This is a genomic window from Bacillus sp. AFS002410 (assembly GCF_002556365.1).
Classification (GTDB): Bacteria; Bacillota; Bacilli; order Bacillales; family Bacillaceae_G; genus Gottfriedia.
This window is the reverse complement of sequence record NZ_NUEU01000001.1, coordinates 403701-460752: the sequence shown is the minus strand read 5'-3', so window position 1 is coordinate 460752 and position 57052 is coordinate 403701. Positions and strand designations below refer to the sequence as shown.

The following is a 57052-nucleotide window of genomic DNA, read 5'->3' as shown; positions in this document are numbered from 1 at the left end:
GGTTCATGAGTAACTAAAAGTGCTCATTTTTGAAAAACTGTTACTCATAGAGGGTTCATGAGTAACTAAAAAGGCTCTTTTCTGTAAAACTGTTACTCATAGAGGGTCCATGAGTAACTAAAAGGACTCATTTCTGAAAAACTGTTACTCATAAGGGGTTCACAAACTCATTTTTCAACAGTCAAAAAAAATACCCGGTACATAGCCGGGTATTTTTTACTTTAAACCAATTACATTTGGTCCATATAGACTGTTTTAACCTGCGTATAAAAATCGATTGCAGTCTTCCCTTGTTCACGTGAACCAGTACTTGAACTTTTGCAGCCTCCAAATGGTACTTGTGGCTCTGATCCTGCTGTTTCGTTGTTTACATGTACTAGCCCAACTTCGATGTCTTCAACAAAGCGCTGTGCGATCGTAAAATTGTTTGTACAAATTGCCGCGCTTAAGCCATATTCTGTATCATTCGCCATATCTACTGCTTCTTCATAATTTTTCACTTTAAAAAGCGCTATAACTGGTCCGAAAATTTCCTCTCGAGCAATACGAGCATCTGTGGAGACATTTTCAAAGATGGTAGGTTGTACATAAAAACCATTTTTCAGATCATTTTCTGCTGGAACTTCACCACCATATAATAGCGTTGCTTCATCCTTACCTGCTTCAATCATCGCAAGCACGCTATCGAGTTGCGATTGAGATACAGCTGGCCCAACAAATGTATCGTCATCAAGTGGATTGCCGACTTTTAATGTCTTTGTACGTTCTACAAGTCGGTCACGAAATGTTTCGTAAACCGATTCTTCCACAATGACCCTACTCGTTGCTGTACACTTTTGACCCGTCGATCTAAAAGCACCGCTCACAGCTATTTCAACTGCTTTTTCGATATCTGCATCGGCAAGAACAATAAGTGGATTTTTTCCACCTAATTCCATTTGAACCTTCTTCCCTTTTGCTGAAGCCTTCTGCTGAATCTGATTTCCAACTTGATTTGAGCCTGTAAATGAAATCGCTTTAATATATGGATGTTCAACTAATTCAGTTCCAACGACTGACCCTCTACCAAATACACAGTTCACAACTCCTGAAGGAATCCCAGCTTCATCAAGTGCTTTTATGACATGATAGACTGATTTCGGTGTCAGATCCGCTGGTTTGATAACGACCGTATTACCATACACAAGTGCTGGGGCCATTTTCCATACAGGGATTGCAATTGGAAAATTCCAAGGAGTAATCAGTCCAATTGGCCCGATTGGTGTACGAGTCGTATATAAGAATGTATTTGTATTTCCAGAAGGAATCACTTCTCCAACTGGCTGTCTAGCTTCTCCTGCAAAGTATTCAAAGATGCTAATAGCACGCTGCGTTTCTCCAATACCTTCAGCAAGTGTTTTTCCTTCTTCTAGTGCTAAATCACGTCCTACTTCTTGGACTTTTGTTTTTAAAATGTCTGCTGCTTTTTGAAGGTATGAAGCTCGCTGTTGATAAGAAAGTTTCTTCCATGACTGAAATGCCGTTTTAGCTGCAAGAATGGCTTCTCGTGTATCCTCTTCAGTACTTGATGGAAATTCTCCTAATGATTCACCATCGTGAGGGCTATTATTTTCTCGATATTCTCCTAAAGTAGGTTGTTTCCATTGTCCATTAATATAATTTGCAAAACGCATGTCATTTCCCCCAATTAGATTATTTTAAACTAATAATGCCAATTGCTAGCAATCTACTTTATTTGCTATAAAGTAAATTCTCTTTAGACTTATTTTGACTAACAGATAAAATTTTCGGATTTGTTACTACCTCGATCACAGCTGGACGCCCTGATGATAATGCCCTTTGTAGTGCAGGCGCAAAATCAGCATTTTTTTCAACCTTCTGACCGTATGCACCAAATAATTTGGCAAGCTCTGCAAAATTCGGGTTTGTCAATTCAGTTCCAATTACTCGATCTGGAAAATGCTTTTCTTGATGTGTACGAATTGTTCCATACAAATTATTGTTCACGACAATTGAAATGACCGGAATGTTGTAACGTACTGCTGTTTCGATTTCCTGCAGTGTCATCATGAAACCTCCATCTCCTGAGAAGGAAACAACTGTTTTATGTGGCTGTGCGAGTTTTGCACCAATCGCAGCAGGTAGCCCATATCCCATTGCTCCAGATGTTGGTCCGACATATGTATTTTCATGCTCAAAGCGATAATATCGAGAAAGCCAACCAAAGAAATTCCCTGCGTCATTCGTAATAATCGTATCTTTTGGAAGATGCGAGATGATATCGTACATAAAACCATCCATGTCTACGTATTCATCTGTGTAATCTTCCTTCGCTTTTGAAAAGTTCATATATTCGTTATGTAGCTTTTCTACTAGCGCTTCATCTGAAGATAACGTTGTATCTAAAGCAACTGCTACTGCTTCCTCTAAAAAAGCTTTCGCATCTGCTGTAACTGCCAATGTAGGAGCGTAAACTTTTCCGAATACCTCATCAGAAATATCAATATGAATTAGTTTCCCTTTTCCTGAAAGCAGTGAATAATCCTGCGTTCCTACTTGGGAAAATCTTGTACCTAGTGCAATCACTACGTCTGCATTCTCGATCGCTTCGAGTAAATACTTCGGTGTTCCAAAACCTAACCAACCTGCATAACAAGGATGTGAGTTTGGAAACGCATCAAAACGACGGAATGCAGTAACAACAGGAATTTGTAAAGTTTCAGCAAAGTTAACTAGTAAAGGAACAGCATGCGTTCGGATGACGCCCCCACCTGCTATAAGAATGGGACGTTTTGCATTTTGAATCATTTCTACTACTTGATGAACGCTCTCTTTATTTGGTCGAGTTGGCTGAGACTGATAAACTGGAATCTCGACCATTTCGGCCGTGTCTTCTAACATGTCATGGGGTAATGCAACTAACACAGGACCAGGACGCCCCGAACGAGCAATATGAAACGCACGGTGTAAAATTTCTGGAATTCGTTCTACTTGATCAATCTCTACAGTCCATTTGCACAAATGACTAAACATCCCGACTAGATTAACTTCTTGAAATGCTTCCTTTTCTTTAAATGGGCGTTCCACTTGTCCAATTAGCACAACTAGAGGTGTAGAATCTTGGCTGGCAGTATGAATGCCAATCGCCAAGTTCGAAGCTCCTACTCCACGAGTTGCCATACAGACACCTACTTCACCTGATGCTTTCGCATAGCCTTCCGCCATAAACGAAGCTCCACCTTCGTGTCTGGCTGAAATCAAGTTAATATCTGGATGCTCATATAACGCATCCATTACTCCTAGATAACTCTCACCAGGTACACAAAAAACTTTTTTTACCCCTTCCTTTGCCATAACATTGACTACAGCTTTTCCTCCGCTAATTTTCATTGCTCAGCACTCCCTTCTACTATGCAAAGTCTTCCTATACAACTAGCTATCTATTAGCTAGTTGTATTTTTTATTAAGCTTTAACGGTTTCTACATTAACCTCTTCAAATGGCCAAGCTGGAAGCATCTTTCTTAAAACCTTATCTTCTCTATAACCAAGGTCATATTCAGCTTGCATAATTGTATGAACCTCTCTTGTTCCTTCATAAATTACTGGCGCTTTTGAGTTTCTTAAATAACGCTCTACCGGGAACTCATTTGAAAATCCATATGCACCATGAATTTGCACAGCATCATTAGCTGCTTCATTTGCTGCATTACAAGAAATCCATTTTGCTAGTGATGTTTCTCTAGTATTACGTTTTCCATTATTTTTTAACCATCCAGCTTTATAGACTAATAGACGTGAGATTTCAAGATTTGAAGACATTTTAGCGATCATTTGTTGTACTAATTGATGTTTTCCGATTTCTTTACCAAATGTTTTTCGCTCATTACAATATTTTACGCTAGCTTCAAGTGATGCCTGAATTAATCCACAAGCACCCGCTGCAACAGTAAATCTTCCATTATCAAGCGCAGACATTGCAATTTTAAATCCTTCACCTTCGAATCCTAATAAGTTTTCAGCAGGTACTCTTACATCATCTAAAAATACTTCTCCAGTATTTCCTGCTCTAATTCCCATTTTCCCTTTAATCGCTTTTGTAGAAACTCCTTCAAAAGTACGTTCTACAATAAAACAAGAAATGCCATGATGCTTTAAGTCATGATTTGTTTTTGCAAAAATTAAGAAATGATCAGCTACATCACATAGAGAAATCCATGTTTTTGAACCGTTTAAAATATAACTATCCCCATCTTTTACCGCCGTTGTCGCCATTGCAACTACATCAGAACCTGCATTTGGCTCAGTTAACCCAAATGCCCCAATTTTCTTCCCTTGTGCTTGAGGAACAAGATATTTTTCCTTTTGCTCTTCACTTCCCCATTGCAATAACGTCATGCTATTTAATCCGGTATGTACTGAAACAGCAGTACGGAAAGCTGTATCGCCTCGCTCTAATTCCTCGCATATGATTGCTAAAGTATTATAATCCATTCCAACTCCACCATATTGTTCAGGAATACATACGCCCATTAAATCTAACTCAGCAAGACGTTTTAAAATATTCACTTCAAAATGTCCTTTTTCATCCCATTCCTTAATGAACGGTATAATTTCACGATCTACAAATGATCTAACTACCTTTCTTACACTACTTTGTTCTTCTGTTAATGAAAAATTCATTTTATTTCCTCCTCAAATTGTATTATTTTGCTTCATTTCTTCTATTTCTAATTGAGAATAACCAAGTTTACTCATTACTTCCTCAGTGTGTTCCCCATGCAGTGGTGGATGTCTTAAAACTTCAACTGGTGTTTTTGATAATTTTAGAGGTGAACCAACTAACTGTAGATCCTTTACGGTTGGATGGTTTACTTCTAGCACCATATCCCTTGATCTAGCCTGTTCAGACTGTAGGGCCTCACTTACGTTATAAATAGGTCCATTTGGAATTCCATTTTTATCTAAAAGGGCTTTCCATTCATCTTTAGTTTTTGTTTTTATTTTATTTGAAATTAATTCTTCAATTTGTTTTCGATACTGTAATCGACTAGCATTTGTCCTATAAGATTCGTCTAATAAAATCGGTTCTTCAATCAATAGCGCAAATCGATTAAACTGATTGTCATTTCCAACTGCAATCACCATCTCGCCATCGCTAGCTGAAAAAACTTGATAAGGAACAATATTAGGATGATAATTCCCTAATCGCTCAGGAACAGCTCCACTACATAAATAGTTGCTAGCCACATTAACTAAAGCAGCTAATTGAGAGTCGAATAGTGAAATATCAATTTCTTGTCCTTCACCTGTACGATTTCGGTGCTGCAAAGAAGCAAGAATTCCAATACATGTAAATAACCCCGTTAAAACATCTGATATGGCAACCCCCACTTTTGTTGGCTCGGCATCCTTCTCTCCAGTAATGCTCATTAAACCAGACATCGCCTGAATGATATAATCATATCCGGGAAGTGAAGAATTAGGTCCTTTACTACCAAACCCACTAATTGATGCAAGAATAATATCTTTTTTAACTTCTTTCATTTCTTCATAGGAAAAGCCTAGTTTTGCTAATGTTCCAGGTTTAAAATTTTGGACGACAACATCCGCTTCTGAGATGAGCTTTTTTAAAACTTCTTTACCTTGACTAGATTTTAAGTTCAATGTCATGCCTTGCTTATTTCGATTAGCACATAAATAATATGCGCTTTCTCCTTCAACAAAAGGAGGCCCCCAACCCCTTGTTTCATCCCCGCTGCTAATACTTTCAACTTTGATTACCTCAGCTCCGAGATCACCAAGGATCATCGTACAAAAGGGACCTGCTAGTACTCTAGTTAAATCAATAATTTTGACACCATGTAATGCCCCCGGCAATTTGATCACCTCTTCATTTACTTTTCCTCCGCTAATTTACTAGTTTCTACTAGACAATTAAATGGGTACCACTTCTGTAGTTGCTTTATTTAGAAAATTAAAGAGATAGATTGTCCCTCATTTTCTTTATATCTTTCATAATGCAAAACTCATGCCAACTTCAAAACTCCTACGTAGATAGTTATTACAGTCCTAAATAGAGATAAACAAACCTAAAATTCACTCAAAACTGTCAAAATTAACTCATTAATAAAATTCAGGTTGAAAGTGGGACTATCAAAAAATATCAACGAGATTCGATGGTAACTCATCGAAAAAACTGTATTATTCCAATGAAAATCAGCACTATCTCAACAAGAGTAAGCATTATATCAATGAGAATCAGCGTTTTATCAACGAGAATCAGCATTATATCAACGAAGTTCAGCATTATATCAACGAGATTCAGCATTTTATCAACGAAGTTCACAACTTTATCAATATAGTTCATATTTTGTTCTTATTTAAAACCCATCCAAAAAGAAAAGGGGTGTCCCAATATATGAGAAACCCCTTTTCTAAAACCTTACTGATTTTTAATTTTGTTATTTTAACATTCAATCAAATCTCGAACAGTTGGCTCAAACAGTTCGCAAGCAATCTCTCTTTGATATCGATTTTGCTTTTTAGCTTCATTAAATAAGTTAAACGTATTTTTTCTGCTTAATCTTTCAATATCATCTATTACTGCCTGAGGATCAGGTTTCACTAATCCAAAAATAACGGCATCATAAAATCTAATTGCTCCTAAATTCGCTACAAAATCATTCACCACATCAATCCCTCTTTGTTTGATGATCTTGTCACCTTCAGCAGAGATTGGAATGTTTGCAGCCTCTACAATTAAACTCGCCTTTACTTTATTGCCATTTGATCCATTAATTACGTCCTCTAAAGCTGCAGGAATCAAAATATCACAATCTACATCAAGCCATTCAGAGTTAGTTCTTACCACATAATTTGGTTCAAAAAACGCCTGATTCATTTCTCCATGTGAATTTTTATGGTCAATTAATTTTTGAACATCTAATCCTTCTTCACAAGTAACAAGTAGATTTGCATCCGAAATGCCGACAATTTTATAGCCTAACTGTGATAACTTCAACGCACAACTTGCTCCTACACATCCAAATCCTTGAATAACTACTTTCGCCTCTTTATTTTTCCCTTTAAACTTCCATGCTTCATCTGCACAATATGCAACACCGTAGCCTGTTACTGCATCGTTTAGCAGGAAACAATCTATTTTAGAAGCTAGCAAGTTATTAAAATCTTTAATTCCATTTTGAACACTTACATTTTCCTTCATCGATTTAGTTAAAGGGATTCCTACGTTGAATTCATCAAATACCCTTAGTACATCCTCATATTTCGTACCTAAATCACTTCCTAAAGATACTCCTGCTTCTACATATGGCATCATTGCAATTAAAAATCTTCTTAATACTTCATACACATCCGGAGCTTTATAATCATAGGCAATACCAGCTTTACAACCGCCTGTAGTGATACTTTCTGAAGCCATATATTTATAAGCCATTGCCTCTGCCAAACGTTCTACTTCTTCTCTAGTCACTGTCGGATGCATTCGTGTTCCTCCACCTGCATACCCTTTGACAAAGTTATGTACTACCAACCACCCTTTTGCATCTGTCTCACTATCATTCCATTCAACAACTAAGTAAGGTTTTTTCATAGATTTCCAGCTCCTTTAATTAATTTTTAGTAAATTCATTCTACAGTATCTTTTTTATTGTACAGGTACTTCTCCATGATCTTGTTTAATGCCAACCTTATTTTTATGTCTTCCGTGACGTATAAAGTAATAAAGATAACTTACACCCATGAACCCTAATCCACCGTACAGGGATGAACGTTGTGCCGGATCATAAGCCATAAATAAAATAGAAATTCCGCATAGAACAAGACATAAAATAGGAACTAATGGAAATAGACGAACTTTGTACTTTAAATCTTTAACATCTCCACCATTTTTAATGTATTGCCTTCTAAAATTGAATTGAGATAATGCAATTGCCATCCAGCTGAGTGTACCTGCTAGTCCAGTTGCAGACAGCAGGACTACAAACAAAGTCTCTGCAGATACTACACTTGTTAGTAATGATACTAAAGCAAACAAAAGACTGAACAATACTGCATTAGCCGGAACACCGCGGGAATTCACTTTACCTAATGCAGCAGGTGCCATACCATTTTTGGAAAGTGACCAAAGCATTCGAGAACAAACATATAATCCAGAATTTCCTACTGAAAGGAGTGCCGTTAAAATAACAAGATTCATAATATCAGCAGCATAAGGGATCCCAACACTGTCAAAAACAGCTACAAATGGACTCTCAACTACACCAGCATGCCTCCATGGAATTAAAGCTGCTAAGACCAAGATAGCTAACACGTAAAAAATCAATACACGAAAAATGATACTACGAATTGCTTTTGGAAGAGTCTTTTCTGGTTTTTCGCTTTCACCGGCTGCAATTCCAACAACCTCTGCCCCTTGAAATGCAAAAACAACCGCCATCATACTAGTAAATATTGATGAAAAGCCATGTGGAAAAAGTCCACCATCATTTGTAAAATTAGTAAACATCGGGGCTGAATGACCTTTACTACCAAACCCAAAAATGGCAGCCGCTCCAATTAGAATAAACGCTATAACAGCAAATACTTTAATTCCTGCAAACCAAAACTCTGTTTCAGCGTAGCCCTTTACACTAAGAATATTTAAGGATAACAAAAGAATGATAAACACAAGACACCAAACCCAGACAGGTACATTAGGAAACCATCTTTTCATCAACATCCCAGCTGCGGTAAATTCCAAACCAACAGTTGTTGCCCAACTAAGCCAATACATCCAGCCAATCGTAAATCCTGTACCAGGTCCAATATATTTAGTAGCATAAGTCTTAAATGAACCCGTTACTGGCATCGAGACGGATAGTTCACCTAAACAAACCATTACAAGATACATCACCAATCCACCAAATAAATACGCAACAACTGCTCCACCTGGACCAGCTTGATTAATCGTAAGACCTGAACCTAAAAATAAACCTGTACCGATTACTCCTCCGAGTGAAATCATAAACAAATGCCTACTTTTCATGGAACGTTGCAACTGCCCTTTTTCACTATTAGATTCCATATTGACCCACCTTTTATTTTAGAATATTCAGAAAAAATAAAACGAAATAATAGAAAAATATATCTACTAAAATAGCATAAACTTTTGTAAACCTTTACATTTTCTAATAATCTCTAAAAACACTACAGAAACTAAACAAAGAACAGATGAGCTTAATGGCCATAGAATTCTCATAAAAAGTAAAATAGAGGATTGTCTCATTTTTTGATATTTATCTTCCACTTAATTACATTTTCAAACAAAATTCTAGACGAGTGAATAAGTAATATGAAATTTGTCTTCTAAAGCACCTCCTATTTCCGTCCATCTCTTACAGGAACAAATGAGTAGAACTTATCTCTCCCTACAAATCATTAAGCAAAATTCGTGCCAACAAAAAAACATAATGAAATCAATAGAAAAACCATTCCATTCATCTATTACCTACTGATTAATTTTAAAATCTACTCAATTTATTTATTTTAGACTCAATTACTTTTTTTTAAGTAGTGATTTTCCTAAAATGAAATATTTCTCCCTTTTGTCTCCATTTTCACATCATGCCATAAATAGATAAAATTCTACAAAAGCTATGTCATCCCTCCCAAGAGTTTATTAGGATATTTTAACCTTGATTTTATATTTGATTTTTGTAAATTAAGTCATCAATCCTTTAGGTTGCAATAATCAATAAAAAAGACTCATGAATTATTCCACGAGTCTTTGATGTACCAATTATTAAAATGTCTTACTATTTACTTAAACCCAACTTTTCCAATATACTGTCTAACGTTTCACCTTTATAAGTAGTCTTCGCTTTCGGTGCATCTTGAACAGTTTTGTTTTGTAATCCGAAGTTTTTAATAATAAAATCCATATCCTTTTTATCTACTACTTTATCAAAATTAAAGTCTGCAGAGGCTTTATTTGTACCCCAATATGTTTGGACAGCTAACGCATCCAAAATATCAATTACATTATCTTTATTTACATCACCAGCTGCAGCAATTGGCATATTAACTTGTAGATCTTTTCCTACTAACTTACCGCGCACTTCATCTGATAAATTTACTTGTTTGTATAATGTAAAATGTCCAGGAACATCTACTCTTACAGTGTAATCATTTTTATCAGCATTAAAACCATTTGCTTCGAATGGACCATTATTATTTGTTATTGGTACTTCAACAATTGATTTTTCGTCGTATGAACTAACAGTAACTTTTGCATCAATCATTCTTTGGTCTAAATCATTATTTAATTGACCAGTCGTAGGGTCATAAGCGCCCTCTACTTGTAAAGAACCTTCTAACATTGATACTGTTTGATTATTTTTATAACCATCCATATAAGTGTACACATCTGAGGTCTCAACATTCGATTGATCGATTGTCGTAGAATTAATCAGATGCCATGAGAATGGAGTACTTACCGTAAATTTATTTAATGTCTTTACATCGAAATTAAATAACTGTAAATCCTCAGGAAGTGATTTAGTACCTTCATAATTAAAAGTAAATGTAAATTGTTGTACATTTGGCCAGTTTGTTGGACTAGTTTCTACGGTGACTTTGGCTTCCCCATATTTTTTCACCTCATCATTTACAGTCACATTCTCAATGCTAGCTTGATCTGTAAATACTGGTAACGAAATTTTAGTAGTTTTTAAGTTTTTAATATTATTTGAACGCACACTATAATTAACCGTGTCCCCCGTTGTGATACTTTGTTTATTTGCCTTTAAATAATAATATGGGTACGTATCTTTTACGAAAACGACCTTTAACATATTTGACGCGTCCGCAGAAGGATTCTTCGCAGCGTCCATACCATAAAACTGGACTTGTAATGGTTGAAATTGACTGTTAACTAAAATTTGATCTTCATAATTTCCGTCTTTATCTGTGTTGATTGGATTTGCCGGAAAACCACCATAAAACGATACTACTGAATTACTAGATTGATCAACAGGAATACCTATACGATTTGCCTCTTCAACTTCTGGATCTTGTACATTAATAGTAAAATCATATAAAAATTGTCCATTTGAATCTAATTGACCATCATTGTATTCAATTACTTTTTGGTCTAACTGATCAAAACTACTGGTCATTGTAGGTGCACCCAGTTCGTATAAGAAATCTGAAGCTGCTGAGAATACTTTTCCACTTTCATTAGTCCCGACCAATCTTAATTTATAATGTCCAGTTTTTATTGTTTCAGCTTCACTACTAATAGGATTTTTTAAATCGCCTGTAAATGGATAATAATTACCATCAAACCCTCTTGGGATAAAATAAGATTGATTTTCATTTAATTGTAAAGTATCAAATGAACCTATTAATCCAAGGTCTTGTCCAGTAATTGGATCTTGTATTACTACATCTAAAGTCTTCATATGAGACTTTAACTCAAATGAGAAACCGAGAAATGGATACATTGTCTCTGGCCATGTGTAGCCAGTTGAAAATAGCGGATTTTCCACTTTAAATGTTGAAATCCCCTCGTTTACTACGCGCACACCAAACGGAATTTGATATTGCTCTGTTGGATCTTCATTATTAGTAAATACCACATATCCTTCATAAGTCCCTTTGTCTGCCGTTTTTGGAATGTTTAAGTTAAACTTAATCGATTTTTGACTAATTCCATTTAATTTAATTGAACTTGGCCCTACTAACGATACATTATTTAAAGCAGCATCTTTTGATCCTCTTTGATCAGTTTGAAACTTAACATTTATACTAAATGTCTTCACCTTTTCGCTTCTGTTTTTAAGTGTAACAGTTCTTGAATCAGAAATGGCTTGGTCATTAAATCCGAAAGATCCAAAGCTCATTCCACCTGTGTCTTCATCGATTAATTTTTGTTTTCCATTAATAATACTAGGTGTTTTATCCTTTACTACTAATTCCACATTTGAGTGAATAGCTTCATATGCATCTACTCTGCCACTACCAACTTCAAATACACTATATGCTTTTGACAACGGGTCCGCTGTATTCATCAAAATCGACTTCACATCAGACGGAGTGAGACCCTTATTTGATTGAAGTAGTAAAGCCGATACTCCTGCAACATAAGGTGTAGCCATGGATGTACCCGATAAACGTTCATAAGCAAATTGATAATCCTGTGCTTTTGTACCATCCGCTGTTTTATCATTAATATAATATGGAACTGTTGAAAGAATTGATACCCCTGGTGCAGTCACTTCTGGTTTAATATCATAATTAATACGAGATGGACCTCTTGAACTAAAGCTAGCTAATTCATCTGATGCCGTTTGTAACTTTGAAAAATCACCAAATGTAAAATCTGATTTTCCTTCTTTAATTGCATTAGAAATGGCTAAACCATCTTCGTACGCTATTGAAAAAGAAGGGATTGCGTCCATGGACTCTCCTAATAATTCCTTGATTGTTCCTTCTGCTTTATTTGCTTCATCATTATACATAATTACGCCAGCAGCACCATTTGCTTTTGCATTTTTAATTTTATCCATTAATGCAATAGAACCCCGCTTTATAAAGGCAATCTTCCCTTTAACATCTTTTCCAGTAAAATTATAGGTGTTTCCTAAACCAACATCTACAAGTTGATATGTTTTACCTTTTAATGATGTTAAGTCATCTAAATAATTTTGAGCCATTTGTCTTAATAAGTAATTTTTATTGTTGTTAACACCTGAGTATTGATATAAATCAATTGCTACTGATGAAGCCCCTACTGTTAAAGCTAATGCTGATGTACCAGGTGCCCCGAGTGAATACAAGCTATCACCACTATTTCCCGCAGCAACTACTGTAGTCACACCACTAATTACTGCATTATTTACAGCTACTGACGTTGGAAATAATGGATCATTAATCGTTGCTCCTAAAGACATATTGATAACATCCATGCCATCGCTTACAGCTTTATCAATTGCAGCTATTATTCCATCGCTATCACCACCCCCATAAGGACCAAGTACACGATAAGAATAAATGTCTGCATCTGGGGCTACTCCAACTTTTTTATATTCACTATTTGCTACTCCTTGACCAGCAATTATACCGGCTACATGGGTACCATGCTCGGTATAATAAGCTGATGTACCATCAAATTCTGGTTCCCCTGATTTTTTCCAGTCTTCATAGGTTGTCTCCATCGGATCGTTATCATTGTCAATAAAATCATAACCACCTTTATAAGCGTCCTTTAAATCAGGATGGTTATAATCAATACCAGTATCTAATATCCCAATCTTTATACCCTTTCCTGTATAACCTTCAGCATGTAAGCTATCTAATCCGTCGTAAGGTGAGTAATTCCCAACTTTAGCTTCGTCTGCTTTCAATTCACCACTTTTGTCATCTTCTGGAGGTGGATTAATCGTAAATGTTTGATTACTCCATATCTTCTTTACAACTTTAGACTTTAACAGCTCATTAATTTGATTTGCCGGTAAACTCATTGAAACACCATTAAAAGCATTTTTATATGTACGTTTAATTTTAAAATCCAATTTTTTATTATTGGATTTTAACTTCTCAATATCTTTTTTAAACTCTTCATGATCACTTTCCACTAAACTAGATGCTTTTGCTTCCGTTAAACTATTACCTTCTAGACTCGCTTCTATTTGAGCAACTTTTGCTGGTTTATTAGTGAATTCAACAATGACAGGCGTTTGAGCTTTTGATGCTAAATTAATATCAGGTGAAACTTTGAGCCCAGTTTCATCCGTCGTTGATAATTGATGTAGAGCTGCTCTTTGTGAAGATGTTAAATTCCCGAGAATATCTTCTACTTTGGAGTTACTCTTTGCTTGTGAGACTATTGTTGCTTGACCAAATGAACCAAAAACGAAACAAGTAGATAAAGCTAAAACTGTTAAACTCTTTACAGTTTTATGTTTTTGACGATTCTTCCCCATTTTCTTCCTCCTAGTAAATCATGTATGTAGAGAGAAATTTCTATTTCTAAATATTCAGAAAAATCTTCCTGAAATTATCTTAATCTCTGTAGATTTACACAGCAATGGGGGTTATTCACTCTGAAAATTTTACTACTAGGTGAAATAAATGAAGGAAAGATGCCGAATACTTGTTTATAAATGGGGTTTTTACATTAAAATCTCCTATTCAAACCATAAAAAGCCTTATATTAAATACAAGGCTTCAATTTATTAACTTTAAACAAGCTCACTGTTTTTTCGATATCGATCTACTATTGAGTGTGTAAACTGATTAGCGCGCTCAATATCCCCTCTTTTTAAATAATAATCGAACAATTTAATTTCATAATTCTCAGTTGCAAGACCATAGCCTTTCTCCTTAAAAAACGGATATGCAACTGTCTCTAAATATTGGTAGTATTCTTCTATTAAATTTTGAATTTTAAAGACATGTAACTGAAAATAGTGTAAATACATAGCATCGTTTGATTTATTTGCTAAAGCGAGCCCTTTCTTTGCAGTTTTAATCAAGTCTATATTAGATTGTAGACCTAGTTTTGAAGCTGTATTTAAATATCCTTCTAAGGTTACTAGATAATGAGGATGTGATTTATCACGTAATTTTAAGGACTGACTATAATAATCGAATGCTTGTTTATATGAACCATTACGAAATTGTTGGTAAGCATAATTATGAAGCAATTTAGCTTTTTGATCATTTAAACCTAGACTTTCAGCCATTTCAATTAATCTTGGATACCCTGAATCTTTTGTATCAAAAATTTCTTCTTGTTCAACTTGAATCAACATTAACATTTCAGTTTCAAGAATGCGATTAAAGCTGTTCTCATTCGTAAAAAATTGTAATGCTTTATTAGCGTAATGATACGCAAGCACATGCGAATTCATACACATATAGGCAACAGCTAGATCAAAATAATATTCCGGATTATTGTAGTAGGTTAGATCAATTCTCTTTAAATAAGAAATCGCTCGTTTATATTCACCCTGATAGTCAAGATAAAACTTCCCCTTAATATGATATAGCATATTTTGATCATAAGGTGAAAGTTCTTGCCAACAATTCATCTCTTCAATCAAAGCTTTAGCAAGATTTTTTTCACCAATTAATAAATAATATCTAGTTAAAACCAGTGTGTAAAAACGATAAAAATCTTGGATTTTCAATAGCGAGATTCCTTCTAACTTGGCTTTCATGCTTGTTGCTTTTGAATTTAGTTTTAAGATTATTGCTTCATGCCATTCTTTTAAAACTGAATTCAATTTATAGTACGTTTCGATTTCATCATGCATGTTTATATCAAGTTTTTTAGCTAACAATTTGATTGTTTCTTCAGATACTTCTGTTATACCACGTTCAATTTTGCTAATATGCGTACTAGAACAAATTTGATTCCCTAAGTCTGCTTGCCTTAAACCTTGAAGTTCACGGTAAAACTTTATAATTTTCCCTTGGATCATGTTGTCCCCCCTTGTTTTTTCCGCATTAGTATACTTAAATAGTTTAACTACCCCTAATTCTATTAAATTAATATTTATACTACGTATTTTAAATCATAGTTTTTAATGTTATCAATGATAATTGCTATTTCTATCAATTGGTAAAAATATACTTCCTTAAAATCTATTTAAAATGTTAGAATAAAACCCCAATAAATTTTGATACTTTCTAACCTAGATTTAATGAAAACAGATAAAAAAAATCTACATCATATAATTTCCTCAATAAAAACAGGTAGTTTGTACCTAAAGAAACCCCCTTTGTAATCTCCAAAATTAGATATTAACATTACTCCCATGAGAATTTTTTGAAAATTTAAAAATGAAAGTTTTCTGAAAATTTTTAATCAAGTTGAAAAGAGGAGAAATATGAAAAAGAGTAAACATCGATTGGTTTATCAGACTTTAAAAAAAGCAACTCCTGTAGTGTTAACATTGGGGCTAATCCTCCCAAACACGTATTCTAGTTTGACGAATGCAGCTACTAAAACTCAAAGTAGTGCCGAAAAAATTCTAGCTTCCTTAACGGATGCACAACGAGCAGCATTACAAAAGTCTGAAGCAAAGGAACTATATGGACTTCAAGGGTTTGATGAGAAAGAGTTAAAAGATAACAAAGAGATTTCCGTTATCGTTCAGTTTAAATCAAAACCAGATCAAGTAGCTGTTGTTGATGCTGCTTTAGATGGAAAATCGTTAACAAGAGATGTAGCACAAAGCAAGGTCGATCAAGATCATTCCACATTCTTAAATGATCTCAAACAAATCTTTCCTGCTAAAGCTGGTTTGCAACGATCTCTTCCCTCAACTGGAAAAGGTTTAAATATGGTAGAAACACCTTACCAAATCAAGCGTTCCTTCAAAGCTTCCTATAATGGAGTTTCTATGACGCTACCAGCAAACCAAATTGAATCACTTATGCAGTCAGATGTTGTTCAAGCAATTTACAAGGATACAACGTTTACAATTGAACCACCTTCTATTGCAGAGTCTAATGGAAAGCCTGGTAAATCAGAAAATACGAATTCAACTGTGACTGGCGATCCTGTTTCATTCTTAGGTGTAGACAAGCTACACGAAGAAGGTATCACAGGTAAGGGAGTCAAAGTAGCTGTCATCGATACAGGAATTGACTACAATCATCCTGATCTCAAAGATGCCTACAAAGGTGGATACGACTTTGTAAATAATGACAATGATCCGATGGAAACAACCTATGAAGATTGGAAAAAATCAGGATCAGCTGAATTTGCTGCTAACGGTTCTGCCTATTACACCGAACATGGCACTCATGTATCAGGTACAATCGCTTCACAAGCGAAAAGTAATAGTGAGATTTCCGTCACAGGAATTGCTCCGGACGCGGACTTATATGTGTATCGAGCACTAGGCCCATACGGTTCGGGCACGTCCTCTAATATTATTGCTGCAATTGATCAAGCAGTAATATCAGGAATGGATGTTATGAATCTTTCGTTAGGTGCTACCCTTAATGATCCATACTATCCAACTAGTACAGCGATTAACTATGCTGTTTTAAGTGGTGTAACCGCAGTAATTGCAGCTGGAAACTCTGGACCTGGGTTCTATACTTTAGGATCTCCTGGAGCGGCGGCTTTAGCACTTACTGTTGGTGCGAGTGATATTTCGATGCCAATTACAACCATGAAGGGTAAAGTTGCATCTGAATCATCGATTGAACTACAAACGATGGCAAGAAGTTTTTCTGATGATCTCACAACATTAAAAGGGAAAAGTTTTGACATGGTTGATGTTGGATTAGGTGGAGATGCTGACTACACCAATAAAAATGTAGCAGGCAAAATTGCGTTAGTCGAAAGAGGTACCTACGCACTAGCAGATAAGATTAAGTTTGCAAAAATACATGGTGCGAAAGCAGTTCTTCTATTTAACAATGTTGAAGGCCAAATTGGGGCTTATCTTGGAGAAGCAAATGACTTTATTCCTACTTTCTCTGTAACTCAACAAGACGGACAAGCTTTAAAGACGCAAGTTGCTGCAGGTAACAATAAATTTACCTTTACTGATGTAACTGTTACCGAAACAGAAGGAGATAAGCTAGCGGATTTTAGTTCCCGTGGTCCTTCATTAGCCAACTTCGATGTAAAACCAGAAGTTGTCGCACCAGGTGTTAGTGTTCTTTCCACTGTACCTGCTTATATAACTAACTCAGATACACCTACTGATTACTCAAGTGCCTATGCTCGAATGAGTGGAACATCTATGGCGACACCTCATGTAGCAGGTATAGCAGCCTTAATGTTACAAGCTAATCCAAATCTGCAACCTGAGGATATTAAGACCCTTTTAATGAATACTGCGGATCCACTAAATGGAGACTATCTTCCTTATGAACAAGGAGCAGGTCGAGTCGACCCAAATGAAGCGATTCATCCAAAAATGGAAGTTCAAGTTAAAGATGAAACCCTCATTCCATTCGGAGAAGAAATGGTCAAAATTGACGAAAAGTCGGGTGGAATTAGCTTTGGTGAACTTTATACAGGTGAGGACCTTTCAATTAATAAAAAAGTGACTTTGCAAAACTTTGAAAAAGAAAATAAAAAGTTAACTGCAACTGTTCATTTTCAAAATATAAAAGGTACTTCTGACCCAACTACTAGCGGAATAAAATTGGCCGTAGACCCAGTGATTCAAGTCAAGAAAAACGAAACTAAAAATGTAAACGTATCGCTTACTTTTCCGAAAACAGCAAAAGAAGGCGTCTATACTGGTTATGTTATCTTAACAAACCAAAAAGATAAAAATGAGCAATATCGTATTCCTTTTAGTATACGAGCAGTAGAGGAAGGCTTTTATGGATATGCACTCAATAAAGCTACAACAACTTTAGAATATAGAATTTCGCAAACAGAACCGATGGGAATGGCTTCAGGTACTGTTGCGCCTGTACTAACTTTTAATATGAAAACACCTATGCAAAATATGGATATCGTTTGGCAAGATGGAAAAACCGGCCAAGATCTAGGATACGCTACATCAATTGATCTATCTAAATTAAATACAAATACACAGATTATTTCCCCCTTAGCTATATTTGGTAGCTATTATCCATTTACTGGTGATCCTGATCATCCGATTTCTGCTATAGCTCAAAACGCAAAACCAGGTTACTACAAGATAAAGCTGATTTCGACCAATGCGAAAGGTAAAACCTTTACCGGTTATCTTGATCTTTATGTAGATATTGAACAACCAGAAGTTACTACATCATTAGATCAGGAATCACCATTTCACGAATACAAACCTGGACAAGAAACGTATCCTTTTTCGATGCAAATTACTGATCCACAGGTGAAGGAAATGCAAGATGCTGGGATGGACGTAGATTTATCGGATACTTCTTTTCAATATACGTTTATTAATTCAGCTGAATCCAATATTATTTACATGGATAAAGATGGAAAGTTTTCAGAAGATATTGTTATGTATCCAGAATACCCAGTTCAAAGCTTCACCGTAAAAGGTAGAGATGTGGCTGTAAACAGTACTGTTAAAAAACAATACTATTTTATCAAAGAGGGTACACCAAACGCATATATCACTAGCCCAATAAAAGAAGTAACGATGGGTGATACCGTAAAGGCAACACTGAAATTAGATAATATTTCATCCCTATCATCTGCTAACTGGACTTTCGGTAATCTAGATAAAAACTTTGAAATAGTCGATGCCAAACCAAATGCAGAGTTAAGCCAATATGGAGAAGCAAAAGTGACTCTTACGAATTCAAGTAGTCCAACTGTACAATTGGATCTGCCATCAACGACTCAAATAAATGACAAAGTGGCTGCGGTCGATGTAACCTTAAAAGTGAAAGATGCTGTTTTTGGTACATCTATTAAAATAGATCCAACAGTTACGATTAACACCCTAGAAGGAACTACTAATTTAATTAAAGCAGGATATACATGGGGGTTATTATCTTCCTTCTCTGAACTTGAAGGTCCGCTTAATGCAGAAGGATTTTTAAATCCAGGTACAACAAATAAATATAAAAATGTAGATTGGCCAAACTCAGGTGCATCCATTAAACTAACACAATCAAATGGTAACGTATTTGATATTACACCGAATTTAGTAAAGGATGTCAACCGCTTCTCTATTTCAAAATTACCACTAACTGGCGATTCATGGTCTTGGGAATTCACTTTACCAGGTCACTTTATGGTAAAAATTCCGATGATGTCTGGTTTCGAATACAAGGGTACTCTGTTTGGTCAACAAAAGAAACTTGCAACCTCTTACTTTATTAAACAGGCAGTTGCTGGTGATGTGAATCAAGATAATGTGATTGATGTTCTTGATGCATTATACATCCAAACATATTGGGGCACTAGCAAAAGAGAGGCAGATATTAATTTTGATGGAAAAGTTGATGCAAATGATTTGAATTTTGTAGAAAGTAACTATCTGAAACAAAATCAATATGCAGAGAATGCACCTGAGCCACAAAAACAATATAAATCTGCTACTTTAGAAAGTATTAAAATTGCTTTAGGCGTACAATAAACTAGCTTTCTTATATTTAAAATACTATTATGTTCGATTTAAACTACAAAAGCCCCCTGCTATTCGGGGGCTTTTTCTGTGTAATGCACAAGATTGTAATCAATATTCTAAGTAAACTTCATTGAAAAAATAGTATATTTCATTGTTATGACTGAGGTTATACTATTCAATCTCTACTAGTCATTTTCGACATAGTGTCACACATAGAATTTATTTCCTATATCAAGAAATTTGTAGATATTTCCCGGGAATTTGTAAAAATTTGATATAAATTAAAATCTAATTTGTTATATGTTTCAAAGGAACTTTTGATGTATTGTTTAGAGATTTTTTGTATCGTGTTCAAATTTTTACGATTAAAAAGACTTTTGTATTAATTGCAATTTGTATCAGCTAACGATACATAACAAAAAGCCGATACATCCTTACGGAAGTATCGACCTTAAAGTACTTTTTAAAGTTTTCATTTTCAAAAGTTTTAATCAAATTTTTACAAGATTAGCATAAAAAGATTTTAATAGTTCCTTTATTTTCGAAATAAAGAGAAAAGCCATCCCCATTTATCTTTAGGCCTTTGTATCACAATTTCTAAACGTTTATTAAAATCATCTTGTGAGCGCCATTCTGTTCTCTGTTCTTCTCGCATGTTTTGTAATTCTTCTTGTAAAAAATCAATTTTTTGTTTTTCTTGTTCCAGTAATGTCTCGTATTGTATTTTTTGTTGCTCGGCTAATTTTTCAATTTTATTGTAAGTTTTTTTGGATGAGTTTCCAATATTTGCACTTATATCATGATGATCTTGTTGAAGCCTGGAAACAGCCGTTTTAAGTTCTGTCATATCATTTTTCAGCTCAACATTCATTTCACGTGCAGCTGCAAGTTCACTGACTAAAAACCTTAAAAACTCTTTTAATTGATTTGGGTCATGTGGTAAATTTTCATATGTATCGGATACCGCAATTTGTGTTTCATCAAAACCTTCTAATCTTTCTTTTTGTTGAAATACTAGGTCTTTTGCAGTATCTTCCAGGGACTTGTCTGTATCGCGTAACGCTATAAGCACTTTAATATCAGATTGAACAAATATACGCCGTTCGCCATCTTTCAAAAACTCATATCCATTGCGCTCTAAGATTTGTCCATACTTTCGAACAGTAGGCGTTGCAATACCCAGTTCTTCAGCTACTTCCTTCGAAGAAAAAGCTCGTTCATTCGGTTGTATATCACTTCGCATATAGAACCTCCTTTTTAACAAATATGAAGGATTTTTCGGCATATTGCAACATATATCACTATGATACAAAAAAACCCCTTTTCACACTTAAGGAAAATAGGGGCTAAACTCATTATTTTAAAGTTAACATTAATTAGAACCTAATGCGCCAACTACCTGATGAGGAACATAAGGCTCTTCCAAATAAGCAACCTCTTCAGCAGTTAACTTAACCGATAAAGCCCCTTCTGAATCTTCAAGATGGGAAATTTTCGTGGCACCAATAATTGGAGCAGTAACTGGTTGTTTCTGTAGTAACCAGGCAAGTGCGATTTGTGATTTTAATACGCCTTGTTTTTCGGCGATTTCCGCAACCCGCTCCACTACGAGTCGGTCAGTATTTTCCGTTGCACCATATTTCGATTTCTGAGTTTCATCTGTCTCAGATCTTAGTGTCGTATTTGACCAGTCACGTGTTAACCTTCCCGAAGCAAGTGGACTGTATGGAATTACGCCGATTTTTTCTTCGTTACAAAGAGGCAGCATCTCTCTTTCCTCTTCACGGTATATAAGGTTAAGATGATTTTGCATTGTTACAAATCTAGTCCAACCATTTTTTTCAGCGACATGTAAAGCTTTCAAGAATTGCCATGAATACATAGCAGAAGCACCGACGTATCTTACCTTACCAGCCTTCACTAAATCATGCAGTGCTTCCATTGTTTCTTCGATTGGAGTGTGATAATCCCAACGATGAATTTGGTATAAATCCACATAATCCGTTCCGAGGCGTTTAAGACTTTTATCAATTTCGCTCATAATATGCTTACGGGAAAGTCCTGAGCCATTAGCACCTTGATGCATAGGAAAATAGACTTTCGTTGCAAGTACGATTTCATCTCTATTTGCATAATCTTTTAAAGCTCGACCTACATATTCTTCACTAGTTCCATCTGAATAGACGTTCGCTGTATCAAAAAAATTAATTCCTAAATCAAGTGCTTTTTTTATGATTGTACGGCTGCTTTCTTCATCGATTACCCATGGATGGATCCAACGATTTGCGTCTCCAAAACCCATACAACCAAGGCAAAGTCTAGAAACATCTAATCCCGTATTTCCAAGTTTTGTATATTCCATCAAAATATCCTCACCTTCAAAATATGTAATCTATTACTATTAAAAACTAACCCAAACTATACTTGGACTATATCGCTTAAATTATGATTAATAATCTCTACTAATTTAAATTCTTTTTTCTCATATTCAAATTTCAAAATGCAACAATTCCCAATTCTTACTTGTTGGGCAATTGAACTAGTGTGCTCCCAATATCTCATAAAATTTCGACAAGCCGCTCCATGAGATACAGCTAAAACTACTTCATTATCTTCTTCCATTATTTTTTGGCAAGTAGTAGCAATTCTTAGTTGGAGGTCTTTTTGATCTTCCCCACCAAACTGAACAAAGAAGTCACCGTATGGTAACTGTGGATTTAAATCTTCACTTTCACCTTCAAACGTTCCAAAGTTCCATTCCTTTAATCCTTTTAATCTTGTATACGGCAAATCCGTCACTAGCTCTAACGTATCACTTGCTCTTTCAGATGTAGAGCAATAGGCGTGATCAAAAATAATATTATTGTCTTTAAAGTACTTTGCAGCAGTCTCTGCTTGTTTAATTCCTAACTCTGTAAGTGGTGAATCACACCAACCTTGAATTTTCTTTCTACTATTAAATAATGTTTGCCCATGCCTCATTAGATACAAAGTCTTTTTCATTTGCATCCCCCTATTTGAATGTTAATAGAATATTTCCATAATCAAGTCCTCAGGAAAAGAGCCAATTGAACTTCTTTAAAATTCAAATCAACTTACAATCTTATATTATCAATATATTAAATTTAATCGTTAGCATATTCCTCTCAATTAATTGCCTATTTCTCTTAATTCGAAAAATGCTTTGATATTTTTTCTATTCTATTGAATTAAATTTGATCGAACTTTTTTCGTGTGAGTGCTTTGTTGATTTATCGTGGGGAAGGGTATTTTCCTCAAACTTTTCATTTCTAACTGATATTTTCAATCTTTCTATAGATTAGTAGCTAACTCTTACCCATTTTTCCCTAGAATTAGAAAGAATTAAGTCAGATTTGCTTATTTATATTTGAAAGCGACCGTTATTGCTTAATTTTTCAGACGATATACCCTAACCGGTATGGGTATTTGTTCATTTTAATTGCGATTCCTCACTTTTATTTGCGATTTTCTGATTTTAATTGCGATTCTCTGATTTTAATTGCGATTCCTCTTTTTTATTTGCGATTCTCTAATTTTAATTGCGATTCCTCTTTTTTATTTGCGATTCTCTGTTTTTAATTGGGATTTCCCATTTTTATTTGCGATTCCTCTTTTTTATTTGCGATTACCCATTTTCATTTGCGATTCCTCTTTTTTTCTTCACAGTCTCCAATAAAAAAAGCCCAAACCTGATCCAACATAGGTTTGGGCCTTTAGCGATTCACTACACTAAATTAAGCATTTACTTTAGTATAATTTTCTTCCAACGTTTTCTTTAAATATAAAGCTACTTCAAGCATTCCAAATTTCCCTGCTTTTTCTTCTGCATCAGAATTATAGTTCGTGTTTGTATTGATATCGTAAGTATAAATTTCACCTTCAGCATTTCTTATAAATTCGATTCCAGCAATTTGGATACTGTTTTTAGCTAGAACTTCTTTATATTTAGTTAAAATTTCGTCATTAAATCCTTCAATTACTTGGAACTTAGGTTTTTCTTCTACTTCTTCACCTACTGGACAGAATAAATCTCCAATTTGGCATGCGTCTGCTGGACAAAGTTCAAATCCTTCTGAAGTATCAACTTTAACAGCATAAACAAAGTTTCCACCTACAAACTCACAGCGAGTGATGTAGCTTTTTGGGGATAGAATGTATTCTTGAATAAGAGTAATGCCATCGACTGGCTCTTCGAAAGTAGGCCCTTCCACATAAGCTTTTAATGCTTCTACACTATGGAATAATTGTACACCTAATCCTTTACCAGCACGATTATGCTTTGTGATAAATGACTGTCCTGCAAATTTTTCAGCCGCATTAATAATATTTTGTTTTCCAACCGCTGCAATTGTTTTTGGCGTCTTTACACCATATTTATTTAATTCTAAGTATTGTAAAACCTTACTAACTTCTAGCTTTAAAGCGCTTGTTCCATTTAATACAGTACGCCCATGTGCTTCCAGCCAAGCTAATACTTGCCCTGTAAATTCAGCTGCAAAACGATGATCACGTGTATGAGAAGAAGCGCTCATTCGACTGTAGAAGATTCCTTCTGGTGGTGCCGCTGATAAATCAACCGTTCCTTCATCTAAGTGCCATTCTTCATAAGGAACTCCTAGCTCCTCTAATCTTTTTGTTAAATGTACTGTCCATTCACTATTTTCATGTATAACGTATACTTTGCTCATTTTCATTTCCCCTATCTAGCTATTTATTAAACTACGTTTTTGTTCTACTAAAGGCATAACTTGCTTAGAAAAGCGTTCCATTTCCTCTAGTTGAGGAGAGAATTGTAATAATAGTAAGTCTAAGCCAGCTTCTTCGTATTGTAAAATTCGATCTGCAATTTGTTCAGGGGTTCCAACTAAGTTTGGTCGTAACCCACGATTTGAAACCGAATAATCTTGTAATTGTATTTGTTGCTCTAATTGTGATTTTGTTGTGAAATCTTTAAAGCCTGCATAACCGCTAGATTCCTTTACGGTTGTGATTTTCTCAAGCTCTGCAAAAGCTTCTTCTTCTGTATCGCGGCAAATAACATAAGCTGCCATACCGAAAGAACTAAATGGTGCATTAGTAGTTTGTTCGCGGCGTACTTTCATATCACTTATTTTTCGAGCAATCTCTTCAACTGTTCCACCGTGCATCACATAAGCATCACATTTTTCAGCAATTGTTTGCTTACCTTTTTCACTTTCACCTCCAGCATAAAGAAGTGGATTAGGTCTTTGAACAGGTTTTGGAGCAAGCTTCGTTTCTTTTAAATCATAAAATTGACCAGAATAATTGAAGGTTTCTTCTGTCCATAACCCTTTTAGAACATCAATAAACTCTTCAGTTCGCGCATAACGCTCATCGTGCTCTGTAAAAACGCCTCCGTATTGACGTGCTTCCTCTGCCCACCAAGCTGAAACTACGTTTAACGTAAAACGGCCATTACTGATTTGATCAATATTTGCTGCCATTTTCGCTGTTACAGCTGGATTATGAAAACCTGGGCGTATCGCTGTCATAATTTCAATTTTTTCCGTCACTGCCGCTAGAGCAGCTGCAGTCGACCAAGCTTCAAGTGAATCATGTTCCGGTCCTTTTATATCATTTAAATATAATTCAGCTATTAAAGTAGTTGAGTAACCCCATTTTTCTGCTGATTGAATAACTTCTTTTGCATAATCAAAGGTTGGTGGCATCTTTTCATCGTCCACATTTCTTAACCATCCTCCAAAAATCGGTAACCAAAAACCATATTTCATTTCTATTCTCTCCCTTATTATTCAAATAAACAAGTTTTCCTATCAACTAAGTTGGAATTTTGTTTAAATAAAAAATTTTATAAAAGTAAGTTAAAAACAAATTCCATAATATCTTGTAGATTGATTAAGAGATCCCCCCTGTAATTGAGAAGTATATAAAAACACAAAAAGCCTCTTTCATTCAGAAAGAGGCATCGGAAACGATTGTTTTCGACTTATCTATCAGAATGATTTCATTCTGCAGGAAGTGGCACCGTTCCTTTTCAAGGAGGTTGCCGGACGTCATAGGGCCTGATCCCTCGGTCACTCTCGATAAGTTTCTATTATGTAATTTCATTAATTGAATAATAAGTCCTAGTAAACTGATTGTCAATATCGGATTTTAAATTCCCCTTAAGTGATAACGCTTTCATCATTGGAGTTATTAGAAAAAATAAAGTTTTATAAATTTTTTATAATATATAATAATTGTTTGTTTACGAGTTGAGATTTGCCTTTACATTGTGTAGATGTTTAGATTTTTGGAGTCATCGATCCACAACAAAATCAGTTGACTCTAAAAAAATAATGACCACCACGATTCATATCTCATTTATGAATCGGTGGGGGCTATTGGTTACTGACAATTCAAAGTTTCTTTTTTATTGTTCTTTAAAATATTTTCCGTTCCGGCTTCTAAAGCAATTTGATAATATGAACATTTGTACTCGATAATTTCCATTGTTTTTTTTAATTGTTCCATCTGTGCTTCAACATTCGCTTTTCTTTCCATAAACATGTCATATCTTAATTGTAATGTGGAATCCCCATCAGAACACCATTCTATGAAATTTTTAATTTCTTTTATTGGCATCCCTGTAGATTTCAGACATTCAATTATTTTTAATGCCTCTATATCAGATTCTTTAAAAACTCGTATACCACTGGTTGTCCGTTCTACAAAAGGCATAAGCCCTTCTTTGTCATAGTACCGCAACGTATATACAGTAAGTTTCAATTCTTTTGCTACTTCCCCGATTGAATATGTTTTCAACATTTATCTTCCTCTCTTTATGTTTTATCCCCTGAGCCAACTCTATTATTATGAAGGGATTTTATCATGTTATTTTTTTTATGTCACAAAAAAAGAAACATGGCTTCCTCAAAATCGCTTGACCTAGAGTTAACTAGAGGGAGTATCATGATGGTGCAAGAGAATAAACTTAGGGTAAAAATGCATGTAAGGTTTAACCTGAGTGATTTGTTTTCTTCTCTATAAAAATATTTTTTTAGGAGGTTTTATTTATGATAACTGCAAAAGCAAGAGCTGTAGATGGTCCTGACCAGTCCTTTAGAGCTGCTGAGATTAAACGACGTGATCTTGATTTAAATGATGTTCTAATTGAAATAAAATACGCTGGAATTTGCCATTCTGACATTCATACTGCCCACGGGGAATGGGGTCATGTGCACTACCCACTTGTACCGGGACATGAAATTGCCGGAATAGTAACGGATGTAGGAACAGAGGTAACGAAATACAAGGTTGGCGATCGTGTTGGTGTTGGTTGTATGGTAGACTCATGCGGCGATTGTGAAAACTGCCGTAAAGGTGAAGAACAATACTGTCTTAAAGGAAATACACCTACTTATGCTGGTGTTGACAAATACGGCGAGCCAACTCAGGGTGGCTACTCAACCCACATCGTTGTAACAGAAGATTTCGTGGTTAAAATACCTGATAATATTGAACTTGATGTTGCTGCACCATTACTTTGTGCAGGTATTACTACATATTCTCCATTAAACCATTGGGGAGCAGGGCCTGGTAAGAAGGTCGCTGTAATTGGTATGGGTGGACTTGGGCATATGGGAGTTAAAATTGCACATGCACTCGGTGCAGAGGTAACCGTTCTATCACAAACATTGAACAAAAAAGAAGACGGTTTACAATTTGGGGCAAGCCACTATTATGCTACAAACGATCCAGAAACATTTAAAAATCTTGCAGGAACTTTTGATTTAATTATTAACACAGTAAGTGCAAAAATAAATATGGATGCTTATTTAAGACTACTCAATCTAGATGGTACGCTAGTAAATGTCGGTGCCCCAGCAGAGCCGTTATCTCTAAGTGTTTTTTCACTTATAGGTCATCGTCGTTCATTTGCAGGCTCTATGATTGGAGGAATTCGTGAGACTCAAGAAATGTTAGACTTCTGTGGAAAGCATAACATTGTCCCTAACATTGAAGTTATTTCTGCCGATCAAATTGACGAAGCATACAAGCGAGTTTTAGCATCAGATGTGAAATATCGATTCGTCATCGACACAAGCACAATTTAATAGTTTTTCAGAGATGTTTCAAAAGCATAGTTTTTGAGACATCTTTTACTATAGACTGTCAAAAGAAACAACTTATTTAAAACATCAGATGAAGCCATTTATGATATTCGTCCAACTGATTGATTAGATGTAAGTTTAGGAGGAAATAAAATGATAAAACATGAAGAAATAAAAAACGGTGTTATATTCCCTGTCGGCGAAAAAAATGAAGCATACGCACAATTTTTTGTAGGACAAAGTTATCTTAAAACCTTAATTGCCGATCCAAATGTAAATGTTGGTGTAGGGAATGTGACCTTTGAGCCAGGTTGCAGAAATAATTGGCACGTCCATCGAGATGGATTTCAAATTTTATTAGTAACTGGTGGGGAAGGTTGGTACCAAGAAGAAGGGAAGCCCGCGCAATTCTTAAAGGCTGGTGATGTAATCATCACTCACGATGGCGTGAAGCATTGGCATGGTGCTGCGAAAGATAGTTGGTTTGAGCACATTGCAATAACTGCAGGTACCCCAGAATGGTTAGAACCTGTTACAGATGAAGAATATGAAACTTCTACAAAATAAATTTCAAATAGTAACGCATCGAAACATTGTATTCGATGCGTTACTATTATCGATAATTCATTGACCAAACTATGACCAACTTTCCATCTCAATATTCGTTCTATTAATAATCCGATTTTAATTTAACCAAATTATACCAACTTACTCCACCATGTTTTGAATCAGATAAACCATGATTTACAAATCCTAGCTTTTCGTAAAAAGAAACTAATTCCTGTTTGCATGTTAAAGTGATTCCTATTCTTTCGTTTACCTTGACAAGCTCGTCCATTTTTTCAATTAAGATTTTTGCAATCCCCTGTTTTCTTGCATTATTGGAAACTGCCAATCCTAAAATACTTTGATAGCCACCTTTGTCCGGATTCAATTTTATTTTTTCAAAAAGATCATCTGTTATATAAGGTTGGTTAATAATTGGACCATTAATATAACCAAGAATCTCCCCGTCTTTTTCCGCAACAATAAATGTATCGGGGATTAATTGAATCCTCTCTATAAACGCTTCTTTTGTAGCAGCTTCTTCTTTTGAAAAGCCTTCATTTTCAATCGTTATTAACTGTTTTAAATCTGAACTTTGAACATTTCTTAAAGATAATACCATTGTTACATCCCCTTTTTATGACTTTACTTTTCGTATACTGATTATATTATATATCACTGTTCTTTAAATAAGGATTCCTTTAATCCCCAAAATTACCTCTTCAATGCTGAAGTATTGACCGATAATATTCTCCTTTTTAAAAACAATACACGTAAAACCACAAGGGCCATCCATTTTTACGATTTCCTCTATTTCAATTTACCATTAACTAGTACACAATTTTTAAATGCTAGTAGTAATCAGTTTTAATCCTAATGCAAAGAAAATAATTGTAGCTGTGATATTCATATACTCATTAAACCGTGGATTTTTTAATAATCGATCTCGAAATGTTCCTGAGAAATAGCCTAAAGAGCTAAATATTAACGCCGTCAAAATGATAAAAATTAAACCTAGAATACACATTTGTAACGCGACGTGTGGTGCCTTGTAGTCTACAAATTGTGGAAGAAAGGTAAGATAAAAAATGGCTACTTTTGGGTTTAATATATTCATTAGCAATCCTTTAAAAAACAAACCTTTTGTTTCACTATTATTTTCATTGTTAAGACTTAGTACTTCCTTTCGATGTTTCAGAGATTTATATGCGAGATAAAATAAATAAATTGCTCCTAACGATTTGAAGATCGTAAATAAAACCACTGAAGTTTTTATAATAAGGGAAAGTCCAAGCGCTGCTGCTAAAGTATGTACGATATTCCCTAAACTTAACCCCATCGCAGTGACCACTCCCGCTCTCCTACCATTTGTCATTCCTTGTGTAAGAGTAAAAATTAAATCTGGACCGGGAATAATAATTAAAATTATGGCTGTTCCAATAAAAAGTAATAATGTTGTTGAATCAAACATTTGAAAACCCCTTTCAAAATTAGTCATAAACAAAATATAAACCCTCCGGTTACAGGAGGGTCAATAGCTTATTGGGATTTGCAATTCAGTTAAATAATCAGCTTTGTTCTTTGAAATATAATGATCAATAATCGTCCGTTCAATCGAGTCGCCTATTATTTCAAGTCCATTTTCTGCAATATAATTCAGTAAGATATTGTAATACATCGAAGATTCCATATGGTTTCCTCTATAATAAATACAGGCATATTTCCCTTCCTGAAGTGTAGAAATAAGTGGACTTTGCAGATCATCATCCTCCGTAAATAATAGAATGGAATTATACTCGTCAAACTTAGTATTTTTTATATGATCTAGACTAACAGTTAGACCTACCCCTCCAATAAAGATAGAAGAACTCAAATTTGATAAATCCTCTAATCTTCGCAAAGTAACTTCAAGCTCTGGTTCCGAACTGATTCTTTCCATTAATCTTACAATCGTTTTTTCTTTCATTTCTTTAATGAAAGGAACTTCTAATTCCTTTATTTCTCTTGCTGTTCTTATATCCATAATACGATTTTGGAATCGTTGCTTTACTCTTTCTAACTCTCTTATCTTTTGCTCAGTTAATTCTTTTTGTTCCTCAAGAAGAAGCAAAAAACTATCAATATCTCGATTTTCTAAATGTTGCTTGATTTCCTTTAAAGAAAAGCCTAATTCCTTTAAATAGTGAATGGTGTTTAAGTGCTCAAATTGTTCGGTAGAATAGTATCGATAACCGTTGTTTATGTCTGTATGTATTGGTTTTAACAAACTAATTTCGTCATAATATCTAAGGGTTTTTATAGTCGTATTATGAAGCTTTGCCATTTCTCCAATTGAAAATCGATTCTTCATTATAATCTTCCTTTAGTACAAATTTATATTAGTTCAATCATACTTGATTTTGGGTTAGTAAACTAACTAAATTCGTATCCAAAATTGTTTTCTGCCCCAATTCTCCTTAAACAAAAGCCTTTATAAAAAGTAAATAAAGTCCCTATTTCTCGATATTCATAAATAACATTTTACCAAAATAAAAAAAGTACAAACTGAAAGAATTCCCCAGCATGTACTTCGATATTTTATTTCATTCTTTTTTTATATACCTTCATTGAAATCATATAAAACAATATTCCAATTCCCACTAACCATAATACAGCAGTTAAAATATTACCATAGTCCGGTTGCCCAGCTAAAAGTGAACGCACGCTTTCAGCAATTGGTGTCATTGGTTGGTTTTCGGCAAAAGCTCTAAGTTTGCTGCCCATATTATTTGTTGGAACGAAGGCAGAACTTACGAACATTAAGCCCATAAGCAGATAAGAGAATACGCTCGCACCTTCATACGATTTTGACATAAGTCCACATGCCACTGCAATCCAAGTGAAAGAAAATACGGTAAGCAAAATCATACCAATTGCTAATAACCATTCCACAAAATCAGCGTGCGGACGGAATCCCATGATAAAAGAAATAAGAATCACTGCAGCAACTGATAATAAATTTAATATTAAAGTTGAGATAACATGCCCTCCCAATATCGATGATTTAGCGATTGGCATGGAATGAAATCGATCAAATATTCCTTTTGTCATGTCAGTGTTCACTCGAACTGCTGTATAGGAAATCCCCATTCCAATACACATAAGCAACACACCTGGAACGATAAAATTCACGTAATCTACTTTGTTCATTGTCATAGCACTACCAAAAATATAGACAAAAGCGAGCATAAGCATAATCGGCATGAGAATCGTTGTAATAATTGTATCAATACTTCGAAGCGAATGCTTCATCACTCGACTGCACATTGTAATCGTATCGCTGAAAAAATGATTTCCATTCATTGCTATTCCCCTCTCTTTCCAGTAACAACTAGGAAAATTTCCTCAAGTGTTGGCTGTTTTTCCACGTATTCTACTTTTTTAGGCGGAAGAATTGCTTTTAATTCATCCATCGTACCTTCTACAAGAATTTTCCCTTCATGTAAAATGGCAATTCGGTCAGCTAGTTGTTCGGCTTCTTCTAAATATTGTGTAGTAAGAAACACAGTAATACCCGCTTTTGCCATATCACGAATCACTTCCCACAAAGCTAATCGTGCTTCCGGGTCAAGTCCAACAGAAGGCTCATCAAGAAAAACAAGTTCCGGTGACCCAAGTACTGTCATTGCTAAATCCAATCGTCTTTTCATACCGCCAGAATAAGTAGCAAGAGCTCGATCACCAGCTTCAATTAAATCAAAACGGCGTAGACTTTCCTCCACAGCTTTTTTTCGATCAGGCAAGTGGCGGAGTTTTGCTACTAGGTCGAGATTTTCACGCCCTGTCAAAATATCATCTACTGCAACGTTTTGTCCGGTTAAACTGATTTTCTCACGTACTTGCCCTGGATTTGTTTGAATATTCGAACTACAAACTTCAATTTCCCCCATATCCGCTTGTATTAATGTGCTCAAGATTTTAATAATAGTCGTTTTCCCAGCACCATTGGAGCCCAGTAAAGCGAAAACACTGCCTCTTTTCACCTCAAAATCTACGCCTTTTAGCACCTCTATATTTTTATAGGATTTTTTTAATCCCTTCACTGAAATAGCAGTATTACTCATAATTATTTCCCTCCCATATATAAAGCTGAAGGCGCACGCTCTAAGCGTAAGTTGCGCCTGCAGCTAGGTATAACTATATAGACTGACAAAAATCACTTATGCTGTACTTATTTGTTAAATATAACTGATGATTTTATTTTTTCTTACCCAATCGATCTAGAATGCTTTTGTTCAAATTATTGCGTAATTTATCATCCCATCTTTTCGCTTGATCGGTAAGTTCATTTGCAAATCCGGTAACGTCTTCACCTGTCACTTCTAATACATCCTTACCATCTGCTGCACCTGCTTCAAATAAATCAATGAGATCATACTGGATTCTCAACATATCCATCCCGCTTCCAGAAGCAAAACTCCACATATAGTTGCAGATTTTTTTATAGGCTTCTTGGTAATCGACTGGCAATGCTTCTACTCGCGCCATCATTTCTTTGTATTCTTTTTTATCATCAAGTATCTTTTTGAAGAAATTCACCATTTTTTTAGCCCCCTACTTTTATTTTTTATTCGTCCATATCTTTACTTGCTGTTCGACTCTACTCTCAATATCTTTTTCCAACTCTACCTTACCTCCGAAAAAACTCGCTGATTCTCCACCAATTTTAGAGAGAGCCATCAATTCGTCGGCAAATGCCGCTACGTCTTCACCGGTTACATCAAGCACATGCTTTCCTTCTGCTGAACTAGCCTCAAATAGTTCATAAAGATTGATGATTTCTTCACCAAAACCATAACCGAAATTCCACATGTACTTTTGAATCTTTTTGAACACAAATGCGTAATCTTTTGGTAGAGAATTTACCTTTTTCATAAATGCTTTATATTCTTTTTTGCTTTCTATATCGCCAATGATTAACTCAATAAATTTTTTCATACTATCGCTCCCCCTTTAGGATATTGATTTTTGATGAAACAAAATTCCATCTTTTCCAAAATTGTTGTAATTCCTCACTCCCTGCTTCGTTTAATGAATAAAACTTACGAGGCGGTCCCATTTCAGATCGTTTTTTCTCGATATTTACCAACTCTTTCTTTTCCAGCCGGATTAAAATGGTGTAGACTGTACCTTCGACAACTTCAGTGAATCCTAAGTCATTAAGAAGACGAGTAATTTCGTAGCCGTAAGTATCACCGCGACTGATGATTTCAAGTACACAACCTTCCAATGAACCTTTGAGCATTTCTGTTAAATTTTCCATAGCGTACACCTCCTTTTTACTTTCGTGAAATAATTTTTAGGTCTATTAATTTAAACACAATTAGCTGAGCACAAAACACACCTTTTTACTAATTAGTGATACAGATATTCAGTAATACTTAGTACTGGTCAATAGAAAATCTAAATAGCCTAAAGATCAATGATTTCACTGTTCATTTTTATATGAACTCTTTTTCAGCTATCTAGTGCGACTGATACTCCGTATTACTTAGTAATAGTATATAGTATTACTAAGTAGAAGAAATGTGAACCTTTTTTTAAAAAAAATTTAACTATTTAGCATTACTGGTATTCAGTATTGCTAAGTACAGGTATATTGTATCACCGAGTAGTCGGATTGTAAAGTTGATCAAAAAAAATTTTTAGTTAAGAACTAGATCAAATAAAATTACTTAGACCACTGAATCTAACCGTGTTCTGGATTGCTTCTAATGTATTATCTATCTATACAAAATATACATTCCCTCTTTTTTAAACTTTTCGGTAGCGAACTTTTTTATTTTATTTTGACAGACTATGTTTATCATGCTATCATGACAATTAATTCAAAACATTATAAATTATTAAACTCTTATTGAGAGTGGCGGAGGGACTGGCCCGATGATGCCCGGCAACCATTCAACGTTTTTTGTTGAAAAGGTGCTAATTCCTGCAAAGCAAATTGCTTTGGAAAATAAGAGAGGATACCATAAATTTTGTAGCCCTCTCACTTTTAAAGTAGCGAGGGCTTTTGTCGTTTTGAAGGATTGTTAGATTACATCTTCAATTAATTTCTTAATAAAAATTTCATAAAAATGCATAAGGTGCTGTTAAGAATTATTTCCACAGCTTAAAAGGGAAGTCGGTTAGAATCCGACACGGTCCCGCCACTGTATTGGGGAGCGACTTATCAATCAACCACTGTTTCATACTGAAATGGGAAGGGATAAGAAGCGTTTGATCCTAAGTCAGGAGACCTGCCTATTGTATGCGCTTGTACCTACGGATGTATAGGGGGGAGTGAGGAATACGTGATTTGGGATCAGCAATGTCTCAACTCTAGTTAGTTATGCGTATGAGTCTCTCTTTTCTATTTGAAAAGGGAGACTTTTTTGTTGGGAAGAAAATACAAAATCAATCATATAAGGAGTGTATAAGAATGGTAAACAGTGTAAAAAGTTCAAATTTAGGTTATCCAAGAATTGGTGAAAAGCGCGAATGGAAAAAAGCACTTGAACAATTTTGGGCAGGTAAACTAGAAAAAGAAGATTTTTTAAAGCAAATTGAAGCGATTCGTTTGCAGCATCTTCAAAAGCAAAAAAATCAAGGTATTGACTTAATTCCAGTAGGTGATTTTAGCTTGTATGACCATGTTCTCGACACAGCTGTAATGTTCGGTCTTGTACCTAAGCGCTTTGAATATGCTAGAGGAAAAGTAACACTTGAAACTTATTTTGAAATAGCACGCGGTTCAAAAAGTGCAGTTGCATCTGAAATGACAAAATGGTTTAACACAAACTATCACTATATTGTTCCAGAATTGGGAGAAGTAGCACCTACTCTTGTCGATAACCGTCCACTACAATTTTATAAAGAGGCTAAACAAAAGCTTGGTATTGAAGGGAAACCAGTTATCTTGGGGCCAGTAACATTTGTAAAACTGTCTAAAGGATATAAAGAAACTGAGTTTAAAACGATTGTAAATCAATTTGTACCGCTTTATGCCGATCTATTACGAGAACTACAAACAGAAGGTGTGGAGTGGGTTCAAATAGATGAACCAATCTTATCTACATCTATTTCAAAAGAAGATGTTGCATTATTTAACGATATATATGAAACATTGCATGAAGCAGCACCTAATGTGAATGTGATACTTCAAACTTATTTTGAAAGCGTTGATTTCTACGAAGAAGTAGTTTCACTCCCTGTTCAAGGAATTGGTCTTGATTTTATTTATGATAACGGTCGAAACCTTGCTGCCATTAAAAAATATGGTTTCCCAAAAGATAAAGTACTTGCTGCTGGAGTGATTGACGGACGTAACATATGGCGTGCAAATCTTGATCATAAATATGCCCTTCTTGAAGAAATCACTGAGTTCGTTTCAAAGGATCAGCTTATTGTCCAACCTTCATCAAGCTTATTACATTCTCCTGTAACAGCGAAAAATGAAAGTACAATTGATGATGTGCTAAAGGATGCTCTATCGTTTGCTGATGAAAAATTAAATGAAATTTTTGTATTAGCAAAAGGTTTACAAGATGGGAAAGCTTCGATTCAAGCAGAAATTGAAGCAAGTACAAATGCAATTCAAGCATTAAATGAATCATCCGTTCGAAACAATAAACAAGTTCAGAAAGCCATTCAAAACTTGCATACGTATAGTGTGGAGCGTGAAGAATCCTATAAAGTTCGTCAAGCCATTCAAGAAAAGTCTTTCCAATTACCGCTTCTACCAACTACAACAATTGGTAGCTTCCCTCAAACACAGGAAGTAAGAGGTCAGCGTTCAAAATGGCGTAAAGGTGAATTAACGAATGCACAATATGAAGAGTATATTAATGCTGAAATCAAAAGATGGATTACGATTCAAGAAGAACTTGGCTTAGATGTGTTTGTACATGGTGAATTTGAACGAACTGATATGGTTGAATATTTTGGAGAAAAATTAGCTGGTTTCCAATTCACAAAATTTGGTTGGGTACAGTCATATGGCTCTCGTTGCGTAAAACCGCCACTTATTTATGGTGATGTGTCTTATCTAGAACCAATGACCGTTAAAGAATCCGTGTATGCCCAATCATTAACAACCAAGCCTGTTAAAGGCATGTTAACAGGTCCAATAACAATTTTAAACTGGTCATTTGTACGAGATGATATTTCACGTTACGATGTTGCAAATCAAATTGCACTTGCGCTTAGAACAGAAGTTGAAACACTTGAGAAAAACGGAATTCGTATGATTCAAGTCGATGAACCAGCAATTCGTGAAGGGCTACCATTAAAACGCGAAAACTGGGAAAGCTATCTGAAAGTTGCTGTTTATGCATTTAAACTTGCAACAGCTTCTGTACAAAACGATACACAAATTCATACTCATATGTGCTACTCAAACTTCGAAGATATTATCGATGCAATTAATGCGCTCGATGCTGACGTTATTTCGATTGAAACATCAAGAAGTCACGGTGAGCTAATTTTTGCTTTTGAAGAAAATACATACGATAAAGGGATCGGCCTTGGCGTATATGATATTCATAGTCCTCGTGTCCCAAAGGTTGAAGAACTCACAAGAAATATTGATCGTGCCCTTCAAGTAATCAATCCGAAGCTGTTCTGGATTAATCCTGATTGCGGTTTGAAAACGCGAGGTATTGATGAAACGGTTTCAGCATTAAAGGTGATGGTTGAAGCAGCTGAGCAAGCGAGAGAAAAGTTGTTTGTGAAAGAGTAATTAGATCATATATCAAGCGTTCAACGGAGTTTTTTAAGAGCTATAATTTATAATTAAAATAAGAAAACCACTGAAATGTTCCCAGTGGTTTTCTACTATTATAAGTGCATTTTCTCTCTCTGAATCGTAAATTTCTTTTCAACTTTTTTACCAACAAACCATAATAAAAATATAGCTACCAAAACTAGAATTGACTCAAGAGGTTCTTTGAAGAAATCATCTAAATCTTGACCAACAAAACTAATGAGCAATAATGCAACAAGTTTCCCCATTGCGAATCCAAATATATAGATACGAGGTCTGATTTTAGACATGGATGCAAAAATATTCGTTATGAAAGATGGGCAAAACGGGATGCAAAACCAGAGAAACACTGGACCAAATCCACTGTCATTTAACCAGTTCATACCAGAGTTCCCTTTCTTTTTCTTTTGAATAAAACGCTCTAGCCATCTTGCGCCAGTCATTTTTAATAAGAAGTACATTCCAGTTGTGCCTAAAACACTACCAACATAGGTTGCTAAAAATCCTGTCCAAAATCCGAACGCGTTGACGTTTGCAGCGCATATTGCCCCAAGTGGAATAATTCCCAAAAACGAATCAGCAAATGGAATCAATAACGCAATCAGAACACCTAAGTTTTTATGTACAGCTACGAAATGTTGTAATTGTTGAAATGATATCCACTGATAAATTTGAAGTTGCATTTAGGTTCTCCTTTCACGTTTAATTGTAAAATCATAAATTGTTTCTATTCATTCAAGTCGTCATATTAAATAGAATGATATTTCCACATTTTCTATTTTTAAAATCATCTCCATTATTTTCTTGAACACAATAAAATTCCATTTAAGTTAAATGTAAATGGAATAGCAATTTATCATCGACCATATATTCCCAACTCATTACTTGGGCAATATGGCCATCTTTTAATTTCCTTTTAATTACTTTAAAATTTTATAATGTTATCCGTTCCTGTTCAATAATCAATTTCCAACAATATGTTGGTTAGTATACAAAAACTTATAGATCTGTCGTATAAACCCAAAATGAGTTAAATCAAATAATGGTTAGAATGATTTTGTTGTCCCTTTAATCCGCTCAACTAGATTTCCAAAAAATGATTAAAAGGAGTAGACTCTAAGCCACTCCTTTTTTTAGTTTGTCATCTGTACCCAGGACTCTATATGTTTACTAGACACTTGTGAACTATAGTAATAATTCATTTAGTTATTCAATACTTGTTTGAAATCGTTTATAAAATCATATTTAAATGGCGAAATTTTCTGTCTCCCAATCGAATCATAAATGATGTTAGCTTTCTTAGCATTATTAAGATCATAACAGTTTCTTCCATCAAGAATAATTGGATTTCGCATTAATTTCATATAGTTTAATAGATCAAATTTTTTCACTTCATCCCACTCAGTAAGGATAAAACAAATATCTGCTCCTCTAATTGTTTCTTCAATGGTACTGTAATAATTTATGTGTTCAGGATATAATTTTTGAAAATTTTCTACTCCAACAGGATCCCAAGCTCTTACTTTCGCTCCTTCTTCAATCATAATAGGAATATTCATTAGCGATGGAGACTCTCTTAAATCATCCGTATTAGGTTTAAATGTAAGCCCAAGTACCGCAACTTCTAAACCTTTTAAGCTATCAAAATACTTTCTTGATTTATTTAGTAATATTAGTTTTTGATTTTCATTTACATCTATAGCAGCTTTAACAGTTTTCAACTCATATTGATAAGAATTAGCTTCCCGGTATAGTGCTTTTGTATCTTTTGGAAAACAAGATCCACCGTATCCTATTCCAGCGTTTAAGAACTTATTACCTATACGACTGTCCAAGCCAATCCCATAAGCAACTTCATCAATATTTGCTCCTGTGAATTCACAAAGATTTGCTATTTCATTAATATATGAAACTTTTAAAGCCAAAAAATTATTTGAAGCATATTTAATCATCTCAGCACTTTTGCGATTTGTAACGATGATGGCAGAATCAAAATCGATATATACTTCCCTTAAGATATCTTCTACAACTTTCTCTTCTACCCCAATAACGATTCTAGCAGGATTTAATGTATCAAGAACGGCTGTACCTTGAGACAAAAACTCTGGATTTGAAGCAATTCTTATCGTAACATTATTCTTTTTATTAGATTTTATTAATTCCTCAATCAGATCATTTGTTCCAACAGGTACCGTTGATTTAATTACCACTATACAGTCTTTTTCAACAAACATAGCTATTTGGATAACCGCTTCGTAAATGTAAGTTAAATTGACAGAACCATCTAGATTTTCTGGAGTTCCTACTCCAATAAATATAACATCCGCATCTTTAAAAGCTTGTTTATGATTTGTTGTAAAGCATAACCTCTCCATATTCTTTCGCATTAAATCTTCTAAATAAGGTTCATAAAAAGGAGACACGCCTGACTTCAATAAGGCTACTTTTCGATCATCCGTATCGATACAAGAAACTGTATGTCCTTTTTCCGCTAGACAAACCCCCGTTACCAAGCCAACGTATCCAGTTCCGACAACGGCAATTTCCATGTATTATTCACCCTTATCTTTTAAAATAATGATCTAAATAACATTCTAGTTATGAATACAGAACTAATAGTCTTATTCAGATTTTCACAAAAAGTATTAATACTCCAAAACGCATTTCATCTATAAAAAGATGTTCTCATTGTAATGATCAAAATAATAAAGATTGTTCTGACAACCTAATCGAAGAATTTTTTAACCACTAAGAGTTGATGTTTTATTCTCTTCATTCTTTTTATTATTCCCACGATAGATCATTACATTGCGTATATATACAAATACACTAGGGAGTTGACCGAGAATAAATACAGGGTCTTTACGATAAATAGCATAAATCGAAAGAATTATTGATCCTAGAATACTATATACCCAAAATGAAAAAGGAATTATTGTCTTTTTAGCCTTTTCACTAGCTAACCATTGAGTTAAAAATCGTAAGGAAAATAAGGCCTGACCAATAAATCCAAAAGTAATCCAAAGTAAATCTCTAGTTGATATAGTCATTTGATGAAACCCTCTCCTATCTCTTTCTTTTATCTGCTTTCATTAAAAAGTAAAGTAGAATCAGATAACAATCTTATGACTTAATTTTATATTGAATCACTCGTTTTTTTAGCCAGCCTATAACAACTGCATCCATTAGCCCTACAAAAGCTCTATTAAAAACTCCATACTTTGATACTCCATATTCTCTTTGTCTGTGGCTAACTTCGACCTCAATCACATTGAAACCATTCATTTTAGCTAAAGTTGGTAAAAACCGATGCATCCCTTCATGTAAATATAAACTGTGGGCAACCTCTCGTTTCATTAGTTTCATCGGACAACCAGTATCATAGATTATGTCGTTAGTTAACTTATTTCTAACACCATTTCCAATCCGAGAAGAGATCTTTTTAATATACGTATCTTGACGCTTTAACCTCATCCCGTTTGCGAAATCATATTCCTTCATATATGGCATTAAAGTGAGTATATCGTGAGGATCCGTTTGTAGATCTGCATCAATTAATGAAATATACTCTCCTTTAGCTTCCCTCATCCCAGCCCATAGTGCAGCAGTCTGACCACAATTTTTTTCGAAATAGATAGGCTTGACATGTGAATCTGCTTTTGACAATTGCTCAAGTAAATTTGCACTATTATCTTTACTACCATCATCAACTAGTATAATTTCATATTCTTTTATTTTGTCTTTTACTGCATTTGTGATCGATTGATAAAGATTTTTTATATTTTCTTCTTCATTATAAATTGGTGCTACAACAGATAATTTAGTCATATTTATCCCTCCTATACCATTTAATAAATTGCTTAATACCATCCTCAAAATTAGTATTCGGCTTATAACTAATTAATCTCTTTGCCTTCGAAATATCAGCATACGTTTTTTGAACATCACCTGGTTGAGTAGGTAGTTTTTCTAAAGTAGCCTTTTTACCTAATATATTCTCAATTGTAAAGACCATTTGTTTTAGGGTTATTGTCGTACTCTCACCTAAATTAATAATTTCATAAACATGACTATGTTCTTCTAAATATAGTAAAGACTTTTCCATTCCATCTATAATATCTCCAATATACGTATAATCCCTTTCTGATTGACCATCTCCATAAAAAGGAATGGGCTTTCCTTCGTCGATAAATTTCGTAAATTTATGAATTGCAAGATCAGGTCGTTGCCTTTCACCATAAACTGTGAAAAATCTAAGAAGCATCATATCGATCCCATATAGATGATGATATGTATGACAAATCACTTCACCACTTTTCTTTGTTGCTGCATATGGTGAAATAGCAAAATCTACATTATCATTTTCTGAAAAAGGTACAGTTTTATTATTTCCATATACAGAAGAAGATGATGCAAAAATTAATTTTTTGACATTATACTCTTTCATTAATTCTAAAAGTGTTAGTGTTCCTTGAATATTAACATCGATATAAATCTTTGGATCCTCTAGAGATGGTCTTACACCAGCATACCCAGCTAAGTGAATTACACAATCAATCGTTTCCTCCTGAAAAACAGTACCTAAGTTACCATAATCTCTAATATCAACCAAACATAAACGATAATTAGGTTGATCAACTATTTTAACTAAACGATTCAAATCTTCTGTTTTATTAAGAAACTCAAAATTCACATCCATTTGAGTGCTTTCAAGAACATTTTTAATCTTTATTTTGTAATCATAAAAGCTTGTGAAGCTGTCAATATTAATAACCCTATTCCCTTTCTTTATTAGTTGTTCACAAATATGCGAACCTATAAAGCCAGAGCCACCTGTCACAACATAAGTTTTAATATTAAGTCACCTCGATTACGTATATTAATTTGTATTATCTTTTAGACGAATAAAGTCCAACATTCTAATATGTTTCAAACTATTCTTAAAATTACAGGAATCACTTCATTTACAATTATTCTTCTAATCTTACAAAACGAGACCTGGAGATATTAACTATAGTTCAGCTGCTATAGTTGCAATCTTCTCAGTAATCTTTACAAATTGTAAAAGCTCATCTTCTTCAAAATTGAGCAGAATATTTTCAAACATTACTTTTCGATCCTGAATCACTAAATCTATCTTTTTTATCCCTTCTTCTGTTAACAAAATATTTACAACACGTCTATCTTTTTTATCATTCTCTCTATAAACTATGTTGTTATTTTCTAGACGGTCGATCATAAAAGATACCGCGCTAGGTTTAACTTCCAAGAATTCTACGATTTCGGACATTTTGCATCTTTTATGGTTTCGTAAGTAAATTAGTAAATGAAATTGTGTAGCTGTAACGCCATGGTGCTCCAAAGTATCTATTAACTTAGGCTGCATCGTTTGGATAGAAGCCTGAAGTGCAAATTGAATTCTTTCAATATATTCGTTCTTTCCTTCCAACTTATTCCCCCCTTTTATACATTTTATTATCGTTAAATTTTTAGTAGCATTAAAAATTAATTAATATTAAATTTTAATGCCCATTAATATTTAATGGGCATTAAATTTATATGTATACAATATAATAATCATCAATGTCTATTTTTTTTTGCTAAATTTCAGATTATTGCCTTTTTACTTACTCATGAACCCTTTATGAGTAACTATTTTTCAGATTTTTGCTCTTTCTCATACTCATGATCCCTACTTGAATATGTAATTTTCAGATTCTCATTATTTTACGAACACTTAAAGCGACCGATAAATAAACAACCAAAATCCTGGAAAATATATATAAGTTAACGAAACAACTCACATATTCTCGTTATAAAAATTATAAAAAATAGTCCATCAAATCTTTTAGATTCGATGGACTGTTTTTTATAGAGATCTAATTTTTTGTTTTTTGTATGCCAATGGTGTCATCTTCATCGACTTCCGGAATTTATCAATAAAATAGCTTGTACTGTTAAACCCCACTTGATAGGCAACATCAGTGACATTAGATTCTGGCTGTTGTAGTAATATTAAACTTTTTTGAATTCGATAAACGGTTACATAGTTCAAAGGTGTTGTCTTTAAAATTCGTTTGAAATATCGACAGCACTCAGATCGACTTAATTGACCAGCTCTTGCGATATCATCTAAAAGTATTTTTTCATTATAATGTGTGTGTATCCAGTTTATCATCTGCTTCATGCGATTACTCTTGACTACTACTGTCTGTTCGTACTCTAATTCAATTCCATTTATAATTAGGTTCTTCCAAATTAATGTAAGAAATAGGCTGACGTCGATTTCATAGAATGGTGAATTTTGTTTGATCAACTGTTTAATTTTCAAAATATAGTTCAAAATGGTATTCGCCCAAAGTTCCTTTGGATCTAAGAATAAATAAGGTAAATTAGTCGCTTGGAAATAAGGCTTTACATAAGTTGTATAAAGTTCTTGAGATAAAACGAAACTTGGAGAAACATTTATACATATATAGGCACAGTCTGAATTGTTTTTATCTTTTGCCATATGCAGACAACCACTATTTATAAATACACCCTCGCCCTCTTGAACAAAAATAATGTCTTCATTTATTTGAAAAATGGCTTCTCCATGTACAACGAAAACAAATTGAAATTCATCATGCCAATGAAGTGGAATATAACCATTTATGTTTTGGTTAATCGTTGTTTCGTAACAAGCAATTGGTAAAACTACGGTACGGTGTTCAGTTAATTCTTTAAAACTTTGGTCCACCATAAAATCTTTAATTTGCATTTTCCTGTATCCACCTCAATATCCTTACACTTTTTCATTCAATTTGAGTATTATTTCAAAGGTTTTCCACTTATCATTTAAAATATTATAACACTATTTTTATATTTCAAGATGGAGGATCAATCATGAATAGACGAAAGGGAATATTACTTGTAATCACGGGGGGAGTTTTTTGGGGGATTGGTGGTACAGTGGCAAAAAAGCTTTTTCAGCAGTATCAAATCGATGTAGATTGGCTAGTTACAATCCGTTTGCTCATAGCTGGAATCTTACTCTTAACTGTTCAATTTTTTGGAAAAGACCGTTCCCAAATCCTTAGGGTTTGGAAAAATGGAAGAACTGCAATTCAATTAATTATCTTCGGAGTACTGGGAATGCTTGCCGTTCAATACACTTACATGGCTTCCATTGAACATGGAAATGCTGCAGTTGCAACGCTATTGCAGTATTTAGCACCTGTTATGATTATCGTATATTTAATTCTCCGTAAACAAACTGCTATAACACGAAGAGATTTTTTCACTGTTTCTCTAGCTTTAGTTGGTTGTTTTTTCTTATTAACAAACGGCTCAATCTCTCAATTATCTGTCCCAACAATTGCAATAGCTTGGGGTGTTTTATCTGGAGTAGCTTTAGCATTTTACACTTTATTTGCGGTCCCATTACTGAAACAATTCGATTCACTTGTCATTGTCGGATGGGCTATGATTATCGGGGGTTTTGTATTAAGTTTTATCCATCCCCCTTGGCAAATGGACTATAAAAGCTTAACAATTGAGGCCTTTTTATATTTAGTCTTTATTATCATATTTGGTACGATGCTTGCATTTTGGTTCTATATTAAAAGTTTACAAAGTCTGCCACCTAAAGAATCAAGTCTTCTAGGAAGCGTTGAGCCACTAGCCGCTGTTTTAACCACGGTCTTTTGGTTAAAAGAACCTTTTGGTTTTTTCCAGTGGGTTGGTACAGCTTGTATCATTGGTATGATATTATTGTTAGCTCTGAATAAAGAGTCTACTTCAAACACTAGCCACCCCTCTAAAAATAAAGAACCCATGAAAGTTAGCTGAATCGAGGGGGTATTAAACTAAGCTGCCCATTTATTGCTATAAAAAATGCAACAAATAGGCAGCTCGGGATCTTCACATATGCATACGTTCGTATTATAAGGTCGGTCAGTTAAATTACTGGTTGGCCAATTTTTTTATAGTCTTTTTCAGCCTACACCATATAAACTGTTTCCCTTTAAACTTTTATACAAGATTCTTTATATATAGAAGAAAGTTGTTTAAAACAATCCCCATACATCTAAATAATAAGCACCAAAAATAATGAAAATAAGACTTAAAGCGACCGATAAATAAACAACCAAAATCCTGGAAAATTTAAATGTTTGATTATTAATATCATTTCCTTTTATAAAATAACTGATCGTTGAAATGATTAAGGCAAATATTCCTGCAATAATTGAAGATAATCCAATGATCTTTGATAAGGCATCATCCATTTTTGCATTAGAGGTTATCGTAGAAAAGTGAAGATTAGTAATTAAAAAGCCTACTCCCATAATCGTTATACTTGTTCTTACCCAAGCAAGATACGTTCTTTCATTTGCTAAATGCTGTTGTATATATTTGGAATCAATGGTTTCTTTCTGCTTTTCCAATGCGTTATTCATATTCATACCTCTATTTCCTGCTTGAAGTACTGATTTTATTTAAACGAATTTAACATTGCACTCTTCAGTATTACCACTTAGGTCACCCACGCATTCTATGACTTATATATTTACTAACTTACTATCACTTTCTGTTGAAACTGAATGTTTTTGCTTTCCAAAAAACAGAATGAAACATGCTGAAATTACCATAGCTATTGACGTTCCAAAAATAGACGAGTTAAAACCAGCAGCTGGATTAGTACCAGCGGATTCAATGAGCCTTCCAAAAACGATTGGAGCAACTATGCCTGCTGAAGTCAATATTCCGTAATAAGCTCCTGTCATTACACCTTTACGCTGTGGGAATAAACTTATTACCACTGTTGCATTAAGTGTAGTATTTGTAGCGACTAATGTATTCACAATAGAAAGAATAATGATAATAGAGATCTTTCCATTCACCAGAGGATATAAAAAGAGCATAAGTCCTGAAATAATCACGCCGGCAGCAGAAAATAGTGTTCGAGACTTCCACATATTTTGCGTTTTTTTGAAAATACGATCCGAAACGATTGCAAGTACAACTGAAAGAATGGCTCCGATTAATCCAGCAATGGCAATTACTTTACCTACCTGTTGTTCTGACATTCCCTTCACTTTCATTAAGTATGCGGGATTAAAGGTAAATCCAAATACAACATATCCATAAGTAATAAATGCCGTTAACGTTGTAAAAATAAAAATAGGAGATTTTAAAGCTTTCCATAAATCTTTTCTATTTATTTCTTGTTTGTTTTCCTGTTTACTCAATCTTTCATCAATTGATTCAGTTGATTTTTTTTGCACCAGAAAAAGCCAACAAATCAACCAAGCAAAACTAACTATACCTGAAACAAAAAATGCTTGTTTCCAACCGAATTTCGAAATTAGAAATAATACAATTGGAGCTGAAACTGCAAATCCTACAACGTTACCAAAATTTAGAATTGAAAGTGCAAATCCACGTGACTCGGGTTTAAACCATTTACTAATATGACTTACTGCTGTTGCATTGAACGGCCCTTCACCTGCTCCAAGTAATACTCTACTCACTAAAAGAAGTGGCATACTTGATACAAGCAACATCATAGACTGTGAGATTGTCCAAATAATCGCTAATAAAGCCAGTACTTTTCCGGTTCCAAAACGGTCTGATAAAGAAGAACCAATTATTCCAGCTATTGAAAACAACCAAAAAAAACTGCTTCCAACAATTCCAAACTGCGTGTATGTTAGATTCAAATCCTTCATAATATGAACTCCGGCTAAACCGGTAATTGATTTATCGGTAAAATTAATAATTGCCAAAATAAACAGCGCGAGTAAAATAACCCATTTCGTCCAATGTTTCATGTAAGCTCCTACCTTTCATAAAATATATTCACCATAAAAATTTGCAATTACGTCTAAGGAGAAAATAACCTGCTCCGTCCACTTTAGTAGATCATGATTGAGCAGGTTATTTTTATTCTCCCTACAATAAAGGAGCTACAAGATTAATAAAATAGTTGAAAATCATCTAAAAATTTATAACAATTAAGTCAGTTTTGTAAGGTTTTTAGAAATTATTAAGGTAGATATCGATAGTATAATTTTTTACGTGTTTTAGCAATTCGTTATTTCCTCCTACACTGACTCATTGTTACCTTTAATCTATTAAACTTCTACTAGTACAAGATCCTTTTCAACAACGACATTGTACGATTTAATATTTAATCTCTCTGTTTCAAAAAGAGCTTTACCGGTTTTCACATCCCATTCATAAGCATGTCTCGGGCATCTTATAATTTCATTACATTTCACAAAACCGGTTTTACCATTCGGTAAGCATTCAATCGTTCCATCTAAACGTTTTACGTCAACCAAATTGGCAGCCTGATGCGGACATAAAGCGCTGACCGCTGAAAACATGGCATTGCCTGTACAACATAATACCATTCTCTTTCCTGCTACTTTTATTTCTTTGATTTCACCTGGTTTCATCTCATTCGTTTTACCAACAATATGCAACAATTCAAGTCACACCTTTCCCTCAGAATCTAAACCATAAAATTCTCGTGGATTATCATACAGAATTCGTTGTTTCCATTCTTTTGGAAACACGCTTGGAAATGCGTGATACGGATCATCAAAGTCCCAATGTGGATAGTCTGATGCGAAACAAATCATTTCAGGGCCCAACATCTCAATCATTTGCATCATTTTCTTTGGATCTGGATCTTCCATTGGCTGTGAAGTAAATCGAAAATGTTCACGAACATATTCACTCGGTAACCGTTTAAGCCACGGCACCTCTCTACGGAATGAACGGTACGTCATATCGAGCCTCCACATTAATGGAACAGCCCAAGAAAAGCCACCTTCAATTAACATAATTTTTAGCTTAGGAAACTTCTCAAAAACCCCTTGAACAATCATATTGGACATTATACTTTGGTAGTTCTGTACTCGAGTCGTATACCAATCCATAAAATATTGATTATAGCCTAGCACCGACTTTGTTGCACCTGATAAATGGAAGCCAATCGGCAATCCATTTCTTTCAGCAGCTTCATAGATTGGATGATAAAACGGCTTACCCATTTCATCTGGAAAAACGGTAATCAAGACTTGAATCATTTGAGGGTGATTCCCTAATCGTTCAATTTCCTTTGCTGCAGCTATTGGATCATTCGCATTAATTTGAATAGATCCCCGCAAACGCGCATCTTGGTTGAGCCATTTATCAATTTGCCAATCGTTATAGGCTGTTGCCAGTGCATTTTTGAGGTGCGGCTGCGTATTTACATCTGATGGCCAAAATGACCCTGTGAGTATGCCATATTTTATATTATATTTATCTAATAACTGCTCCTTTAATAATCCCAAATCCGAACACGGCGGAGCACCATTTTCAGGCAATGCTTCTACCATTGCAACTCCCCCAGGAGTTGGCCAACCGTAAGGTAATCCAAGTGGCGACCACATACCTGGAACAATATATCTTCTCCATTGCTCATCTAGATATGGGAAAAGATCGGTATATTTTGGTAACATTTCATGAATATCGCAATCAATTACAGGTAAACCTTTTTTACTTTTTTTCGGTATTTTTTCAGTGATTGTAGTATGACTCATTTCATGTTTCACTCCTTTTTACCTCATTTCACTGCTATCTTAATCCGCATGTTAAACGCTTACATTTTTTTCAAACTCTTCCTATTTATGAAATAAATTTTTGAGAAAAGGTCGTTTATGTCATTTGCTGTAAAAGCATTTCTAGTTTTCCTTTATATGGTGCATGTGCAAAGTTCTCCATTGGGTTCGTTCCTACTGGAGCTTGGTAAAGAACTCCTCGTTCGTGGGAGAATTCCTTAAAGCCAAAAATTCCATGATATCTACCAATTCCACTTTCATTTACTCCACCAAAAGGCAGATTATGTTCCATGCAATGTTGGATTACATCATTCACCGTTGCACCACCCGATGAGGTTCTAGAAAGTATTGTGTCAACCACATGCTGATTCTCACTGAAAACGTAAAGAGCCAGAGGCTTAGGTCTAGAATTAATTTGGTCAATCACTTCATCCAAATTCTTATAAACTAGTACAGGCAAAATTGGACCAAAAATTTCTTCTTCCATGATTTTTGAGTCAAGAGGCACATCCGTCAATACAGTTGGATGGAACGTTTGTCCATCGGTAATGCCACCACATTGAATTGATGCTCCTTTTAAAACAGCATCCTCTACTAATCCTTGTAAGCGATTAAGATTCCTTTTATTAACAATCTTTGACAAATCTGCCTTATTAAGATTTCCTTGTTCGTAATAACTCTGTTGAATATACTCCTCCATTTTACGAACAAATTCTTCTTTTCGACTTTCCTTAATCCAAACATGGTCAGGAGTTAAACAAACTTGTCCAGCATTTAAAAATTTTCCGAATGCGATTCGAGGAACAATTTTCTCTAAATCAACATTTTCATCAATCACTACTGGACACTTCCCACCTAATTCAAGTGTAACGGATGCAAGATGTTTTCCAGCTGCCTGCATGACTTCTCGTCCCACATTTGTACTACCAGTAAAGAAAATATGATTAAATGGAAGCTCAAGCAATGTCTTGGCAACGTCAACTCCGCCTTCGATAATCACAACCTCTGATTCATCGAATACTTCGCTTACGATTTGGGCTGCAATACTGCTTGTAGCAGGAGTTATTTCAGACGGTTTTAAGGTACAAACATTCCCTGCACCAACCGCAGCTGCTAATGGTGAGAATAATAACATGAATGGAAAATTCCACGCTGAAAAAATAAGGCATTGACCTTTAGGCTCTGAAATAATCTTTGCTTTTGCTCCAACACTAGAAGACACAACTTCGACTGGCTCCATCCATTGATCCAGATTTTTAATTATGTTATCTAGATCTCCAATCACAGTCATTACTTCTAATGCAACAACTTCAAAAGAAGGCTTACCGAAATCTTGTTGCATTGCATCAATTAATTCCGGGACTTTACCAAGAATGGCAGCTTTTAATTTTTCCAACTTTTCCTTTCGTTCTTGAGCAGTCGTTTGTTTAACGACATGCTGGTGACGCTTTTGCAATTCAAACACATTTTGAAGATTCCGCTTTAGTTCATACATTTGAATAATCCTCCCTTTATATAATTAATGGTTTCTTGATAGTTCAAAAAAAACTTATAAACTACTCAAATATCATTTCAATTAATTGCTAGTAATCTTTTACTATTTTCTTAAAATGCGGTCGAGACCCCACTGATCATTTCTCTAAGCTGATATTTCGTCAGTTTACCAGAGGCATTTCTAGGTAAACTTTCTGTAAAAATCACTTTTTTCGGAACTTTATATCCAGCCAAGTGTTCTCTTGTAAATTCGACTATTTCTTTTTCGCTTATTTGCTCTCCCGCTTTCAGTACAACAACTGCAGTTACTAGTTCTCCCCACTTTTGATCTGGTGTTCCAATTACTGCTACGTCTACAATGCTTGGATGCATTGCTAGAACATTTTCTACTTCAATTGAATAAACATTCTCTCCACCGGAGATGATTAGATCTTTCTTTCGATCTACTAACTTAATATAGTTCCCTTCATCTCTAACAGCTAAATCTCCAGAATATAACCAACCATCTCGTATCGTTTCCGCTGTTGCGATCGGATTCTTATAGTATTCCTTCATAACGGTAGGTGCCTTTATAATTAACTCCCCTATTTCGCCTGGCTTTGTTGAATGTCCCTGTTCGTTCACAATATCAACGCTTGTATATGCCAATGCTTCTTTCCCAGTCATACCCGCATATTTCTCATGGTCTTTCGGATATAACATGATACCTGTTGGTCCAGTTTCAGTTTGACCACATAAACTATAAAATTGATTGGACCCAAAATAGTCTAAGCATTTTCTTACAAGATCCTCAGACATCGGTGCAGCTCCATACAAGTATTTTTCCATAGTGGATAAATCAAAATCATCTTGTTTAGGTATTTGTAAGAAAGCATCATACATCGTAGGTACTGCTATAAAACTAGTAATTTTGTATTTTCCGATATCAGTTAATATTTCTTTCGGATTAAAATCCCTGTAAATCACCAATGTACCACCTATATAAAATCCACTGATCATACTAATTAATAAAGCTGCGCCATGAAATAATGGTAAAAAGTTCATGAGTCTTTCCTGGTAATGATAGCCCAGTGAACTATTCAAGATTATGGCCACGTCTTTAACACGATTATGATCAAATAAAGCCCCCTTCGGAAAACCAGTTGTTCCAGACGTGTACATTATATGTAAATCATCTGTACCTAAAATCTCAATTTCTGGATTCTCATGATTAGGTGAAAATATAGTTGCTACAGATTGGAAAGCCTCGTTACCTGCATGCGGTACAGAAAAGAGATTTTGTAATTGGACTTGGTTTCCAACTGCTTGTAGAATTACCTCTTCAAAATCAGTATCGGCAATAATATGTTTAGTATCTGAATTTGTAATAATATAGTTTAGTTCTTTAGATCGTAAACGGAAGTTTATTGGAACAAGCACTGCTCCAATTTTTGCACAAGCGTAATATGCTAAAGCAAAGTAATCGGAATTTTTCATCATCAGAGCAACTTTATCACCCTTGGAAACCCCTCTGTCTTTTAAACCATGTGCCAGTTGATTGATTTTCTTATTAAATTCATCATACGTATACTTTCGATTTTGATAAATGATTGCTTCTTTTTCAGGATGCCTACGTGAATTTACTTCTAACACATTTACAATGTTAATAGACTTGTTCCTCCTTTTGAAATTTAATTTTATTTAAATTTTAAATGAAACCATTATTAAATTTTCTAATGGAACTAGTAAATAAATTACAGTATACTTTTAATTGTCAATATTCATTTTTTCGAACATTAAACGACATTTTTTCATTTCGACTTACTAAACTGAACAAAAGACGCTACATATCAGAGCACAAACTAAATTTACATAATATTATGAATTTTTATAAATTTATTATATAACTCTGATAAAACGTAAGAAAAGATGGACTTTTTAATAGTGATATCAGTTTTTGTGATATTAATAGAGGGGGTTTTACAATGCAAATTGGAAAGTTAGAGCATCTAATTGAGGTGGCAAAAACTGAATCAATCTCTTTAGCTTCACAAAATTTACATTCTAGCCAGTCAGGGATTAGTCAGTCAATTGCTAGGATCGAAGACGAGTTAGGGATCGAAATATTTAAACGCACTCGTTTTGGTGTTATACCAACAGAAAAAGGAAAGATAATTATTAACAAGGCAAATGAAGTCTTAATGAAATATCAAGAATTACTAGAAGCAGCAGGTATATTAAATTCATCTATTTCATGTAATTGGCAATTGTCAGCTACTCCAATTTGGATGACTCAGTTGTTATATTTAGTGTTATCGTACAATAAGACTTATCCGAATGTTAATATTGAAATTTCAGAAAAAAAACCATTAGAAATCATAAATGATGTTCTCCAAAATAAAATTGAGTTTGGATTAATTCAGGCATATCAGAATACAATCCCTAAAAATGAAAAATTGATTTTCGAAGTCTTACTAGAGAAAAAAATGAAAGTATATGTTGGGCAAAACTCACCTTTGCTTCACCTTAAAAAAGTAACACCTAATGATCTAATAAATTATTCTCTAGTTTTATATAATGATGAAAACATTTTACGATTTACAAACAATTTTTTCATACAGCATCAACCTATGAATATACTACTTACTTCCAACAATCCAGAAATTATTAAAAAATCAGTAGCTGAAGGTTTAGCAATTTCATTCGCACCAGGATTGATGCGTACTGATCCTTATGTTTTAAACGGAGAAATTGTTCCACTTGAAATTAGCGATTATGAAGCTGAACATATTTCATTAGGTTATATTAGATTAGCAAAAAAAGAACTTTCAAATATTACAAAGGAATTTCTCCAGTTAATCAAAACTAGGTTTAAAAATGGAATTGAGTTAGCAGATGACTAATGTGCTTTTCAAAGTGATTTAGTATTATTTTAGACAATCTCTTATAAATATAAAAAAGAGGATGCCCCTTGCACACTTTTGGGACATCCTCATTTTATTTATCGAAGCCGACCAGTAAGCCAACTGTACTGATGTGTGTTCGAAATTTATTTAAATAATTCCCCTAAATAATAAGGCATTTGGCGTCGCCACCACACCCAATCATGTGAAACATCTTCGCCCCACTCATCAAACCATGCTTTAATTTGTTTTTCTTCAAAGGCTTCTTTTAATGTAAGGTATGAGGGCAGACCATCCTGTTCCCAATCCCCCCGACCGGTACAAATAATGATATCTGCTGAACGATATCGATCAATAAACCAGCCGTCATTTTGATGCCATATGTAATCACTCGGTGAATTTTCATATACAAGTGGATCATTTCCGTAATCCCCAAAAAAGAAACGCACATCGTAAACACCGCTAAGTGCAACGGTTGTTTGGAAGACATCCGGATGTCTTAAGAAAAAGTTCAACGCATGATATGCCCCCATACTACAACCTGTTGTCATCATTGGATCAAACCAATCTGTTTTATGTTTAATAAATGGAATTGCTTCTGAAATCACATAACGGTCATACGCTTCATGAGCTAATGCACGGTCATGCACCGATTTTGAGTCGTGTAGCCAACTTTCGCTATCAACACTAGCCAATGTAAAAAACTGAACTTTTCCGGATTCAATAAATTCCTGACATACATCAATCATTCCAAAATTATTGTATTCAAAATGCGTCCCTCCGGAAGAAGGAAAAACTAAGATTGGCATGCCACTGTATCCATATCTGTTCATCGGCATTTCACGTCCTAATTCGCCACTCCAATGGGTTAACTGTTCAATATGCATCGAAAAATCTCCTATCTCTATACGTTTACAAGGTTGTTTTTTGTTCGTTCATGTACAAAACCGATAATGTCATCGACTTCTTCCTGGGAATCTGCATTAATCGCATAAAATTGATTTCCTTGAAGGTGGGCAAATGCTTCTGGTATTCGCTGTTCAAACTTCACACGGTCACCAAATCGTTCATAAATAGCATCCGTATCATGTTTATATTCATAGGCATCGCGCTGTGTTACACCTATACAAAACTGGTTTTCAGCATCTGGCTCCTTAAATTCTCCTCCAGTCACAATAGAGGCATACTGAGCAAATAAATCGATTGAGTACGCGAAATTGTACATATCGATCGTGTAGCCGCCAGCTAAGCGGTTATTATATTCAAGTGCAACATAACTTCCATCTTCTAATTTAAAAAACTCAATATGGAAAAAGCGTTCTTTCATCCCAAAAGCTTCCACAATCTCCTTTCCATAAATCTCAAGCTTTGGATCAATTTCTTTTTGAATCACGTAAGCTAAATCCAACTGATCCTTAACAAGTTCCAGAGTTGGCACATTATATGTAAAGCTTGTTTGGAAAACAATATTCCCTTTCTGATCCACTAAACCATCAAATGTACAAAGTACGCCACCTTCGACATAAGGTTCTAAGAAGTAGACCTGTTCTTCGCTCCATTCTTCTTCAAATTGACGTACAGCCTCTTCTGAACATAATTTAAAGGTTGCAGCTGTTCCAACTCCATTATCTGGTTTAGCAATAACTGGCAAACCTAATTGATCAATGGCTTTAGATAAATCCTTTTTAGTTTTAACGATTTTTCCATCTACAACAGGCACACCTGCTTTTTTAAACAGCTTCTTCATTTCAGATTTATATTTAACTTTTTTCAAGTCACTCGTTTTATTCCCATACACATTAAATTGCTCACGTAACTGCGCATCAAGTTCTAGCCAATATTCGTTATTTGATTCAATACGATCAATTGGTCCATGTTTATGAAATAAAAATGCAACAGCACGTTTCACTTCATCTATATCTTCTAAATTATTCACACGATAATATTCTGTTAGAGAGTTTTGTAATTCGGAACCTAATTGGTCATATAACTCTTCGCCAATTCCTAAAACATTGACCCCTTCGTCTTTTAATCGATGAGCAAATGCCTGAAAATTACTTGGATAAAAAGGTGATATCAAAATATAATTCATTAAAAAGCTCCTCTCGCTATATAAAAAATTAATTCATATTTCACAACTAAGGTACAAGTTCATTCAAGACCACTTTTCACTTAAGAAACGTAAACATTCTGGCAAGTGTTTTGCCCAAGCTTTTTCATCATGTTCTTCATCCGCAAAAATATTTAAACAAATATTATCAATCGGAACAGAACCTTTCATTAGTTGTTTATAATACTTAAGCGAACAATCGATATATGCTTGTTTCATATTGCCATACATCAATTTCCGATCGGTATCATCGCCTTCTTGGGTCCCAACTTGAATGTACACGCGTTGATCGGGATCCAACTCTTCACTAGCAATATAACTGTCAAAGTCTTTACTTGTAATCCAATTGGCTAAAGAAAAAATGCCTAGACAACCAATTTGATTTTTATATTCAATCCCCATAAAAGACGAAATATTTCCTCCAAGTGAACTGCCAATCATCGCTGTATGATATTTATCCGATTTAGTTCGATATTGCTGATCGATAAACGGCTTCACGACTGTCATGACGAACTTAGCAAACTCCACGCCTTTTCCGCCTAATTCAATATCTTCAGGAAGTGGACTTTCAGTAATTTTCCAAGGCGTATATTCATTAATTCGATCATTTTCAGCGTTATCAATCCCAACAACAATCATCTTAGGTAAATCAGGGTTTAATTTAATTGCCGGAATAACTTTCCATGAATAACCGCTATAAGATTCGCTACTGTAGAAAATATTTTGTCCATCATGAAAATAGACAACTGGATAATTTTCAGCCTCATCTTTATCATAATTTTTCGGCAATAAAACACGTACACGACGTTTTTCATTTTTATAAGACATATCCAATTGATGTGTTTCAAGCTTTAAATAAAAATAGGATTGATTCATTTTATCTTCCTCGCTCCTTTGAAATTGCATTAATTATTGGCCAGTTACTAACTCGGTCTATAAATGCAATTTGTAACTAATTCAACGTAAATAAATTAGATTCCTTCTTGAAATATCCTGCTAGTTAGCTCTAGAAGTATGTTTTAATAAATAAATACTTTATAATCAGATTATCTTTTATGAATTAGGATGATTTTTATGATGACCGTAAAGGATTTATTTCAATTGTCCGTAAAAAATGATTTTAAATAGATCAATAAACTACTTATCTATTTTAATGAGAACGGAAATTTCTGTGAAATGAGTTAACTAGTTTCTATACTGTACCTTAAAATAAGAAAAAAATGAGGAATGCAAAATGAAAAGGAAAATTGGATCATGTACTACTATCTTGGTTGGTAAAAACGCATCTATTGATGGCTCTACCTTAATTGCACGAAATGAAGATGGAAGTGGTGAATCATTAAACCCACAAAAATTTGTAGTGATTAATCCAGAAGACCAACCGAAAGTCTTCCATTCAGTTGTTAGTGGTGTGGAGATACCACTACCTGACAATCCACTACGTTACACGTCAACTCCAGATGCTAACGATGCCTATG

General features: G+C 34.6%; 45 protein-coding genes and 3 riboswitches (1 of these 48 running past the window's edge). Of the genes, 7 read left to right on the top strand and 38 right to left on the bottom strand.

What is annotated here, in order from left to right; translation table 11 throughout:
* Positions 1-230 precede the first annotated feature (230 nt).
* From CN692_RS02005 to CN692_RS01965, 8 genes are all read right to left on the bottom strand, one after another.
* Entirely contained in the window at positions 231-1673 is a 1443-nt protein-coding gene (locus CN692_RS02005; protein ID WP_098117328.1) for an aldehyde dehydrogenase family protein, read from the bottom strand.
* Positions 1674-1731: 58 nt separating this feature from the next.
* Positions 1732-3390 carry a thiamine pyrophosphate-dependent enzyme gene (locus CN692_RS02000; protein WP_098117327.1) on the bottom strand — a complete coding sequence of 553 codons (1659 nt, stop codon included), beginning with the start codon at positions 3388-3390 and terminating at the stop codon, positions 1732-1734.
* A gap of 73 nt (positions 3391-3463) precedes the next feature.
* A complete protein-coding gene (locus CN692_RS01995; protein WP_098117326.1) occupies positions 3464-4681 on the bottom strand; it encodes an acyl-CoA dehydrogenase family protein in 1218 nt (405 codons plus the stop codon).
* Between the two features lie 12 nt (positions 4682-4693).
* Positions 4694-5878 (bottom strand): CaiB/BaiF CoA transferase family protein, encoded by a 1185-nt coding sequence (locus CN692_RS01990; RefSeq protein ID WP_098117325.1) that lies wholly within the window; start codon positions 5876-5878, stop codon positions 4694-4696.
* Between the two features lie 589 nt (positions 5879-6467).
* Entirely contained in the window at positions 6468-7613 is a 1146-nt protein-coding gene (locus tag CN692_RS01980; protein ID WP_098117323.1) for a Glu/Leu/Phe/Val family dehydrogenase, read from the bottom strand.
* A gap of 54 nt (positions 7614-7667) precedes the next feature.
* Positions 7668-9086, bottom strand: coding sequence for an amino acid permease (locus CN692_RS01975; protein ID WP_098117322.1), 1419 nt, complete (start codon positions 9084-9086; stop codon positions 7668-7670).
* A gap of 730 nt (positions 9087-9816) precedes the next feature.
* Positions 9817-13986 carry a S8 family serine peptidase gene (locus CN692_RS26995; protein WP_098117321.1) on the bottom strand — a complete coding sequence of 1390 codons (4170 nt, stop codon included), beginning with the start codon at positions 13984-13986 and terminating at the stop codon, positions 9817-9819.
* Between the two features lie 258 nt (positions 13987-14244).
* Positions 14245-15489, bottom strand: a complete 1245-nt coding sequence (locus CN692_RS01965) for a helix-turn-helix domain-containing protein (protein ID WP_098117320.1) — start codon at positions 15487-15489, stop codon at positions 14245-14247.
* 408 nt (positions 15490-15897) lie between these two features.
* On the opposite strand from CN692_RS01965, the gene CN692_RS26990 reads away from it, so the two are divergent.
* Positions 15898-20079 carry a S8 family serine peptidase gene (locus tag CN692_RS26990; RefSeq protein WP_098117319.1) on the top strand — a complete coding sequence of 1394 codons (4182 nt, stop codon included), beginning with the start codon at positions 15898-15900 and terminating at the stop codon, positions 20077-20079.
* A 526-nt stretch (positions 20080-20605) separates the two neighbouring features.
* Here CN692_RS26990 and CN692_RS01955 read toward each other — a convergent pair.
* From CN692_RS01955 to CN692_RS01930, 6 genes are all read right to left on the bottom strand, one after another.
* Positions 20606-21313: a hypothetical protein gene (locus tag CN692_RS01955; RefSeq protein WP_098117318.1), complete on the bottom strand. Its 708-nt coding sequence runs from the start codon at positions 21311-21313 to the stop codon at positions 20606-20608.
* A 129-nt stretch (positions 21314-21442) separates the two neighbouring features.
* Positions 21443-22432 (bottom strand): aldo/keto reductase, encoded by a 990-nt coding sequence (locus CN692_RS01950; RefSeq protein WP_098117317.1) that lies wholly within the window; start codon positions 22430-22432, stop codon positions 21443-21445.
* Between the two features lie 56 nt (positions 22433-22488).
* A complete protein-coding gene (locus CN692_RS01945; RefSeq protein ID WP_098117316.1) occupies positions 22489-23073 on the bottom strand; it encodes a histidine phosphatase family protein in 585 nt (194 codons plus the stop codon).
* A gap of 752 nt (positions 23074-23825) precedes the next feature.
* Positions 23826-24779 (bottom strand): ATP-grasp domain-containing protein, encoded by a 954-nt coding sequence (locus CN692_RS01940; RefSeq protein ID WP_098117315.1) that lies wholly within the window; start codon positions 24777-24779, stop codon positions 23826-23828.
* 15 nt (positions 24780-24794) lie between these two features.
* The gene (locus tag CN692_RS01935) at positions 24795-25844 is read right to left on the bottom strand and encodes an LLM class flavin-dependent oxidoreductase (RefSeq protein WP_098117314.1); all 1050 of its coding nucleotides are present in this window, start codon (positions 25842-25844) and stop codon (positions 24795-24797) included.
* A 212-nt stretch (positions 25845-26056) separates the two neighbouring features.
* Positions 26057-26163, bottom strand: a riboswitch (SAM riboswitch).
* Between the two features lie 297 nt (positions 26164-26460).
* Positions 26461-26877, bottom strand: a complete 417-nt coding sequence (locus CN692_RS01930) for a MerR family transcriptional regulator (RefSeq protein WP_098117348.1) — start codon at positions 26875-26877, stop codon at positions 26461-26463.
* Positions 26878-27128: 251 nt separating this feature from the next.
* Here CN692_RS01930 and CN692_RS01925 point away from each other — a divergent pair, with 251 nt between their 5' ends.
* Complete coding sequence (locus tag CN692_RS01925) at positions 27129-28169, top strand: NAD(P)-dependent alcohol dehydrogenase (protein ID WP_098117313.1); 1041 nt, start codon at positions 27129-27131, stop codon at positions 28167-28169.
* A gap of 150 nt (positions 28170-28319) precedes the next feature.
* The gene (locus CN692_RS01920; RefSeq protein ID WP_098117312.1) at positions 28320-28733 is read left to right on the top strand and encodes a cupin domain-containing protein; all 414 of its coding nucleotides are present in this window, start codon (positions 28320-28322) and stop codon (positions 28731-28733) included.
* A gap of 103 nt (positions 28734-28836) precedes the next feature.
* Here CN692_RS01920 and CN692_RS01915 read toward each other — a convergent pair whose 3' ends face one another.
* From CN692_RS01915 to CN692_RS01880, 8 genes are all read right to left on the bottom strand, one after another.
* On the bottom strand, positions 28837-29334 hold the full coding sequence (locus tag CN692_RS01915; RefSeq protein WP_098117311.1) for a GNAT family N-acetyltransferase: 498 nt from the start codon (positions 29332-29334) through the stop codon (positions 28837-28839).
* A 222-nt stretch (positions 29335-29556) separates the two neighbouring features.
* Positions 29557-30183, bottom strand: coding sequence for a LysE family translocator (locus CN692_RS01910; RefSeq protein ID WP_098117347.1), 627 nt, complete (start codon positions 30181-30183; stop codon positions 29557-29559).
* Between the two features lie 60 nt (positions 30184-30243).
* Entirely contained in the window at positions 30244-31062 is an 819-nt protein-coding gene (locus tag CN692_RS01905) for a MerR family transcriptional regulator (protein WP_098117310.1), read from the bottom strand.
* Positions 31063-31289: 227 nt separating this feature from the next.
* Entirely contained in the window at positions 31290-32054 is a 765-nt protein-coding gene (locus tag CN692_RS01900; protein ID WP_098117309.1) for an ABC transporter permease, read from the bottom strand.
* Positions 32055-32056: 2 nt separating this feature from the next.
* Positions 32057-32815 (bottom strand): ABC transporter ATP-binding protein, encoded by a 759-nt coding sequence (locus tag CN692_RS01895; RefSeq protein WP_098117308.1) that lies wholly within the window; start codon positions 32813-32815, stop codon positions 32057-32059.
* A 133-nt stretch (positions 32816-32948) separates the two neighbouring features.
* Entirely contained in the window at positions 32949-33293 is a 345-nt protein-coding gene (locus CN692_RS01890) for a DUF1048 domain-containing protein (protein WP_098117307.1), read from the bottom strand.
* 18 nt (positions 33294-33311) lie between these two features.
* Positions 33312-33689: a DUF1048 domain-containing protein gene (locus CN692_RS01885; protein WP_098117306.1), complete on the bottom strand. Its 378-nt coding sequence runs from the start codon at positions 33687-33689 to the stop codon at positions 33312-33314.
* A gap of 1 nt (position 33690) precedes the next feature.
* The gene (locus CN692_RS01880; protein WP_098117305.1) at positions 33691-34014 is read right to left on the bottom strand and encodes a PadR family transcriptional regulator; all 324 of its coding nucleotides are present in this window, start codon (positions 34012-34014) and stop codon (positions 33691-33693) included.
* Between the two features lie 588 nt (positions 34015-34602).
* Positions 34603-34714: riboswitch (SAM riboswitch) on the top strand.
* A gap of 104 nt (positions 34715-34818) precedes the next feature.
* A riboswitch (cobalamin riboswitch) is annotated at positions 34819-35012 on the top strand.
* Positions 35013-35172: 160 nt separating this feature from the next.
* Between CN692_RS01880 and metE the strand changes: the two genes are divergently transcribed.
* Positions 35173-37470, top strand: coding sequence for a 5-methyltetrahydropteroyltriglutamate--homocysteine S-methyltransferase (gene metE, locus CN692_RS01875; protein WP_098117304.1), 2298 nt, complete (start codon positions 35173-35175; stop codon positions 37468-37470).
* A gap of 98 nt (positions 37471-37568) precedes the next feature.
* Here metE and CN692_RS01870 read toward each other — a convergent pair whose 3' ends face one another.
* From CN692_RS01870 to CN692_RS01840, 7 genes are all read right to left on the bottom strand, one after another.
* Positions 37569-38177, bottom strand: coding sequence for a TVP38/TMEM64 family protein (locus CN692_RS01870; RefSeq protein ID WP_098117303.1), 609 nt, complete (start codon positions 38175-38177; stop codon positions 37569-37571).
* A gap of 519 nt (positions 38178-38696) precedes the next feature.
* On the bottom strand, positions 38697-40043 hold the full coding sequence (locus tag CN692_RS01865; protein ID WP_098117302.1) for a UDP-glucose dehydrogenase family protein: 1347 nt from the start codon (positions 40041-40043) through the stop codon (positions 38697-38699).
* A 192-nt stretch (positions 40044-40235) separates the two neighbouring features.
* Complete coding sequence (locus CN692_RS01860) at positions 40236-40544, bottom strand: lipid-A-disaccharide synthase N-terminal domain-containing protein (RefSeq protein WP_098117301.1); 309 nt, start codon at positions 40542-40544, stop codon at positions 40236-40238.
* 73 nt (positions 40545-40617) lie between these two features.
* Entirely contained in the window at positions 40618-41322 is a 705-nt protein-coding gene (locus tag CN692_RS01855) for a glycosyltransferase family 2 protein (protein WP_098117300.1), read from the bottom strand.
* Positions 41315-42334 (bottom strand): GDP-mannose 4,6-dehydratase, encoded by a 1020-nt coding sequence (locus CN692_RS01850; RefSeq protein WP_257143953.1) that lies wholly within the window; start codon positions 42332-42334, stop codon positions 41315-41317. Before CN692_RS01850 ends, CN692_RS01855 begins: the two co-directional genes overlap by 8 nt.
* 171 nt (positions 42335-42505) lie before the next feature.
* On the bottom strand, positions 42506-42943 hold the full coding sequence (locus CN692_RS01845; protein ID WP_098117298.1) for a MarR family winged helix-turn-helix transcriptional regulator: 438 nt from the start codon (positions 42941-42943) through the stop codon (positions 42506-42508).
* Positions 42944-43363: 420 nt separating this feature from the next.
* Positions 43364-44254 (bottom strand): AraC family transcriptional regulator, encoded by an 891-nt coding sequence (locus CN692_RS01840; protein ID WP_098117297.1) that lies wholly within the window; start codon positions 44252-44254, stop codon positions 43364-43366.
* A 125-nt stretch (positions 44255-44379) separates the two neighbouring features.
* Between CN692_RS01840 and CN692_RS01835 the strand changes: the two genes are divergently transcribed.
* On the top strand, positions 44380-45324 hold the full coding sequence (locus tag CN692_RS01835; RefSeq protein WP_098117296.1) for an EamA family transporter: 945 nt from the start codon (positions 44380-44382) through the stop codon (positions 45322-45324).
* 218 nt (positions 45325-45542) lie between these two features.
* On the opposite strand, the gene CN692_RS01830 is transcribed toward CN692_RS01835, so the two are convergent.
* The 6 genes from CN692_RS01830 to CN692_RS01805 form a co-directional block, all read right to left on the bottom strand.
* Positions 45543-45932 (bottom strand): YidH family protein, encoded by a 390-nt coding sequence (locus CN692_RS01830; RefSeq protein ID WP_098117295.1) that lies wholly within the window; start codon positions 45930-45932, stop codon positions 45543-45545.
* Between the two features lie 102 nt (positions 45933-46034).
* Entirely contained in the window at positions 46035-47306 is a 1272-nt protein-coding gene (locus CN692_RS01825) for an MFS transporter (RefSeq protein WP_098117294.1), read from the bottom strand.
* Positions 47307-47609: 303 nt separating this feature from the next.
* Positions 47610-47966: a Rieske (2Fe-2S) protein gene (locus CN692_RS01820; protein ID WP_098117293.1), complete on the bottom strand. Its 357-nt coding sequence runs from the start codon at positions 47964-47966 to the stop codon at positions 47610-47612.
* A gap of 6 nt (positions 47967-47972) precedes the next feature.
* Positions 47973-49070 carry an amidohydrolase family protein gene (locus CN692_RS01815; RefSeq protein WP_098117292.1) on the bottom strand — a complete coding sequence of 366 codons (1098 nt, stop codon included), beginning with the start codon at positions 49068-49070 and terminating at the stop codon, positions 47973-47975.
* A 115-nt stretch (positions 49071-49185) separates the two neighbouring features.
* Entirely contained in the window at positions 49186-50583 is a 1398-nt protein-coding gene (locus tag CN692_RS01810) for an aldehyde dehydrogenase family protein (RefSeq protein ID WP_098117291.1), read from the bottom strand.
* A 110-nt stretch (positions 50584-50693) separates the two neighbouring features.
* Positions 50694-52229 (bottom strand): class I adenylate-forming enzyme family protein, encoded by a 1536-nt coding sequence (locus tag CN692_RS01805; RefSeq protein ID WP_098117290.1) that lies wholly within the window; start codon positions 52227-52229, stop codon positions 50694-50696.
* Between the two features lie 317 nt (positions 52230-52546).
* On the opposite strand from CN692_RS01805, the gene CN692_RS01800 reads away from it, so the two are divergent.
* Positions 52547-53464, top strand: coding sequence for a LysR family transcriptional regulator (locus CN692_RS01800; RefSeq protein WP_098117289.1), 918 nt, complete (start codon positions 52547-52549; stop codon positions 53462-53464).
* A 146-nt stretch (positions 53465-53610) separates the two neighbouring features.
* Here CN692_RS01800 and CN692_RS01795 read toward each other — a convergent pair whose 3' ends face one another.
* From CN692_RS01795 to CN692_RS01785, 3 genes are all read right to left on the bottom strand, one after another.
* Positions 53611-54351, bottom strand: a complete 741-nt coding sequence (locus tag CN692_RS01795; RefSeq protein ID WP_098117288.1) for an esterase family protein — start codon at positions 54349-54351, stop codon at positions 53611-53613.
* Positions 54352-54368: 17 nt separating this feature from the next.
* Positions 54369-55556, bottom strand: a complete 1188-nt coding sequence (locus CN692_RS01790; protein WP_098117287.1) for an ATP-grasp domain-containing protein — start codon at positions 55554-55556, stop codon at positions 54369-54371.
* A gap of 63 nt (positions 55557-55619) precedes the next feature.
* Positions 55620-56450 (bottom strand): alpha/beta hydrolase, encoded by an 831-nt coding sequence (locus tag CN692_RS01785; RefSeq protein WP_098117286.1) that lies wholly within the window; start codon positions 56448-56450, stop codon positions 55620-55622.
* Positions 56451-56808: 358 nt separating this feature from the next.
* On the opposite strand from CN692_RS01785, the gene CN692_RS01780 reads away from it, so the two are divergent.
* A protein-coding gene (locus tag CN692_RS01780; protein ID WP_098117285.1) for a C69 family dipeptidase crosses the window boundary here: on the top strand, positions 56809-57052 show its 5' end (the start). Its footprint extends 1163 nt past the window's final position; the window shows 244 of its 1407 coding nt (coding positions 1-244); its start codon is at positions 56809-56811; the stop codon falls past the right edge of the window.

What these genes read in the sequence shown, in the direction of transcription:
- CN692_RS02005 (WP_098117328.1), bottom strand. Translation starts at nt 1,673, where the DNA reads ATGCGTTTTGCAAATTATATTAATGGACAATGGAAACAACCTACTTTA.
- CN692_RS02000 (WP_098117327.1), bottom strand. Translation starts at nt 3,390, where the DNA reads ATGAAAATTAGCGGAGGAAAAGCTGTAGTCAATGTTATGGCAAAGGAA.
- CN692_RS01995 (WP_098117326.1), bottom strand. Translation starts at nt 4,681, where the DNA reads ATGAATTTTTCATTAACAGAAGAACAAAGTAGTGTAAGAAAGGTAGTT.
- CN692_RS01980 (WP_098117323.1), bottom strand. Translation starts at nt 7,613, where the DNA reads ATGAAAAAACCTTACTTAGTTGTTGAATGGAATGATAGTGAGACAGAT.
- CN692_RS01975 (WP_098117322.1), bottom strand. Translation starts at nt 9,086, where the DNA reads ATGGAATCTAATAGTGAAAAAGGGCAGTTGCAACGTTCCATGAAAAGT.
- CN692_RS26995 (WP_098117321.1), bottom strand. Translation starts at nt 13,986, where the DNA reads ATGGGGAAGAATCGTCAAAAACATAAAACTGTAAAGAGTTTAACAGTT.
- CN692_RS01965 (WP_098117320.1), bottom strand. Translation starts at nt 15,489, where the DNA reads ATGATCCAAGGGAAAATTATAAAGTTTTACCGTGAACTTCAAGGTTTA.
- CN692_RS26990 (WP_098117319.1), top strand. Translation starts at nt 15,898, where the DNA reads ATGAAAAAGAGTAAACATCGATTGGTTTATCAGACTTTAAAAAAAGCA.
- CN692_RS01955 (WP_098117318.1), bottom strand. Translation starts at nt 21,313, where the DNA reads ATGCGAAGTGATATACAACCGAATGAACGAGCTTTTTCTTCGAAGGAA.
- CN692_RS01950 (WP_098117317.1), bottom strand. Translation starts at nt 22,432, where the DNA reads ATGGAATATACAAAACTTGGAAATACGGGATTAGATGTTTCTAGACTT.
- CN692_RS01945 (WP_098117316.1), bottom strand. Translation starts at nt 23,073, where the DNA reads ATGAAAAAGACTTTGTATCTAATGAGGCATGGGCAAACATTATTTAAT.
- CN692_RS01940 (WP_098117315.1), bottom strand. Translation starts at nt 24,779, where the DNA reads ATGAGCAAAGTATACGTTATACATGAAAATAGTGAATGGACAGTACAT.
- CN692_RS01935 (WP_098117314.1), bottom strand. Translation starts at nt 25,844, where the DNA reads ATGAAATATGGTTTTTGGTTACCGATTTTTGGAGGATGGTTAAGAAAT.
- CN692_RS01925 (WP_098117313.1), top strand. Translation starts at nt 27,129, where the DNA reads ATGATAACTGCAAAAGCAAGAGCTGTAGATGGTCCTGACCAGTCCTTT.
- CN692_RS01920 (WP_098117312.1), top strand. Translation starts at nt 28,320, where the DNA reads ATGATAAAACATGAAGAAATAAAAAACGGTGTTATATTCCCTGTCGGC.
- CN692_RS01915 (WP_098117311.1), bottom strand. Translation starts at nt 29,334, where the DNA reads ATGGTATTATCTTTAAGAAATGTTCAAAGTTCAGATTTAAAACAGTTA.
- CN692_RS01910 (WP_098117347.1), bottom strand. Translation starts at nt 30,183, where the DNA reads ATGTTTGATTCAACAACATTATTACTTTTTATTGGAACAGCCATAATT.
- CN692_RS01905 (WP_098117310.1), bottom strand. Translation starts at nt 31,062, where the DNA reads ATGAAGAATCGATTTTCAATTGGAGAAATGGCAAAGCTTCATAATACG.
- CN692_RS01900 (WP_098117309.1), bottom strand. Translation starts at nt 32,054, where the DNA reads ATGAATGGAAATCATTTTTTCAGCGATACGATTACAATGTGCAGTCGA.
- CN692_RS01895 (WP_098117308.1), bottom strand. Translation starts at nt 32,815, where the DNA reads ATGAGTAATACTGCTATTTCAGTGAAGGGATTAAAAAAATCCTATAAA.
- CN692_RS01890 (WP_098117307.1), bottom strand. Translation starts at nt 33,293, where the DNA reads ATGGTGAATTTCTTCAAAAAGATACTTGATGATAAAAAAGAATACAAA.
- CN692_RS01885 (WP_098117306.1), bottom strand. Translation starts at nt 33,689, where the DNA reads ATGAAAAAATTTATTGAGTTAATCATTGGCGATATAGAAAGCAAAAAA.
- CN692_RS01880 (WP_098117305.1), bottom strand. Translation starts at nt 34,014, where the DNA reads ATGGAAAATTTAACAGAAATGCTCAAAGGTTCATTGGAAGGTTGTGTA.
- metE (WP_098117304.1), top strand. Translation starts at nt 35,173, where the DNA reads ATGGTAAACAGTGTAAAAAGTTCAAATTTAGGTTATCCAAGAATTGGT.
- CN692_RS01870 (WP_098117303.1), bottom strand. Translation starts at nt 38,177, where the DNA reads ATGCAACTTCAAATTTATCAGTGGATATCATTTCAACAATTACAACAT.
- CN692_RS01865 (WP_098117302.1), bottom strand. Translation starts at nt 40,043, where the DNA reads ATGGAAATTGCCGTTGTCGGAACTGGATACGTTGGCTTGGTAACGGGG.
- CN692_RS01860 (WP_098117301.1), bottom strand. Translation starts at nt 40,544, where the DNA reads ATGACTATATCAACTAGAGATTTACTTTGGATTACTTTTGGATTTATT.
- CN692_RS01855 (WP_098117300.1), bottom strand. Translation starts at nt 41,322, where the DNA reads ATGACTAAATTATCTGTTGTAGCACCAATTTATAATGAAGAAGAAAAT.
- CN692_RS01840 (WP_098117297.1), bottom strand. Translation starts at nt 44,254, where the DNA reads ATGCAAATTAAAGATTTTATGGTGGACCAAAGTTTTAAAGAATTAACT.
- CN692_RS01835 (WP_098117296.1), top strand. Translation starts at nt 44,380, where the DNA reads ATGAATAGACGAAAGGGAATATTACTTGTAATCACGGGGGGAGTTTTT.
- CN692_RS01830 (WP_098117295.1), bottom strand. Translation starts at nt 45,932, where the DNA reads ATGAATAACGCATTGGAAAAGCAGAAAGAAACCATTGATTCCAAATAT.
- CN692_RS01825 (WP_098117294.1), bottom strand. Translation starts at nt 47,306, where the DNA reads ATGAAACATTGGACGAAATGGGTTATTTTACTCGCGCTGTTTATTTTG.
- CN692_RS01815 (WP_098117292.1), bottom strand. Translation starts at nt 49,070, where the DNA reads ATGAGTCATACTACAATCACTGAAAAAATACCGAAAAAAAGTAAAAAA.
- CN692_RS01810 (WP_098117291.1), bottom strand. Translation starts at nt 50,583, where the DNA reads ATGTATGAACTAAAGCGGAATCTTCAAAATGTGTTTGAATTGCAAAAG.
- CN692_RS01800 (WP_098117289.1), top strand. Translation starts at nt 52,547, where the DNA reads ATGCAAATTGGAAAGTTAGAGCATCTAATTGAGGTGGCAAAAACTGAA.
- CN692_RS01795 (WP_098117288.1), bottom strand. Translation starts at nt 54,351, where the DNA reads ATGCATATTGAACAGTTAACCCATTGGAGTGGCGAATTAGGACGTGAA.
- CN692_RS01790 (WP_098117287.1), bottom strand. Translation starts at nt 55,556, where the DNA reads ATGAATTATATTTTGATATCACCTTTTTATCCAAGTAATTTTCAGGCA.
- CN692_RS01785 (WP_098117286.1), bottom strand. Translation starts at nt 56,450, where the DNA reads ATGAATCAATCCTATTTTTATTTAAAGCTTGAAACACATCAATTGGAT.